The organism is Pseudomonas sp. CC6-YY-74 (genome assembly GCF_002025205.1).
Taxonomy (GTDB): Bacteria; Pseudomonadota; Gammaproteobacteria; order Pseudomonadales; family Pseudomonadaceae; genus Aquipseudomonas; species Aquipseudomonas paeninsulae.
This window is the reverse complement of sequence record NZ_CP019947.1, coordinates 3500067-3557737: the sequence shown is the minus strand read 5'-3', so window position 1 is coordinate 3557737 and position 57671 is coordinate 3500067. Positions and strand designations below refer to the sequence as shown.

Genomic DNA, 57671 nt, shown 5'->3' with positions numbered 1-57671 from the left:
GGGTGGCGTGGCCGACGCGGACCACCTGGTTGGGCTCGCCCTTGCCGCAGTGCGCGGTGCCGAGCACCTCGCGGGTGCTGGCGTCGCCGACGGCCGCGAGCGAGCCCCAGAACTGGCTGGAGATGCCGCGGTAGTTGGGATTCTTGACCACGCCGCGCAGCTGGCCGTTTTCGATCAGCTGGCCCCATTCGCAGCCGAACTGGAATTTGTTGCGCGCGTCATCGATCGACCAGGAGCGGTTGCTGGCCATCAGGATGCCGTGCTCGATGCCACCGATCAGCTGCTCAAGATTCTGTTCGCCCGGTTCGATATTGAGGTTGGCCATGCGGTCGATCGGTGGCCGGTTCCAGTTGCAGGCGCGGCTGTTGGCCACGCCCGGCAGGCCGCTGCGCCACTGCGACAGGGCGCCACCGAGGGGCCGCAGCAGCAGGCCGTCGCGGATCAGGTACTCGCGGCGCGCCGGGCTGCCGTCGTCGTCATGGGCGTAGCTGGCCAGCTCCTCGGGGATGTGTGGGTCGAAGGTCACGTTGAGCAGGCTGGAACCGTATTGCAGGTTGCCGAAGTCGCTGGCCTTGACGAAGCTAGTGCCGGCGAAGTTGCGTTCGTCGCCGAGGATGCGGTCCAGCTCCAGCGGGTGGCCGATGGATTCGTGCAGCTGCAGGATCATCTGGTCCGGCATCAGCAGCAGGTCACGCGGGCCGCTCGGCGCGTTGGCCGCGAGCAGCAGTTGCAGCGCCTGGTCGGCGACCTGTGGCGCGGCGCCGATCAGGCCCAGGCGCTCGATCACTTCGGCGCCGCCCTGCTGGCCGAGGTGGGCGCCGCCGAGGTTGCGGGTCTGGCTGTCCTGGCCGTCGTAGGCGGTGACGCTGAGGTGCGGGTAGACGAAGCGCTGGGCCTGGTGCAACTCGGCGCCGCTGTTGTTGAGGTAGAGCTGCGCGCTGCTGGTCAGGTCGAGGCCGACCCGCCAATTGACCAGGCGTGGATCGCTGGGCACGGCGGCGGACTCGGCGGCGAGCAGCTGGTAGCAGGCGGCGAGCGAGGGAAAATCGTCCTCCAGACCGGGCGAGCGGTACTCGCCGCGTTCGCTAGAGGGCGCCAGTGCGCGCAGGTCGAGCAAGGCCTGCGGAGCGATTCGCCGGGCCAGTGCAGTGGCCCGATCCAGCGCGGCCTGCAGGCCCTGGCGGGACAGGTCGCTGGTCGCCGCGTAGGCCTCGACCCCGGCCACCCGCACGCTGAGCATTGCGCCTTGATCGCGACTGAAGCGCGGCGGCTCGGCCACCTGCTTGCGCATCGCCAGCTGCTGCTGGTCTTCGCGGACATAGCGTAGCGACCAGTATTCGGCGTCACTGTGCAGGGCGGCGAAGTGCTGCTTGAGTGTGGCGAAAGCCTCGAACATGCGGCGGCTCCTGGGCTGGGGCGCCCGCGGCAAGGGGCGTCAGGCGGATGCCGGCGACAGCCGACGGGAAAGGTCATGATTGCCCAAGGGGCGGGGTGGCGACAAGCGCGTGGGCGGGGTGCTGGATGACTGGGTCCGGGAGCCAGGGAAATGCATCGCCCCGAGGTCGGGCCTCCTACAGGTGCGCGGATAGCGCCAGGCTCTTGTAGGAGGCGCGCCCCGCGGCGAATGCAGGCTGCAGGGCTGCCAGCGTCGCCACGGCGGGCCGTGGCGAGTGCCTTACAGCGAGCGGACGCGCAGCGTGCGGCCTTTGATCTTGCCTTCGCTCAGGCGTTTCAAGGCCTGCTGGGCCATGCTGCGTTCGACCGCGACATACGCCTGGAAGTCGAAGATGGCGATCTTGCCGACCTGGCTGCCAGGGATGCCGGCATCGCCGGTGAGGGCGCCGAGGATGTCGCCGGGACGGACCTTGTCCTTGCGTCCGCCGCTGATGCACAGGGTGATCATCGGTGGTTGCAGGGGTTCGCCGGCCTTGGCCTTGAGGCTGTTCAGCGGGTGCCAGTTGAGCGGGCTTTTCTGCAGGGTCTCGATGGCCTGGGCGCGATGGCCTTCGGCGGGCGCGACCAGGCTCATGGCCATGCCTTTCTCGCCCGCGCGGCCGGTTCGACCGACGCGGTGGATGTGGATTTCCGAATCGCGCGCCAGTTCGACGTTGATCACCATGTCCAGGGCGTCGATGTCCAGGCCGCGTGCGGCTACATCAGTGGCCACCAGTACCGACAGGCTGCGGTTGGCGAACATCGCCAGCACCTGGTCGCGGTCGCGCTGTTCCAGGTCGCCATTCAGGGCCGCGGCGGAAATGCCGTTGGCGCTCAGGTGGTCGACCACTTCCTGGCACTGCTGCTTGGTAAAGCAGAAGGCCACGCAGGACTCGGGCCGGAAGCTGGCGAGCAGCTTGACCACCGCGTCCATGCGTTCTTCGGGGGAAATCTCGTAGAAGCGCTGTTCGATCTGCGCGTCGTCGTGCATCGCCTCGGCCTTGACCTGCTGCGGGTTGCGCATGAAGGCGGCGGACAACTGCTTGATGCTCGACGGGTAGGTGGCGGAGAACAGCAGGGTCTGCCGCTTGCTCGGGGTCTGGCCGATGATATCGGCGATGCTGTCGTAGAAACCCATGTCGAGCATGCGGTCGGCTTCGTCGAGCACCAGGGTGTTGAGGCCGTCGAGCTTCAACGTGCCCTTGGCCAGGTGTTGCTGGATGCGTCCGGGAGTGCCGACGATGATCTGCGCGCCATGCTCCAGCGAGGCGATCTGCGGGCCGAAGGGCACGCCGCCACACAGGGTCAGGACCTTGATGTTGTCGGCGCCACGGGCCAGGCGGCGGATTTCCTTGGCCACCTGGTCGGCCAGTTCGCGGGTCGGACAGATCACCAGCGCCTGGCAGCCGAAGTAACGCGGATTCAGCGGATTGAGCAGGCCGACGCCGAAGGCCGCGGTCTTGCCGCTGCCGGTCTTGGCCTGGGCGATCAGGTCCATGCCCTTGAGCATCACCGGCAGGCTCTGCGCTTGGATCGGCGTCATCTCGGTGTAACCGAGCGACTCGAGGTTCGCCAGCATGGCGGCGGACAGCGGCAGTGAGGAGAATGCGGTGTTGGTCACGGTTCAGGCCTGCAAATCGAAATGGCGCGCAGTGTAGCAGGCGGGGACGCTGGCGTTACTGCTGGTGCGACCGAGGGGCATCGCCGCGGCGCCCTTGGCTCCGCCCCATGGCCTCGAGCAATCCATGATTCGTTGGGTGCCACTCGCCGCAGGCAGTGCAGCGTCGATCACCCCTACGCCCCACATCCGGCGGGCTGTCGCTGCGCTCCGAGACCGCCCTACGCCCCACGCACGGCGTCTGGTGCGAGCCGCGAGCTGTAGGGTGCCACTCGCCGCAGGCAGTACAGCGTCGATCACCTGTACGCCACACATTCGGCGGACTGTCGCTTCGCTCCGAGGCCGCCCTACGTCCTACGCACGGAGTCTGGTGCGAGCCGCAAACTGTAGGGTGTCACTCGCCGCAGGCAGTGCACCGTCGATCACCGCTACGTCACACATTTGGCGGGCTGTCGCTGCGCTCCGAGGCCGCCCTACGCCCTACGCCCCACGCACGGCGTCTGGTGCGAGCCGCGAGCTGTAGGGTGTCACTCGCCGCAGGCAGTGCACCGTCGATCACCGGTACGCCACACATTCGGCGGGCTGTCGCTTCGCTCCGAACAGATCGCCGCCCGGATCGCCCCACGCTTTGCACGGATCGCCGGTGCTCGGCATTTTCACCGCCGCTGAGTGCAGGGGGGGGAGGAAAATAGCTGCGCGATGCCAGTCTGCCACTGTCGTGGATGGCTTATGCTTAGTGCGTCCACCCACTGTCGCCATGGTTGCCTTCGTGCTTAAGCGCATTTCCGTCACCGAGTTGCTTGAGGGTATGTACATCCATGAGCTGTGCGGTTCATGGATGGAGCATCCGTTCTGGAAGACCCAATTTCTCCTGAGCAACCCCAAGGACCTGCAACGTATCCGCGACAGCGGTATCAGCGAGCTGTGGATCGACACCAGCAAGGGGCTGGATATGTCGAGCGGGCAAACGCTCGAGCAGGTGGAGGAGGAAACTGCGGCGGTGTTGCAGGTCGCCGCGCCGCGGGTGGAGCGCAGGCGGACCGATCTGGATGAGGAAATCGGCCGTGCCGCCAAGCTCTGCGACAGTGCCAAGGCTGCGGTGGTGCAGATGTTCGGCGATGCCCGCATGGGCCGGGCGATTGACGTTGGCCATGTGGCCGAGTTGGTCGATGAAATCTCCGCCTCGATAATGCGTCAGCCCAGTGCCCTGATCAGCCTGGCGCGCCTCAAACACGCCAATGAATACACCTATATGCACTCGGTGGCGGTCTGCGCGCTGATGATCGCCCTGGCGCGGCAACTCGACCTGGACGAGGCTCAGGTGCGCGAGGCGGGCATGGCCGGGCTGCTGCATGACATCGGCAAGATGCGCATACCGTCGGCGCTGCTGAATAAGCCGGGCAAATTGAGCGACAGCGAGTTTGTCACGATGCGCAGCCATCCCACGGAGGGCGCGCGGATTCTGCTCGACAGCCGGCAGGTCAGCGCGCAGGTGCTGGATGTGTGCCTGCATCACCATGAAAAGGTCGATGGCAGCGGCTACCCGCATCGACTGGTCGGTGAGCAGATCAGCCTGTTTGCCCGGATGGGTGCGGTCTGCGATGTCTATGACGCGATCACCTCGAACCGTCCGTACAAGGCTGGCTGGGGGCCGGCTGAGTCGATCCACAAGATGGCGGAGTGGAGCAAGGGGCATTTCGATGAGCAGGTGTTCCAGTCGTTTGTCCGGGCCGTCGGTATCTACCCGACCGGTTCGCTGGTGCGCCTGCAGAGTGGCCGTCTCGGGGTGGTGCTGGAGCAGCACGCTACTTCGCTGTTGATGCCCAGGGTCAAGGTGTTCTTCTCGGCCACCTCGAAGGCCCCGATTGCCCAGGAAGTAATCGACCTGGCCGACTGGGTCGGCCGCGACAAGATCGTCAGCCGCGAATCCGCCGCCGACTGGGGTTTTCGCCACCTGGATGAGTTGTGGACGGGCATGCCCGCCAGATAAGTGGCGCGCCGCAAACCGACATCCGGTCGAACCATCTGCCGCTGAGCCGGTCGGAGTTCCTGACGTTTTTACGGAGCACTGACAGGTTATGAAGATTGTTGCTGCACTCTTGGTCTTGGTCGCTTTCCCGGCGATGGCCAATCAGCCGGCGCTCTACGGGCGCTACGAATACATTGAGTTGCCGCAAGTCGGCCAAACCCTGAAAGCCAAGATGGACACCGGCGCGGTGACTGCCTCGCTGTCGGCCAAGGACATCGAGCAGTTCCGCCGTGGTGGCCAGGAGTGGGTGCGTTTTCGCCTGGCCACGGCGAGTGCCGACGACACCCAGTTCGAGCAGCCCCTGACCCGCATCAGCGAAATCAAGAGCCGCGCCGAAGAGCAAGGTGCCGCCAGCACCCCCGCGGTGGCCAAGCGTCCGGTGGTCGATATGCAGCTCTGCCTGGGTAACCAATTGCGCACTGTTGAGGTCAACCTCACCGACCGCAGCCACTTCGATTATCCGTTGCTGATCGGCGCCAGCGCCTTGCGTGATTTCGACGTGGCGATCAATCCGGCGCAGCGCTATACCGCCAACCAGCCGCAGTGCTGAAAGGTTGTTGACCTAGGCGGCATGCAGCCGTCCGCGCTGCTTGCCTGACCTGAGAGCTTGTGAAAAACGCTCGCGACGGCGCTCGATTTTTTCACAAGCGCTGACGCGAGTAGCCCGGCGTAATTCTTGCTTGATGATGTTCTTTGCCACACCTTTTGCCAGGTGTGGGTGGACTCGTTGAGGTGTCGTTATGACTGGAGTACTCAAGCCGGGTATACGCGTATTGGAGCGCTTCAGCTTCGCGCGTAAATTTCAGCTGCTGTTTGTATTGTTCGCCCTGCCGCTGGGTTATGCGTTGTGGGTGATCTCTAGCGATCATCTGGCCCGCCTGACGCTGATCGACCATGAGCTGGAGGGGGTGCACGGGGTGCAGGCCCTGGGCGCGGTGCAGCGTGAGATTATCGCCCAGCGCACCTTGTTGGCGCGCTGGAAGGGCACCGACCAGTCGGCCAAGGCGCTGCTGCAACAACGCGCGGGCGGCCTCGACCAAGCGCTGGAGCAGGCCGTTACGCAGCTGGCGAGTGTGCCGTCGAGCGCCCAGGCGCGTGAGCAATTGGCTGCGCTGCAAGCGCTGCGCGCCGAGCTGAGTGTGGCGGTGTTGGGCGCGATGGCGCTACCGGATGCCCTGGAGCGTTACCAAAAGACCCTGTTGCAACTGATGGCGCTGCGCGAGCAGGTGGCCACTGACAGCGGCTTGATTCTCGATCCGCACCTCGACACCTACCTGATGATGGAGCAGCTGACCTTCACTCTGCCGCGCTTGCAGGAAAGCCTTGGCGACTTCGCCAGTCAGGGTTATGGGGCGGTGTTCTCGGAGCATTTCACTCTGCAAAGCCGGGTCAAGATCCGCGATTTGCGCCGCACGCTGGACGAGTCGCGCGGCCAGTTGATCAAGGCGCGTGCGACGCTCGGTCAGGAGGCGTCGCCGTCGATGGGTGATTTGCAGGCGTCATTCGTCGCGGCCGAGCAAGGATTCGACACGTTTCTTCTCGAGATCGACCGCGATATGTTCGAGGCCAGCCCGATGACCTTGAGTCCGCAGCAGTTCATCGAACGCGTCGATACTTTGCAGACTCAGCTGACCGGCCTGCAGCAGGCGTTGTACCAGCAGTTCGCCCAGAGCCTGGGCAACTACCGGCAGCAGGCGCAGCGCGACATGTGGCAGGTGATCGCCGTGTTCGGCGTGCTGACCCTGTTGGCGCTCTACGTGCTGTTTTGCCTGAATGCCTCGATTCGGCGCAGTACCGCCGGCATCATTGCTGCCGCGCAGGGCCTGCGTGACGGCGACTTGCGCGTGCACATGCAGGTGCATGGCGAAGACGACCTGGCGAGCATCGCCACCGCATTGAATGCCGCGGTCGCCCAGTTGCGTGGTTCGCTGCAGGGCGTCGACCAGGAAAGCCAGAGCCTCGGCGGCACCGTGCAGTTGCTCAGCAGTCAGGCGCAGAGCGCGCTGGCGGCAGTGGAGCAGCAGCAGGGACAGATGAGCCAAATCGCCACCGCCGCCACGCAGATGGCAGCCACCGCACAAAGCGTTGCGCAGAGCTGCGAGGAGGCTGCGGTGGAAGCCGGGCAGACCCGTGAAATCGCCAACCAGAGCAACCAGCGCAGCGTGCGTACCAGCGCCAGCATGCGTCAACTGAGCAGCCGCTTGGGCGACAGTGCCGCGAGCCTGCAGCAGCTGCGCGTGCAGACCGAGCAGATCACCCGGGTGGTCGACGTAATCAAAGGTATCGCCGAGCAGACCAACCTGCTGGCGCTCAACGCGGCCATCGAGGCGGCGCGTGCCGGCGAGCAGGGTCGCGGCTTCGCCGTGGTTGCCGACGAGGTGCGCTCGCTGTCGCAGCGCACACAGAACTCCACCGCGGAAATCGCCCAGACCGTTGCCGATCTGCACAAGGTGGTCGGTCAGTCGGTCAGCCTGATGGAAGAGGCCGTGCAGCAGGCCGAGGGCGATGTCGGCAGCGTGCTGGCCATGGGCGAGGATCTGGCCGGGATCGTCGAGTCGGTGCAGCGGGTCAGCGACCGCCTGGCGCAGATCGCCACCGCCGCCGAACAGCAGGCGGCCACCGCGGACGAGGTCAGCGGCAATATCCAACAGGTCGATCAAGGCGCCAGCACCATGCTCGACGGCGCGCAGGCGGTGAGCGAAGCGGCCGAGCAACTGCGTCGCGGCAGCCAGGTGCTGGCGCAGAACACCGGGCGTTTCCAGTTGGATTGAAGGCTACGATAGGGCGGGCAATCATCAGTTGATGGTTGCTATTGCCTCGAGGGATTCACGCGCATACTGACCGAGCACTGCAGAACCCGCACATTCATCCGCCAGGAAGACACCATGACTCTTGCACTGACTCCTCTGATTTCCCTGATCGCCGGCATCCTGATACTGGTAGTGCCGCGGCTGTTGAATTACATCGTGGCCATCTACTTGATCGTCATCGGTTTGGTGGGGATTTTCGGTACCGGCAATTTCAACCTGCGCTTTTGAGCATCTGAGTTCATCGGATTGCGGCAATGCTTGCAGAGTTAGACCCAGGGTATCGGCTAACTCTGGCAACTAACCTGCCGTGCCTGGCGTGCCTGGGAGTGGTGCGGGTGAGGGCCGCCGCCCCGTGAGGGATAGCAGACGCTGCCGCCTGGAGTCGCGGGGGAATGCCACAGGGCGGCCTCGTCGCCCGGCCACGATCTTCCCGAAGCGCCCATAGAAACCATTCTGTCCGCTAAACCAGAGGCGCCCTGTGCAAGCACGGTGGTATTCAGGTGTGGGCGGCCTTTGCCAGGCTCCTGGGTTGCATTGGGCCACGGGACTGATAGGCCGGTGAACAAGACTTCGTCCTATCCCCCTAGACACTCAAATGCTTGCACATAAAGGCCGCTGTGGCCGGGCAAAGCCCGCGGAACTGCCTGGTCGCGACAATCGCCGGGGGTGCCACTGAACGTTCGGCCAAGCGGTAACCGCGCTGGGTAAAGAAGGCCTCGGCCGTGGTGGTGAGCAGGTAGATGGCTTGCACGCCATGGGCCGTAGCCTGCTGTTCGGCGTAGGCCAGTAACTCAGCAGCGAGCCCTTGGCCGCGTGCGCAGTCGGCCACAGCGAGGGAGCGTAACAGTGCATCAGCGCCATGTATCTGCAGGCCCACCAGCCCGGCGAGATGGTCGTCAGCCTGGCAGCCAAACAGATGCAGGTTATTCGCGGCGTCCTGTAGGTCGTCGGTCGGCAGCTGGCAGGCAGCGAGTAACTGCTGCACCTGATGGTTGAGTTCAACGGCTTGAATCCTGGCTTTCATAGGCGCAGCTGCCTGTCAGTCCGCATGCATCACGTCCTCCCCTGCCTTCGAACTGAGCACCTTGGGCTTGACGGTGGGCGTGTTTGAATTGGAGATAAAGGACGGCGTGTGTCTCCGGTTCAGACCGCGGCGGATGGCTGGGCCGCTGGTGCGTCTTGGCGCAGGGCTTTTACCACCAGGTACAGCAGCGGGCCGACTGACACGAACACGACGGTCAGCGCAAAGAACGGTAGCAGGTAGATCCACGATTTGCCGCGTGCCTGGGCGTCGCGGTACATCCATACGCAGGCCAGGGCGGCCAGGATATAGAGGTCGATCACTACCTGGGCGGTGTCTGCACTGGACATCAATTGCAGGCCGAACTGCAGCAGGGACTGTTCGGCATGCAGCATCACATAGAGGGTGTAGGCGCTGAACGCCAACAGAGTGATCAGTGGCAGTGCGAGCTTTTTCATGGTCTTCCTTGGTTGTGATCAGTTGAGTCGTTCCAGCTGCTGTACCGTTAGCCTACGAAACGCGGCTCGCAGCGCACCTCGGATTTCACCGAGTTGGCGATAAAGCATTCCTCGTGGGCCTGATGGTGCATCTGCTCGATCTGTTCGCGCGTGGGCAGGCGCTCACCGGAGAAGCTGACCGCAGGGCGTAAGGTCACCTGGGCGATAAACAGCTTACCGGCCTCGTTCGCCTGCATCAGCCCGCGGGCACTGTCACGGTAGTCATCCACGCAAAAGCGGCGCTTGGCGGCGATGGAGAGAAACCACAGCATATGGCAGCTGGCGAGCGAGGCGACAAAGGCTTCCTCGGGGTCGACTGCGCTTTCATCCGACATCGGCAGCGGCACCACATGAGGCGAGGACGAACCCGCGACCTCCAGGCCACCATCGAAACGCAGTAGATGCTTGCGGCTATAGCGGTTGCCGAGAAAGTCCTGCTCGCCGTGCTGCCAGATTACATGGGCGACATATTCAGCCATGGCTGCTGTTCTCATCTAGGTGGGTTGGTGAGGCGGCGCAGTGCCGGCTCGTTATCACGACTGCCGCATTTTCGCGCAGGCAGCCGTAATACCCTGGCCGGCGCCGCGGGTAAAGGAAATGGCTAAGGCCTACGCCATTCGCGGATGATCGTTAGTCGAGGCATGTTTGGCGTGGACTTCCCTACCACCAGCCGTTGTCGTTCAAGACCATCTTCTTGTAGTAATCGATATTGGCGCGTACGGCGAATATCGCACCCACGCCATAGCCGAGGGCGTTGGCGATATTGCCATAACCCAGGTAATCCAGGCTCACCCCTAGGGCGATTACGACGGCCGCGCAGGCGAGGAAAAGCGTCAGGCTTTTTTTCCACATGCCTTTGATGGCGTAGTAGATCGGGCCGAACAGGAACGCCAGGATGTTGAAACTGGATGCTTTGCGCCGCTGCGCGGGCGGCAGCTCCTTGAGCGTTGGCATCTTGAGGCCGCCGGCATGCTGAATCGCGCTAAAGCGTTGTTTCCACTTGTCGGAGATGGGCAGCGCTGCAATCTGCTCGTCTGAAACCTGCGCTTGCGGGTCGGCGACTATGGCTTGGGGGGTGGCATAGGGGTTGTTCGAGGTCATGAGCCGATCACCCTTAATGGCAAAGCACCAGCGGCAACCTACGCATTTTCCGAATCGCTGTCTGTTTGCGCTCGGCAGTTTGCGCCGCCGCACTCTCGGTAGGCGCCAGCTTGCTGCAGTCCGGCGTCCCAGCGCTGCTTTACGCTATTTTCTTTCGTGCCCGGATCGCCAGCCAGGACTCGGCGTGCCCCTGGTTCCTACGAGGCATGGCAGCAACATGGCCATTGGCACGCGGTCTATTGCCAGGCTCAGTCCGGCGGCTGGGTGGCCTGCATCGATGGCCGCTGGCTGCTCTCGGCATACCAGCCGGCCAGTTGCGGGAAGCGTTCGCGCCAGCCCAGTTGCGCCTGGCGGAAATCCAGGTAGCCGAGGGCGCAGGCGACGCCGATCGCGGCGATATCGAAGTGGCAGGCCAGTTCGGCAATCGCCTCATCTTCGAACTGTTGCAGGGCGCGCTCGATCTTCGCCTGCTGGCCTTGCTGCCATTGCTCCCAGCGCTTGTCCGCTGGCCGCAGAAAGGTCTCGTAGCGGATCAGCACGGCCGCGTCGAGGATCGCGTCGGCCAGGGAGGCCAGGGTCAGGCGCCGCCAGCGCGAAGGCCCCTGTAGCGGGATCAGCGGGTCACCGACATGTTGCTGGTCGAGGTAGTCGAGGATCACCCGGCTGTCGTGCAGCACATTGCCGTCGGCCAGGCGTAATGCCGGGATCTTGCCTGCCGGATTAAGCCGGTTGAGTTCGCCGTCGGTGGTGGTCGGGGTGGCCTGGACCTGCTGCAAGGCCACACGGTCGAGTTGACCGGTCTCGTGCAGCAGCACCATGACCTTGCGTACGAAGGGCGAGGTGGGCGAGTAGAACAGGGTCATGCTGGGGCTGGACATGCGGCCTCCTTACAGGCGGTTGAGCGCAATCGTGGAAAGATTACTGCGTTCGCCCCACGCCTGCATGACTCAGTAACCAATGACCACCAGCCGATCGGTTGCCGGCTCGACCGCCCAGGCTTCGCCGGGGCGGTCGAGCCTCTGCCGCACGTTGGCGTTGCTCGGTCGCTGGGGACGCTCTAGACGCGTTCCCGGCCGGCTCGACATGGACGATGGCCTTGGCCGCGGAGTCGGTCAGCCAGACCTGATCGCGCTCATCGACATACACCGAGAAGGCGCGGCGCGCTGCCTGGCCGTGGCCAGTACTGCACCTGCGCGGCCTGTAGCGAGGCCGAGGCTGATGAGGCGGTTTATGGCCGGCTGCCGAAGCTCAGGGCAGCGCGGTATGGCCCCGAAAATCGGCCGAAGGTTACCGATTGCAGCCACAGCCACCGCGACAACCGCCGGTTTGCCCGTCAATCCCGGACTAGAGCGGCGCTCGCGCATTCGACCTTGGTAGGGGCGGCGGTGCCCGGCGGCTCGGGTTGTGTGCCTGTAAGCCGCGCCACTGGGGGCTGGAAAGGCTTATGCACGCGGCTGGGCGCGGGCACTCGACCAAAGTCTCACTGGCGGTCGCCACTGGGACTGCTAAGTTGCAAGGGTCAAAACAACAAAAAACGAGGAGTCCCTCATATGTCCGTATCTAAGCAAGAGGCCGCCAAGGCCTACTGGAAAGATAACCTGCGACTGATGTTGATCCTGCTGACCATCTGGTTCGCAGTGTCATTCGGCGCAGGGATTCTGTTTGTCGAACAGCTTAACCATATCCAGTTCTTCGGTTTCCCTCTGGGCTTCTGGTTTGCTCAGCAGGGCTCAATCTATTCGTTCGTGGCGATGATTTTCTTCTATGTGTGGAAGATGAATCAGTACGACCGCAAACACGACGTCCACGAAGAATAAGGCGCCGAACATGGATACCCAAACTCTGATCTATCTGTTCGTCGGCGCGACTTTTGCGCTGTATATCGGCATCGCCCTCTATACCCGAGCCGGCTCCACCAGCGAATACTATGTCGCCAGCAAGGGCGTGCATCCGATCCTCAACGGCATGGCCACCGGCGCTGACTGGATGTCGGCGGCGTCGTTCATCTCGATGGCGGGGATCATTTCCTTCATCGGCCTCGACGGTAGCGTGTACCTGATGGGCTGGACTGGCGGTTACGTGCTCCTGGCCATGTGCCTGGCACCCTACTTGCGCAAGTTCGGCAAGTTCACCGTGCCGGATTTCATCGGCGAGCGTTACTACTCGCAGACGGCGCGTCTGGTAGCGGTGGTGTGCGTGATCTTCATCTCGTTCACTTACGTGGCCGGGCAGATGCGCGGCGTCGGTATCGTCTTCTCCCGCTACCTGGAAGTGGACATCAACACCGGCGTATTGATCGGCATGGCCATCGTGTTCTTCTATTCCGTGCTCGGCGGCATGAAGGGCATCACCTACACCCAGGTGGCGCAATTCTGCGTGATGATCTTCGCCTACATGGTGCCGGCGATTTACATCTCGATGATGATCACCGGTAACCCGATCCCGCAGCTGGGCTTCGGTAGCGACGTGATCGGTACCAGCACCTCGGTACTCGAACGCCTCAACGGCCTGAGCACTGAACTGGGCTTCGACACCTACACCGATGGCAAGAAGTCGACCATCGACGTGTTCTTCATCACCATGGCGCTGATGGTCGGTACCGCCGGTCTGCCGCACGTGATCGTACGCTTCTTCACCACCCCGACCGTGCGTGCTGCCCGTCTGTCCGCCGGTTACGCCCTACTGTTCATTGCCATTCTCTACACCACCGCTCCTGCTCTCGCAGCTTTTGCCCGGATCAACCTGTTGACCAGCATTCCCGGGCTGACCTACACCGAAGCGCCGCAGTGGGTGAAGAACTGGGAGAAGTCCGGTCTTATCGCCTGGATGGACAAGAACGGTGACGGCAAGATCCAGTACGGCCCAGGTGCTCCATTCGTCGGTGCTCCGACCTTCGCCGCAGAGCTTGGGGTGAATGGCGAACGGGTGGTGACTAACGTTGCTACACCGGCAGCCACCGAGTTCTACGTGGATCGCGACATCATCGTCCTGGCCAACCCGGAAATCGCCGGTCTGCCGGGCTGGGTGATCGCCTTGATCGCTGCGGGTGGTCTGGCGGCTGCACTGTCGACTGCTGCAGGCTTGTTGTTGGTGATTTCGACCTCGATCTCGCATGACCTGCTCAAGAGCAATCTGATGCCCAACATCAGCGAGAAGAAGGAGCTGCTCGCGGCACGTTTGGCAGCAGGTGTGGCGGTAGTGGTCGCTGGTCTGTTCGGCATCTACCCGCCGGCCTTCGTGGCGCAGGTGGTGGCGTTCGCCTTCGGTCTGGCTGCAGCCTCGTTCTTCCCGGCCATCGTCATGGGCATCTTCTCCAAGAAGATGAACAAGGAAGGGGCGATCGCCGGCATGGTGGTGGGTCTGGCCTTCACCTTCAGCTATATCGTCTACTACAAGTTCATCTTCCCGACTGCCGGGCCTGCTGACTGGTGGTTCGGTATCTCGCCTGAAGGCATCGGTACCCTGGGCATGATCTTCAACTTCATCACTGCGATCGCAGTGGCCCAGGTAACTGCTGCACCGCCGGAGCACATCCAGCACATCATCGAAGACATCCGCATCCCCCGTGGTGCAGGTGCTGCGATCGAGCACTGAGTGCTAAAGCGCTAAAGCGGTAAACAGAACGCCCCGGAAACGGGGCGTTTTGCTGTCTGCAGCATTCGTGATTTTTATAGATGCAGATCAAGGCCGGTCGCCACTTGCGTGCTTAGAATCGCGGCCCTCCTGGATTTTCGAGCGTGCGGCATATGGCCTCTTCACCCCGTCACCCCGAACTGCTGTCCCCGGCCGGCACCTTGAAGAATATGCGCTACGCCTTCGCCTACGGTGCCGATGCGGTCTACGCCGGGCAGCCGCGCTACAGCCTGCGGGTGCGTAACAACGAGTTCGACCACGCCAACCTGGCGCTGGGTATTGCCGAGGCGCATGCCCAGGGCAAGCAGTTCTACGTGGTGGTCAATATCGCGCCGCACAACGCCAAGCTGAAGACCTTTCTCAGGGACTTGCAGCCGGTGATCGAGATGGGCCCGGATGCACTGATCATGTCCGACCCCGGCTTGATCATGCTGGCGCGCGAGCATTGCCCGCAGATGCCGATCCACCTGTCGGTGCAGGCCAACGCGGTGAACTGGGCCAGCGTCAAGTTCTGGCAGCAGCAGGGCTTGAGCCGGGTGATTCTGTCGCGCGAATTATCGCTGGAGGAAATCGCCGAGATTCGCAGCGAAGTGCCAGGGATGGAGCTGGAGGTGTTCGTCCATGGCGCGTTGTGCATGGCCTATTCCGGGCGTTGCCTGCTGTCCGGCTATATCAACAAGCGCGACCCCAACCAGGGCTCCTGCACCAACGCCTGCCGCTGGCAGTACAAGGCCGAAGTTGCCCAGGAGAACGAGCTGGGCGATATCGTGCGCATCGTCGAGCCGACCCTGGGTGCGGGTGCACCGACCGAACAGGTGTTTCTGCTGGAGGACGGCAGCCGCCCCGGCGAGCAGATGGCCGCCTACGAGGACGAGCACGGCACCTACATCATGAACTCCAAGGATCTGCGCGCGGTGCAGCACGTCGAGCGCCTGGTGCAGATGGGCGTGCACTCGCTGAAGATCGAGGGTCGCACCAAGTCCCATTACTACGTGGCGCGCACCGCTCAGGTGTACCGCAAGGCCATTGACGATGCCATGGCCGGGCGGCCGTTCGACCAGTCGTTGCTGGGCACCTTGGAATCCCTGGCCCACCGCGGCTACACCGAGGGTTTTCTGCGCCGTCATGTGCACGACGAATACCAGAACTACCAGCGCGGCAACTCGGTGTCCGAGCAGCAGCAATTCGTCGGCGAGCTGACCGGCGAACGCCGCGGCGAGTTGGCCGAAGTACGGGTGAAGAACCGCTTCGCCCTGGGTGATGGCCTGGAGCTGATGACGCCCCAGGGCAACCTGCACCTGCGCCTGGAGGTCCTGGAGAATCGCCAGGGCCAGGCGATCAACGTGGCGCCGGGCGACGGCCACGTGGTCTACCTGCCGCTGCCGGCCGAGGTGTCGCTGGAATACGGACTGCTGATGCGCGATCTGTAGTCGTCGCGCATACGCGCAGGCAGGGGGATTCGCTTCGGCGCAGAGATGCCGGCGCTCTTCAGGTGGGTTGCTTTGCAGACGCTGGGCCTGCGCGTCCAGCCCCGGTGCTAAAGCGTCAGCGTCCGGCTGACATGATTGATAGTGGCGAGGATCTGCCGAGGCTCGGCCAGGGCCGGGGCCATGCTCCAGCGTTGGTAAGCGTCGTTGCCGATGCGCAGCATGCCGGTGTGGGTGGTCTGGTCGCGGTCGACCTCTGGATCGGGATCGGAGAAGCCGAGGCTGTAGCGCAGCTCCTCGATGTCGGCGGCTGCGCCGGTGAGGAACAGCCAGCCTGGGTCTATGCGGTGCAGTTTGGCGTAGGCTTTGAGGGTTTCTGGGGTATCCAGCTCAGGCTGCAGGCTCAGCGAGTACATGAATATATCCCGGCCCACGCGCGCGCCTAATAGCTGTTGCACGCGGCGCAGGTTCGCCGTTGCGGTCGGGCAAATATCGGCGCAGGAGACATACATCATGTTGATGGTGACCACCTTGTCGCGCACCAGGTCGTCGTAGAACCTGACGTTCTTACCTTCGTGGCTAACCAGCGGGATGTTGGGGATGCGCGAGCTAGCGTTTATGGCAAGCCGGGGCTGGGCCTCGGCACCGCGCCAGACTGTGGGGGCGAGCGCGGCGGCGCCCAGGGTGGCCATGCCCAGCACTAGTTCTCTGCGAGTGTTCATGTGCGGTTCACCTCATTGATCAAGGGTGTTGCTGCGCGCGAATCAAGCATCTGGATCCTCGACGTCCCAGCGCACCATCATCGCGTGGTCCTCGTGGATCACGTTGTGGCAATGCATGACGTACTTGCCGTGGAAGTCGCGAAAGCGCACGAGCACGCGAATGGTCATGGTTTTCTCGAGGACGAATACGTCTTTACGTCCGCGCTCGTGGGGAGGCACCGGCACCTCGATACCGTCCACGCTCTTGCTGAGGATGCGGCCTTCCTCCAGGTGCAGGTGAATGGGGTGTGACCAGCCGCCAGACTTGCTCACCAACTCCCAGACCTCGGCGCTGCCTTGCTTGATCTTGGCGCGCGGGTTGTGGCTGTCGAATAGCTGGCCGTTGACCGTCCATAAACCATTCTTGCGATCGAACTCCCAGCGCCGCACGCGCAATTTGGCGATCTCCTTGGCTGAAGGCAGCTTCGGCAGTTCGCGCAGTTGCTCGGGCACCTGGCTCAGGTCCTGCTGCGGCGGATATTGGTCGACGATGAACTTCAGTACGCGAGTGCCGGGCGCCTTGACGTCCTTGGGCTTGCGCGTGCTGTCCTGGCGCAGGCGGTTGACCAGGTACAGTTCGGTGCCGATTGGGTACTGGGAGAAGTCGACCACGATGTCGGCGCGCTCGGCCACGCCGAGATGCACCTTGCGCTGGTTGAGCAGCGGCGCCGGCAGCAGGTTGCCGTCGTTGGCGATATAGGAGAAGGGCTGCACCTGGTCTTTCGCCGTGACCAGATAGAACTCGTAGAAGCGGCTGGGGCCGCTGTTGAGCAGGCGCAGGCGATATTTGCGCGCATCGACATGTAACACCGGCTCGATCTTGCCATTGACCGTCACCTTGTCGCCGAGCACGCCCTCGACATGCAGGTCGTCCCAGAACAGCTGGCCGTTGGGGGCGAAGCGCTTGTCGCCAAAGGCCAGCGGGTAGTCGTAGGGGGGGCTCGGTAGGCGCAACGCGCCCGGTTTATCGTCGTCTTCTTTGCCCGAGTCGATGTGGTCGAATAGCAGGTAAAAACCCGCCAGGCCGCGGTAAACGTTAGGTGCGGTGTAATCCTCGGTGTGGTCGTGAAACCACAGCGTACCCAGAGCCTCCTTCGGATCGCCGATACCCTCGCCGTGGAGGGCTCGCCATTCGTCGTAGCCGGCGTAAATGTTGGGGTAGAAGTGGTCTTTGAATTTTCCTGTGCCTTGCCTCGGCCCCGTCTGGTCCAGGGCCGACCCTGCCATTGTTTCGCTGTAGAAGTCTGCCGGATAGCCGTCGCAGCCTGAAGACATGTGCAGGTTGTGCAGGTGGGTGGAGATCTCCGGGCTGCCGAAGCCGACATGACCCGGCGGCAGTTCATTATGGAAACGGCACAGGATCGGTTGGCCGTACTTCGCGAAGATGGTCGCGGGCGCGGTTGCGTCCGGTGTGTCGGCAACTGTGGCGGCAACGTAGGTCCAGGCGGTCTGTGTGGGCAGGTCCGGATGGAACTCCCAGGGAATTTCCTTGGCGGTTAACTTATAGAGTTCCGGCGGCCCCAGCGCGCCGACGATTTCGTCGAAACGCTGGTGCGGCTCTCGCCCGGCTTCGTCGTCGGCTTTCTTCGGTGCCGCCTCGGCGCTTGGGGTCAGCACGCTGACCGGTTGGACCGGCACTATCGCCCTGGGCAGCTCCACCAGCCAGGGCTGGGTGGGCGGGCTAGGCGGGAAGACCGGCTGCGGGGTGGTCACCCACTCCACCGCATCACTGTCACGCCCGTTTAGCAGCAGCGGGGCGGCCAGTACGCTGGCGGAAAGTTTGAGGAATGTGCGTCTTGCGGGACCGTCGGGTGGGTCTTTTGGAGCGGCCGACGGATTTTTTTTGCCCTTTTTGCTCATGGATTGCCTCCACATCCTTGCCATTGTTGTGCCAAGGAATGTTGATTGCACTGGTGTTGTTCTCCCCGAGAGCGGCTGCGCAGCGCGGCCTCGTGCATTGCGTGCACTGTCCGCACGTCTCGCGCTCGCACATTCAACTAAAGACGCCAGCCTTGGCCGTGTCAACCTATTGGCGTTTATCTATATTCTGATTATTAGTTTATATAATGCACTGATAACTATTGATAAATATAAATTCGTATTGCGAATATGTTGCTCCGCCAGACAGGCATATCGCGAAATAAATGCAGTCGGCGCGGAAATATTCAACGCGATGCCGCACCGGGAGTCGACCGCTGGACGGCCTTGCTCGGGTTTAGGCTGCAGCGAGCCATGTGCGCCAGGACGACGCTGAAAAAATGGCGAGAGCGGCGCTCGATGTCAGTGGGATTGGCGGCCGGGTTATGCGTTGCGCGGCAGGCAGGCGCGGGGCGCAGGCCTGATCAGGTGGCAGCGCTCGGTGCGGCACTCGGTTAGCCGTGCGCCTTAAGGGTGGCGCGTGGCCAGGGTCGCGTCGGCGAGTGTGTCGGGCGGATGTCCGTGGCGGCGGTTATAGCGAGTGGACGCGCGGCCGCCGCCGCCAGCTGGCCAGGCGCTGATCCAGCGCCAGCAGGCTGTCCAGTTGCTGCTGACGCGCCTTGCTGAACAGAATCAGGGCCAGTTCGGCGGTGACCAGGGCGTCGGCGCTGGCATTGTGGCGCTGCTGCGCCTGCAGGCCGAAATAGCGGGTCCAGTCATCCAGGCCGCCGCGCGGGACCTTCGCCTGCGGGCAGAGCAGCGGCGCCAGTTCGGCGACATCGAAGAAATGGTGGTGCAGGCGGTAGCCCAGGCTCTGCTTGAGGGCGCGCGCGAGCATGCGCTGGTCGAAACCGGCATGGAAGGCCAGCAGCGGGCTGTCGCCGAGGAACGCCATAAAGCCCAGCAGGGCTTCGGCCGGCTCGATGCCCGCGGCGATGGCGCTGGGCGCCAGACCGTGGATCAGCACGCTGGCGCTGACCTTGTGGTTGTGGCGCTGCAAGGTGCATTCGAACTGCTGGCCCAGGTCGATGGCGCCGCCTTCGATCACCACCGCGCCAATCGACAGCAACTGGTCGCGCTTCATGTCGAGGCCGCTGGTTTCCAGGTCGAGCACCACCAGGCGCTGTTCATGCAGTGGCCTGTGGTCGAGGACGGCCGGCTCGGCCAGGCCGATGCGCCGGTCCAGTTGCGACTCGAGCAGGGCGGGACCGCGGCCAGTGAACCAGGTGAACTGACTCATAGCTGATAGCGCAACGTCAGGCTGCTTTGCAGGCGCTGGGCCTGGCGAAAGGCCTCGCGCAGGATGCGTCGGTCGAGCTGGTTGAGGCTGTCGGGGTCGATCCGATTGGAGTAGGGCCGGTCTTGCTGGGCTTGCCGTTGATGTTGCTGCATGCGCGTCTGCTGGATGAAGTGATAGGCCTCTTCATAGGCCGCGCCGTCGAGCGGCTCGATCACCCCTTGGCGATCAGCTCGCGCAGGCGCTCCAGGGTGTTGCAGGCTTCGATGCCGTGGGCCAGGGCGAGCAGGCGGGCGCCGTCGACGAAGGGGGTCAGGCCCTGCACCTTGAGGTCGAGGGTGTCCTTCTCGACGCCCTTGCGGGCCACCACGAAGTCGCGAAAACGGCCCACCGGCGGGCGCTGGCGCAGGGCGTTCTCGGCCATCATGCGCTGGAACAGGCTGTTGCTGGCGACCTGCTTGAGCAGGCCCTGGCGCAGCAGGTCACAACCGTAGGGATCGCCCCAGACCACGCGCAGGTCGAAGTAGATGCTCGATTTGAGCAGGTTCTCCGGGGTCGCCTCATCGATAAAGCTGGTGAAGCGCCGCGTCCATTCGCGGCGTGACAGGCACAGCTCCGGGTTGCCGGCCATGATGTTGCCCTTGCACAGGGTAAAGCCGCACAGCGCCAGGCGCTGGTTGATCTCGGTGGCCAGCGGCAGCAAGCGGCGGCGCATGTCGGCGGCGCTCGCCGCGTCGCTGGCCTCGAACAGGATGCCGTTGTCCTGGTCGGTGTGCAGGGTCTGTTCGCGGCGGCCCTCGCTGCCGAAGCACAGCCAGGTGAAGGGCACGCCGGGGTCGCCGAGGTCTTCCAGGGTCAGTTCGATCACCCGGCACACGGTGTGGTCGTTGAACAGGGTGATGATGTGGGTGATCTGGGTCGAGCTGGCGCCGTGGGCGAGCATGCGCTCGACCAGTTGCTGGATATCGCTGCGCAATGCGGTCAGGGTCTCGACCGTGCCGGCATGGCGAATGGTGCGGGCCAGATGGACCAGATCGACCCGCTGCAGGGAGAACAGGTCGCGCTCGGAGACCACGCCGCACAGGCGCTCGTGTTCGACCAGGCAGATGTGGGCGATATGCCGCTCGGTCATGGCGATTGCCGCCTCGAAGGCGCTGGCGTCGGGCGGCAGGTAGAAGGGCTCTAGGGTCATCAGGCTGTCGATCGCCTGATCCAGCGAGCTGCCGTCGGCGATCACCCGGCGCAGGTCGCGCAGGGTGAAGATGCCCAGGGGTTTGAGCGCCGGATCGACGATGACGATGCTGCCGACGTGCTGTTCGTGCATCAGTTGCACGGCCTGGCGCAGCGGCGTGGTGGGCGGGCAACTGATTGGCTGGCGCATCGCCAGTTCACCCAGGCGGCTGTCCAGCGAATACTGCGCGCCGAGGCTTTCCACCGCACGCATCTGGACCTGCTGGTTGACCTGGTCGAGCAGGCTGCTGACCCCGCGCAGGGCGAAGTCGCGAAATGGGTTGGACAGCGCGAACAACTTGACGAAGGCCGGCTTGCTCAATAGCAGGCAGAAGGTGTCTTCGGCAGCCAGGTGTTCGGTGCGGGTGGCGCGGTCGCCAATCAGCGCCGCCAGCGGGAAGCATTCGCCGCTGGTGATCTCGAAGGTGGTTTCGCTGCCGCGCTTGGCCGAGTGCGGACGCTCGCCATGCACATGGCCCTGCTTGACGATGTAGAAGTATTCGACCGGGCCGTCGGTCGGCTTGATGATGGTCTCGCCTGCGCTGAAGAAGCGCAGCTGGCAGTTTTCCACCAGGTAGGCCAGGTGGGCCATGTCCATCTGGTTGAACGGGGGGTATTTCTGCAGGAACTCCACGGTGCCGTGGATGTTCTGCAGCACCGCTGTCTTGCCGGCCTGGGTGTAAGCGTCCGATTTGCTCATGCCGCACGGCCTCGAAGCAACTGTGGGTGTCTATGGTCTGCCGCAACGGTCAGGGTGCCCATTGGACGTAAGTCTAGAAGGCTGGCGCTCAGGCACAAAAAAACCGCCCCGAAGGGCGGTTTTTTCAGTGCAGCAGCGCGGCATTACAAGCCGTTGTTGGCCTTGTTCTTGGCCTTGAACTCGCGGCGCCGGCGGTGCAGTACCGGCTCGGTGTAGCCGTTGGGCTGCTTGCCGCCTTCGACCACCAGTTCCAGGGCCGCCTGGAACGCGATGTTGCTGTCGAAGTCCGGTGCCAGCGGCCGGTACAACGGGTCGCTGGCGTTCTGCCGATCGACTACCGGCGCCATGCGCTTGAGGCTCTCGATCACCTGTTCCTCGGTGACCACGCCGTGGCGCAGCCAGTTGGCCATGTGCTGGCTGGAGATGCGCAGGGTGGCGCGGTCTTCCATCAGGCCGATGTCGTTGATGTCCGGCACCTTGGAGCAGCCGACGCCCTGGTCGATCCAGCGCACCACGTAACCGAGGATGCCCTGCGAGTTGTTGTCCAGCTCGTTCTGGATTTCCTCGGGCGTCCAGTTGCTGTCGGCGGCCAGCGGAATGCTCAGGATGTCGTCCAGCGAAGCCGGCACCCGTTTGGCCAGTTCGGCCTGGCGGGCGAACACGTCGACCTGGTGGTAGTGCAGCACGTGCAGTGCGGCGGCGGTCGGCGAGGGTACCCAGGCGGTGTTGGCGCCGGCCAGCGGGTGGGCGATCTTCTGTTCGAGCATCGCCGCCATCAGGTCGGGCATGGCCCACATGCCTTTGCCGATCTGCGCACGACCCTGCAGGCCACAGGCCAGGCCGGCGTCGACGTTGTTGTCTTCGTAGGCGGCGATCCACTTCTGGCTCTTCATGGCAGCTTTGCGCACCATGGCGCCGGCTTCCATCGAGGTGTGGATTTCGTCGCCGGTGCGGTCGAGGAAGCCGGTGTTGATGAACACCACGCGCTCGCTGGCCGCCTTGATGCAGGCCTTGAGGTTGACCGTGGTGCGCCGCTCTTCGTCCATGATGCCGACTTTCAGGGTGTTGCGCGGCAGGCCGAGCACGCCTTCGACGCGGCCGAACAGTTCGCTGGTGAAGGCGACTTCTTCCGGGCCGTGCATCTTCGGCTTGACGATGTAGATCGAACCGGTGCGGGTGTTCTTGCGGCTGGTGTTGCCATTCAGGTTGTGGATGGCGACCAGGCTGGTCAGCAGACCGTCCATGATGCCTTCCGGTACCTCGAGGCCCTGGTTGTCGACGATCGCGTCGATGGTCATCAGGTGGCCGACGTTGCGGATGAACAACAGGCTGCGCCCGTGCAGGGTCAGCTCGCCGCCGTCGGTCTGGGTGTAGACGCGATCCGGGTTCATGGTGCGCGTGAAGGTCTGGCCACCCTTGGCCACGCTCTCGGCCAGGTCGCCTTTCATCAGGCCCAGCCAGTTACGGTAAACCACCACTTTGTCGTCGGCATCGACGGCGGCGATCGAGTCTTCGCAGTCCATGATAGTGGTCAGCGCTGCTTCCATCAGCAGGTCCTTGACCCCGGCCGGATCGGTCTGGCCAACCGGGGTGCTGGCGTCGATCTGGATCTCGAAGTGCAGGCCGTTATGCTTGAGCAGCACGGCGATCGGCGCCTGGGCGTCGCCCTGGAAACCGGCCAGTTGGCTGTCGTCGAGCAGGCCGCTGTTGCTGCCGCCCTTGAGGCTGACCAGCAGTTTGCCGGCTTCGATGCGGTAGCCGGTGGCGTCGACGTGGGAGCCGGCGGCCAGCGGTGCAGCCTGGTCGAGGAAGGCGCGGGCGAAGGCGATGACCTTGTCACCGCGAACCTTGTTGTAACCCTTGCCTTTCTCGGCGCCACCTTCTTCGGAAATCACGTCGGTGCCGTAAAGGGCATCGTACAGCGAGCCCCAGCGGGCGTTGGAGGCATTCAAGGCGAAACGCGCGTTCATCACCGGCACTACCAACTGCGGGCCGGCCAGGCGGGCGATTTCTTCGTCGACGTTCTCAGTGGTTATCTGGAAGTCGGTTGGCTGCGGCAGCAGGTAACCGATTTCCTCGAGGAAGGCTTTGTAAGCCGCGGCATCAAAGGTCTGACCGGCGCGGGCCTGATGCCAGGCGTCGATTTGCGCCTGGATCTCGTCGCGCTTGACCAGCAGGGCGCGGTTTTTCGGGGCCAGTTCGTTGATCAGGGCCTCAAAGCCGGCCCAGAACTTGTCGGCAGCGATGCCGGTACCGGGGATGGCTTCGTTGTTCACGAAGTCGAACAGTACTTTGGCGACCTGCAGGCCACCCACTTGAACGCGTTCAGTCATCACTTGCCTCACTCTGCTCAGCTCTTCAGCTCTACTCGATAGCCGCTTCGGACCTGGGGTTTAAGTCGTGTAGTCCGAGGCGCGGCATACTACATCAAGATTCTTGGAAAATCAGTGGGTGCGCGTCGTTGTGCGACCAAGAGGCGCTTTGCAGTCACGATGAGGGCGCTGTGCTCTCAAAAAACGGCAATTATTGTTTCATAAAACCATGAAAACGGTACACATTAATTGCGCCAGGCCTTGCGGCGGGTGTTTGTCAGGCTGCCTATACTGCGACGACAGTATGGAAGCTTGTGTATATAACCGCGCCTACTGCGACCGCTGTACGGTTGCCCTACGCGAGTTACCGAAGGAGTTGATGTGATGCGCATACACGCGGCCAGCTCGGCCGATCTCGACGATCTGACCTGGTTGTTTGCCGGCTACCTGCAGTTCTATCGGGAGGACAAGTCGCTGGCGGCGATTCGCGAGTTTCTGGCGGCGCGCCTGAGTCGCGCCGACTCGGTGCTGTTCCTGGCACGTGACTCGCAGGGTAGGGCGCTTGGCTTCGTCCAGCTCTACCCGTTTCATGCTTCGCTGGCGCTGCAACCGGCCTGGCTGTTGAGCGACCTCTATGTGCTCGAGGCCGCCAGGCGTCAGGGGGCTGGCGCAGCGCTGATGAACGCCGCCCGCGCCCATGCCGAAACCACTGGCGCCTGTGGTTTGCAGTTGCAGACGGCGAAGAGCAATCTGGCTGGGCAGGCACTGTACGAGCGGCTCGGTTATATGCGCGACGAGCTGTTTCATACCTACTGGCTGGACTTGCCGCCGCCACGCGGCGACTGAAAACGGAGCCGTTGCCGTGCGCGCGGACCTCCTTACCTGACTGCTGAATAACCACGAGAGGCTTGTCATGGATCATCTGGTATTAACCGTCATCGCCAAGGATCAACCCGGGCTGGTCGAGCGTCTGGCCCAGTGCGTGGCCGACCACGGCGGCAACTGGCTGGAAAGTCGCATGTCGCGCATGGCCGGCCAGTTCGCCGGGATTCTGCGCGTCGCGGTGCCGGCCAAGGCCCACGCCGAACTGGTCGAGGCGCTGCAGGGCCTGAGCGTCGAGGGCATCCGCGTGCTATTGGAGCAAGGTGGCGCCGAACCATCCGGTAACTGGAAGTCGATTCATCTCGACCTGGTCGGCAATGACCGCCCAGGCATCATCCGCGATATCACCCGCTTGCTCACCGAGCACGGGGTCAACCTGGAAAGCCTGATCACCGAAGTGGCGCCGGCGCCCATGAGCAGCGAGTTGCTGTTCCATGCCCAAGCGCAGCTGGCGGTGCCGCAGGAGTTCTCCCTGGATGTGTTGCAGGCCAAACTGGAAACCCTCGCCGATGACCTGATGGTGGAGCTCAATCTGCGCACCGATGCCTGAGCGCGGGTGAAAAAACGCTCGCCTATTGCGGTCGCCTTCAAGCGGCCGCAGTGTGCCTTGCCGCGAACGCCTGGAGAGGGTCTCGCGACGACGCTCGATATTTTCACAAGCCCTGAGCGGGTATGCACATATCCCCAGCTGGCGTGGGTATCGTTGTGGATAAGCTGGGGAGACTCGGCTGTCCTGCTAGTCCCCCGCGACTCTCCGGAGCTTGGTTAAAAAAGCAGCTGTTTCAATAACTTGTGCACATAGGCCGGGGATGCTTCTGTGGATAAGGTTGGGATGGATGGCTGCAGCCCAGGCGCGGTCGAGTGTGCGCAGGTTTGCGCATTTTTTGTACAGTTCGTGGTTGGCTGGGCGCGGACTAGTCAGCACCCAGCGACTGGCGTCCGCCGCGCTTGCGCAGGGTCAGCCAGGCATCGACGCTGTAGAGCGCCAGGCCGGCCCAGATGCAGATAAAGGCCAGCAACTTGCTCGGATCGAAACGCTCGCCGAATACCGTTACCGCCAGCAGCAGCACCAGAGTCGGTGCGATGTATTGCAGAAAGCCCAGGGTGGTGTAGGGCAGGTGACGTGCGGCGGCGTTGAAGCACACCAGCGGGATCAGGGTGATAGGCCCGGCCGCGATCAACCAGAGCGCTTCGGGCGTACTCCAAAATTCGCCCTGGCTGCTCATCGCGGCCGGGTGCCAGAGCAGCCAGCCGATCGCCAATGGCAACAGCAGCCAGGTTTCCACCACCAGACCGGGCAGCGCGGCGACCGGCGCCTGCTTGCGGATCAGCCCGTAGAAACCGAAGGTCAGCGCCAGCACCAGCGACACCCAGGGCAGGCTGCCGACCTGCCACACCTGCTGCGCCACGCCCACGGCGGCCAGGCCGACGGCCAGCCATTGCAGGCGGCGCAGGCGTTCGCCGAGCAACAGCATGCCGAGCAGCACATTGACCAGCGGATTGATGTAGTAGCCGAGTGCGGCCTCGAGCATGCGTTCGTTGTTCACCGCCCAGACGTACACCAGCCAGTTGCTGGCGATCAGCAGGCCGCTTAGCGCCAGTACCGCCAGGCGCTTGGGGTTGTCGCGCAGCTCGCGTAGCCAGCCCGGGTGTTTCCAGACCAGCAACAGCGCGGCGCCGAAGACCGCCGACCAGAGCGCGCGGTGGACGATGATTTCCAGCGCGGGGACATCCTGGATGGCTTTGAAATAGAGCGGGAACAGGCCCCAGATGACGTAGGCGGTCAGGCCGAGAATGTACCCGCGGCGCGGGTTGGCGGTGGCCATGCAGAATCCTTGCTTAGGCTACTAACTAAAGCCCTGGATTCTAGCCGTGCGGCGCGACACTTGTCTGCAGACTCAGGTTTTTCCTATCAGGGAAGAAGTTGTTATGCGTAACGCGGACGTTACAGTCCTGGAACCTAGGGTCATGGGCACAATCTGAGGCCATCGTCGGATGGATGACGCCCCGCTCAGCTTTACCACTGTAGACCCTATGTTCCGCTGCAACCCCCGCACCGACCTGGCCCGTGCCGGCGCAAGTCGCGTCTGCTCTATAAATCCAGGCGGGCGTCGGGATTGTTGCTCTTGCTGGTTGCTTGCCGTTGTCCCTCCGATCAGAACAGTCTCAGCGGCTCTTCATCCAGCGCGGCCAATTGCTCGCGCAGCATCAACACTTGCTCGCCCCAATAACGTTCGCTGCCGAACCAGGGAAAGCTGTGGGGGAATGCCGGGTCGTCCCAGCGCCGCGCCAGCCAGGCGCTGTAGTGCATCAGGCGCAGGGAGCGCAGGCCCTCGATCAGCGGCAGTTCGCGCGGGTTGAAATCGTGAAACTCCTGGTAACCGTCCATCAGTTCGGACAGTTGGCTGAGGCGATCATGGCGTTCGCCGGCCAACATCATCCACAGGTCCTGCACGGCGGGGCCCATGCGACAGTCATCGAGGTCGACCATATGGAAGGTGTCGTCGCGGCACAGCAGGTTGCCGGGGTGGCAATCGCCATGCAGCCGAATCGCCTGCACCGGGTTATCGGCGAACAACCCATCGAGGCGTTTGAGCAGGTCGCGGGCCACCGACTCGTAGGCCGGCAGCAAGCTGCGCGGAATGAAGTTGCCCTCGAGCAGGGTGGCCAGCGAGGCGTGGCCGAAGTTCTCTACCTGCAGGGTTTCCCGGTGGGCGAAGGGTCGCAGCGAACCGACTGCATGCAGGCGGCCGAGCAACTGGCCGAGGCGATACAATTGATCCAGATTGCCCGGCTCCGGTGCGCGGCCGCCGCGCCGCGGGAACAGGGTGAAGCGGTAGCCGGCATGCTCGAACAGGGTTTCGCCATCGCGCACCAGTGGTGCCACCACCGGCACCTCGCACTCGGCCAGCTCGAAGGTGAAGCTGTGCTCCTCGCGAATCGCCGCGTCGGTCCAGCGCTGCGGCCGGTAGAACTTGGCGATCAGCGGCGTTTCGTCCTCGATACCCACCTGGTAGACGCGGTTCTCATAGCTGTTGAGCGCCAATATGCGGGCATCGCTGAGGTAGCCAATGCTTTCCACGGCATCCAGCACCAGGTCGGGAGTAAGTGCGGCAAATGGGTGGGACATGATCGGCTCCGGTCTCTGGGCCGACGAGTGTAGCGCTTATGCATGGCCGGGCGGTGTTTGGGCGCTCCGTAGGATGGCGTTGAGCGTAGCGATACCCATCGGTAATCAGTCAATCCGCACGCAGGCCGATTATGACCATCGTCAGCAATTACCTGCCTGGAAGTGAGTTGGCATTCGCTGTGATGGGTATCGCTGCGCTCAACGCCATCCTTCGAATCGATTCGAGTCCGGATGCGATCGCTGGCGTCAGTCCCCTGGTTTCGGTGTGCGCGCCAGGCAATAGATGTCGACCCGCGTCGCGCCGGCCTTCTTCAGCAGGCGCGCCAGGCTCTCGGCGGTGGCGCCGGTGGTCAGCACGTCGTCGACCAGGGCCAGGTGCAGGCCGCTGACCTGACTCTTGGGCGCCAGGGCAAAGGCGCGGCGCAGGTTGCGTTTACGGGTGGCGGCGTCCAGTTGCTGCTGCGCCGGGGTGTCGATAACCCTTTGTAGCCAGTGTTGCTGCAACGGCAGGTGCAACTGTTCGCTCAGCCACTGGGCGAGCAACGCCGCCTGGTTGAAGCCGCGCTGGCGTTGCCGGCGCTCGGCCAGAGGCACGGGCAGCAGCAGGTCGGGCCTGGTCAGGCCTTCGCCGAAGGCATGCAGCAGGTGTTGTGACAAAAGCTCGCCGAGCAGACGTCCCAATGGCCACTTGGCCTGATGCTTGAAGCGAGTGATCAGGCTGTCGACAGGGAAGGCGTAGCGCCAAGGCGCCTCGACCCGATCAAACCGCGGCGGTCGTTTCAGGCAGCCGCCACAGGTCAGTCCGGCGTGGGGCAACGGCAGGGCGCAGACCTGGCAGCGTGCACCGAGCCACGGCAGTTCGCTTTCACAGCTGACGCAGAGGCTGTTTGCGCTGTCGGCGGGCTCGTCGCAGAGCAGGCAGGCCTGTTTGTTTTTTAACCAGTTGTAAACCTGCAGCGGCTCATCTGGTTGACAGCGCATAAGGCTTCCTTAAATATGCCGGACATCCGTGTCGTGCTGGCTGACTCTAGCAGCCGCTACAACTAACCAGGAATCACCGATGAGCGCCACTACCGCTGCCCACTTGCGTCACGATTGGACCCTCACCGAGGTCAAGGCGCTCTTCGAACAACCTTTCAACGACCTGCTGTTCCAGGCGCAGACCGTGCACCGCGCGCATTTCGATCAGAACCGCGTGCAGGTCTCGACCCTGCTGTCGATCAAGACCGGTGCCTGTCCGGAAGACTGCAAATACTGCCCGCAGTCCGGCCACTACAACACCGGCCTGGAAAAGGAAAAACTACTGGAAGTGCAGAAAGTCCTGGAAGCGGCCGCCGAGGCCAAGGCCATTGGCTCCACCCGGTTCTGCATGGGCGCGGCCTGGAAGCACCCGTCGGCCAAGGACATGCCCTATGTGCTGGAGATGGTCAAAGGCGTGCGCGCCATGGGCCTGGAAACCTGCATGACCCTGGGCAAGCTCGACAAGGAGCAAACCGCGGCCCTGGCCGAGGCTGGCCTGGACTACTACAACCACAACCTGGACACCTCGCCGGAGTTCTACGGCAAGATCATCACCACCCGTACCTACGCCGATCGCCTGGAAACCCTGGCCTACGTGCGCGATTCGGGGATGAAGGTCTGTTCCGGTGGCATTCTTGGCCTGGGCGAGTCGCTGGACGACCGCGCCGGCCTGCTGATCCAGCTGGCCAACTTGCCGGAGCATCCGGAGTCGGTGCCGATCAACATGCTGGTCAAGGTCAAGGGCACGCCGCTGGCCGACGAGCAGGACATCGACCCCTTCGACTTCATCCGCATGCTCGCCGTGGCGCGGCTCATGATGCCGCAGTCACACGTGCGCCTGTCCGCCGGGCGCGAGGCGATGAATGAGCAGATGCAGGCCCTGGCCTTCCTTGCCGGTGCCAATTCGATCTTCTACGGCGAGAAACTGCTGACCACCGCCAACCCGCAAGCCGGCAAGGACATGCAGCTGTTTGCCCGTCTCGGCATCAAGCCGGAAGAGCGCGAAGAGCATGGCGACGAAGTGCACCAGGCGGCCATCGAGCAGGCCCTGGTCGAACAGCGCGATTCCAAGCTGTTCTATAACGCCGCGGTCTGATGGCTGTGCTCTGAATAGGTGGGAGGGGCTTTAGCCGCGACCCGGCGCGAGGTCGGTCGCGGCTAAAGCGGATCGCCGCCCGGCCCCTCCCACGGTATTGCGCCCTTACACCCAGGTTGCCTATGTCCTTCGCTCTCGCCGCCCGCCTCGCCGAACGCCGCGCTGCCAACCTCTACCGCCAGCGGCCGCTGCTCGACTCGCCGCAAGGGCCGCTGGTCAAGGTCGACGGCCGCGAGCTGTTGGCCTTCTGCTCCAACGACTACCTCGGCCTGGCCAATCACCCGCAGGTGATCGAGGCCTGGCGCGCCGGCGCCCTGCGTTGGGGGGTCGGCGGCGGCGCCTCGCACCTGGTGATCGGTCACAGCACGCCGCACCACGAGCTGGAGGAGGCGCTGGCCGAATTCACCGGGCGGCCGCGGGCGCTGCTGTTCTCCACCGGCTACATGGCCAACCTCGGTGCGGTCACCGCGCTGCTGAGTCAGGGCGATACGGTGCTGGAAGACCGCCTCAATCACGCCTCTTTGCTGGATGCCGGTCTGCTCAGCGGTGCGCGCTTTTCCCGCTATCTGCATAACGACGCCGCCAGCCTGGCCAGTCGTCTGGACAAGGCCGTCGGCAATACCCTGGTGGTCACCGATGGGGTGTTCAGCATGGACGGCGACCTGGCCGAGCTGCCGGCGCTGTGTGCGGCGGCCAAAGCCAAGGGCGCCTGGGTGATGGTCGACGATGCCCATGGCTTCGGCCCGCTCGGCGCCAGCGGCGGCGGCATCGTCGAGCACTTCGGCCTGGGCCAGGACGACGTCCAGGTGCTGGTCGGCACCCTGGGCAAGGCCTTCGGTACCGCCGGCGCCTTCGTCGCTGGCAGCGAGGAGTTGATCGACACCCTGGTGCAGTTCGCCCGGCCGTATATCTACACCACCAGCCAGCCGCCAGCGCTGGCCTGCGCCACCCTGAAGAGCCTGGAGTTGCTGCGTAGCGAGAATTGGCGGCGCGAGCACTTGAACGCCTTGATCAAACGCTTCCGTGAAGGTGCCCAGTCTATTGGTCTTGAATTGATGGACAGCGCTACGCCGATTCAACCGATCCTGATCGGTGACAGCGCTCGCGCCATGCGCCTGTCGCAGCTGCTGCGCGAGCGTGGCTTGCTGGTCACCGCGATTCGTCCGCCCACGGTGCCCGCCGGCAGTGCACGGCTGCGCGTTACCTTGTCGGCGGCGCACAGCGCTGCCCAGCTCGAACGGCTGCTGGAAGCCTTGGCTGAATGCTGGACGCTACTGGAGAGCCGCGATGCGTGATCGCCTTATTTTGCTACCCGGCTGGGGCCTCGGCAGTGCTCCGCTGGAGCCGCTGACCGCGGCCTTGCGTGGCCTCGATTCGCGTCTGCGGGTTGAGATCGAACCCTTGCCGATGCTGGAATCCAGCGACCCTGCCGACTGGCTGGATGAGCTCGATGCCAATCTGGCCCAAGACACCTGGCTCGGCGGCTGGTCGCTTGGCGGCATGCTCGCCAGCGAACTGGCGGCGCGGCGCGGGGAGCGCTGCGCCGGCCTGCTGACCCTGGCGAGCAATCTGCGGTTCGTCGCCGAGCCGACGTGGCCCAGTGCGATGGCGGCTGAGACTTTCGGCGTGTTTCGTCAGGGCTGCGCCGCAGATGCACGCGCCACCTTGAAGCGTTTTGCCCTGCTCTGCTCCCAGGGCGCTGCGGATCCGCGCGGCTTGTCGCGGCTGCTGCTCGGCGCGGCGCCGCAGATCCGCCCAGAGAGTCTGCTGGCGGGGCTGAATGTACTGGCCGCGCTGGACACCCGCGGCGCCGTGCAGGCCTTTGTCGGCCCGCAACTGCATCTGTTTGCCGGCGGCGATGCGCTGGTGCCGGCGAATGCGGCGGCCGCGCTGTTGGCGTTGCTGCCGGATGTCGAGATCGGTCTGATCGATGCGGCCAGCCATGCCTTCGCCCTGGAGCGTCCCCACGAAATCGCTGCGGCAATCCAGGCCTTTCTGCATGAGGCCGGCGATGACTGAGTGGACACAAGACCCGCTGAGCGGCTTGCCGGACAAGCGTCAGGTGGCTGCGTCCTTTTCCCGCGCGGCCGACAGCTACGACAGTGTCGCGGCCCTGCAGCGCAAGGTCGGCAGCGAGTTGCTGACACGCTTGCCGGCCGACCTGAACCCGCAACGCTGGCTCGACCTGGGCTGTGGCACTGGCTACTTCAGCCGTGCCCTGGGCCAGCGCTACGGCGCGACCGAAGGTGTGGCCCTGGATATTGCCGAGGGCATGCTGCGCCACGCCCAGCCATTGGGCGGCGCGCAGCAGTTCGTCGCCGGCGATGCCGAACGCTTGCCGCTGCGCGACGCGTCCTGCGACCTGCTGTTTTCCAGCCTGGCGCTGCAGTGGTGTGCGGACTTTGCCGCGGTGCTCAGCGAAGCCCGGCGGGTATTGCGCCCCGGCGGTGTGCTGGCCTTCAGCAGCCTGTGCGTCGGCACCTTGCAGGAGTTGCGTGATAGCTGGCAGGCGGTGGACGGTTTCGTCCACGTCAACCGCTTCCGCCGCCTCGGCGATTACCAGCAGCTCTGTGCGGGCAGCGGCCTGCAGGTGCTCAGCCTGCAAACCCAGGCCGAGGTGCTGTATTACCCCGATCTACGCAGCCTGACCCATGAGCTCAAGGCCTTGGGTGCACACAACCTCAATCCCGGTCGCCCGGGCGGCCTGACCGGACGTGCGCGCATGCTGGCGCTGCTTGCTGGCTATGAGCAATTCCGTCAGCCGCAAGGCCTGCCGGCGAGCTATCAAGTGGTCTACGGCCTTTTACGCAAAGAGAATTGAGATGACTGCAGCCTTCTTCGTCACCGGCACCGACACCGAAGTCGGCAAGACCACTATTGCCGCCGGCTTGCTGCATGCCGCGCGCATGGCCGGGCTGTCTACCGCCGCCGCCAAGCCGGTCGCCTCCGGTTGCAGCAAGACCGCCGCCGGTCTGCGCAACGACGATGCCCTGGCCCTGCTGGGCGAATGCAGCCTGGCGCTGCGCTACGAAGAGGTCAATCCGCTGGCCTTTGCCCCGGCTATCGCCCCGCATCTGGCGGCCCGCGAAGCCGGTGTGCGCCTGGATCTGGACGCCCTGCAGGGGCCGGTGCAGAAGATTCTCGACAAGGGCGCAGATTTCACCGTGGTCGAAGGCGCCGGCGGTTGGCGCGTGCCGCTGGCCGGCCAGGCGACGCTGTCGGACCTGGCGATCAGCCTGGATCTGCCAGTGATTCTGGTGGTCGGGGTGCGCCTGGGGTGCATCAATCACGCCGTACTGACCGCCGAGGCGATTGCTCGCGACGGCCTGACCCTGGCCGGTTGGGTGGCCAACGTGGTCGATCCCAAGACGTCACGTCTGGAGGAAAACCTGGCGACTCTCGCCGAGCGCTTGCCGGCGCCTTGCCTGGGGCGGGTGCCGCGCCTGGCCAACGCAACGCCGGCGGCGGTGGCCGAGTGTCTCGATCTGGCGCTGCTGGAGTTGGAGCTATAAGCAGGCCTTTTGCCATAGCATTTTGCCGGTACGCATCGGGCGGATTATCTGCTTCAATGCAGTGCAATCATGTAGTACACCTGCGGGAGCTGGTTCATGCAAATCTCCGCTAACGCCTTCAGTTCGGGTATCAGCACCATTCAGTCGGGGCAGCGTCGGGTCGATCAGGCTGCCACCGAAATCGCCGGCAGTGGCATCGCAGGCCCCCAACAGGCCGGACAAACGCCCGCGCTCAATCAGGTCAACCCGTCAGCAGAAGCTGCCGGGCAAAACCCTGCGGACCTGGCCGAAAGCCTGGTCGCGTTGCGTGTGGGTCAGAACGAGGCACTGGCTGGCGCACGTGTCGTGCGCACTGCCGATGAAATGCTGGGCACGCTGATCGACACCAAAGCCTGAGCTCGCTGACGCGGCCAGTGCACATGCGCAACGACAAGGAGGTACGGCATGCAAATCGGCGCTACGTCGACGTATCTCTCACCGGCGCCGCCATCGCCGGCTCGCCTTGTTGTGCCCGCCGCCTCGGCCGATGTTTCCCCTGACCTGACCCGCGCTGCCCAGGCGCCCGCTACCCCGTCTCCCGCCCTGAGCGATGAACAGAGCGCGTCGGCCCGCGAAGAAGCGGATCAGCCTGCCGAGCAGTCGACCCAGTCCGCTGGCAAGCGCGATACAACCGAACCCAGTTCGCAACAACAGCGCCTCGAACAGCTGGAGATTGCCGAACTGGCCAGTCGTGATCGCGAAGTACGTACCCACGAGCAGGCCCACGCGGCGGTTGGCGGCGGCTATGCCGGCGCACCGAGCTTTACCTACACCCGTGGTCCAGATGGCCAGCGCTATGCCGTCGCGGGTGAGGTCAGTATCGACACCGGCGCGGTGGCGAACGACCCGCGAGCGACCCTGAACAAGATGGACATCGTCGTGCGTGCGGCCCTGTCGCCGGCCGAGCCCTCCGCTCAGGATCTGCGTGTGGCGGCGCAAGCCCAGGCGCAGATGGTCCAGGCGCGCGTGGATCTGGCCGAGCTGCAGCGCAGCGACGCCGCACAAGGGCAAGCCGAGCGCGTGCAACCGAGCGAGGTGGTTGAGCCGGCGGAGCGGGGAGGCGATCCCGAGGCGTCACGTCAGCCGTCGCGTTCGTCGGCAACCGATCTCGATCTGTATCGGCGCACCGCCGCGTTACCGGACTCTGCGCCGCTGATCGACCTGCTTGGCTGATCACCAACAGCCCGTCGGAATTAACCCTGGCCTATTGCGCAAAAGCCTCCAGCCGAACGGCTGGGCTTCCGAGCCATGCACCACGGACTTTCTTCGCTGCCGACGGTCGAGCCTGACAAGCGGCCATTGCCGCGATGCTTGACAAGGCTGGACCGTAAACGTATGTTTCAAACACTTGTTTGATTGCTGGGTGGCCAAGATGTCTCCAGGCAATCGGGAGTGATCCCCCAAGCGACCGTCCATTCGGTCACCCAAACACACTAATGAGTCCACCGCAGAGGTTATTCGCTATGCCTGACTACAAGGCCCCCTTGCGTGATATTCGCTTCGTCCGTGACGAATTGCTCGGCTACGAAGCGCATTATCAGAGCCTGCCTGGCTGCCAAGACGCTACCCCGGACATGGTTGACGCCATCCTCGAAGAGGGCGCCAAGTTCTGTGAGCAGGTACTGGCGCCGCTGAATCGTGTGGGTGACACCGAAGGTTGCACTTGGAGCGAGTCCGGCGTTAAAACGCCGACCGGCTTCAAGGAAGCTTACAAGCAGTACGTCGAAGGTGGCTGGCCGAGCCTGGCCCATGACGTCGACCACGGCGGCCAAGGCCTGCCGGAGTCGCTTGGTCTGGTCGTCAGCGAATTGGTCGGTACCGCCAACTGGTCCTGGGGCATGTACCCCGGCCTGTCCCATGGTGCGATGAACACCATTGCCGAACACGGCACCGACGAGCAGAAGCATGCTTATCTGACCAAGCTGGTTTCTGGCGAGTGGACCGGCACCATGTGCCTGACCGAGTCGCATTGCGGCACCGATCTGGGCATGTTGCGCACCAAGGCCGAACCGCAGGCCGATGGCAGCTACCAGGTTTCCGGCACCAAGATCTTCATCTCCGCTGGCGAACATGACATGGCCGACAACATCGTCCATATCGTGCTGGCCCGCCTGCCCGACGCGCCGCAAGGCACCAAGGGTATCTCGCTGTTCATCGTGCCTAAGTTCCTGCCGAACGCCGAAGGCGCTGCCGGCGAGCGCAATGCCGTGTCCTGTGGCTCGCTCGAGCACAAGATGGGTATCCACGGTAACGCCACCTGTGTAATGAACTTCGACGGCGCAACCGGTTACCTGATCGGCGCGGCGAACAAAGGTCTGAACTGCATGTTCACCTTTATGAATACCGCGCGCCTGGGCACCGCACTGCAAGGCCTGGCGCATGCCGAAATCGGCTTCCAGGGCGGCCTGAAGTACGCTCGCGAGCGTCTGCAGATGCGTTCCCTGACTGGCCCGAAAGCGCCGGAAAAAGCTGCCGACCCGATCATTGTGCACCCCGACGTACGCCGCATGTTGCTGACCATGAAGGCCTTCGCCGAAGGCAATCGCGCCATGGTCTACTTCACCGCCAAACAGGTCGATATCGTCAAGTACAGTCAGGACGAAGCCGAGAAGAAACAGGCCGACGCCCTGCTGGCCTTCCTTACCCCGATTGCCAAGGCGTTCATGACCGAAGTCGGCTTCGAAGCGGCCAACCACGGCGTGCAGATCTATGGCGGCCACGGCTTCATCGCCGAGTGGGGCATGGAGCAGAACGTGCGCGACAGCCGTATCTCCATGTTGTACGAAGGCACCACTGGCATCCAGGCTCTCGACCTGCTCGGGCGCAAGGTGCTGCAGACTCAAGGCGAAGCGCTGAAAGGCTTCACCAAGATCGTGCACAAGTTCTGCCAGTCCAACGAAGGCAACGAGGCGCTCAAGGCCTTCGTCGAGCCGTTGGCCCAGCTGAACAAGGAGTGGGGCGACCTGACCATGAAGGTCGGCATGGCGGCGATGAAGGATCGCGAAGAAGTCGGCGCTGCGTCGGTGGACTACCTGATGTACTCCGGTTACGTCTGCCTGGCCTACTTCTGGGCCGATATGGCGCGCCTGGCCGCCGAGAAGATCGCTGCTGGTGCTGCCGACGAAGCCTTCTACAAGGCCAAGCTGCAGACCGCGCGCTTCTACTTCGCGCGCATCCTGCCGCGTACCCGCACCCACGTGGCCACCATGTTGTCCGGCGCCGGCAACCTGATGGACATGCACGAAGACGACTTCGCGCTGGGCTACTAAGCCCTCCCGCGATGTCGCTTGAAAAAGCCGCTACCTCTCGAGGTAGCGGCTTTTCTATTTCCGATCAGTAACCAACCACGGCCGCGGCTCCATTGGCGTAGGCATGACCAGCGTTGTCTGGCGACAGTCTCAAACAGCTCCGCCAGCAATGCTCTGTCCCTGTTACTTGTTGCACGTAATTTTTGTCGGGTGGGTTAGTGGCGCTGCAGGATTTGCGCAGTAACTGCGGTAGTGGTGCGCCACGTAACCCGCCAAGCGCTAATGGGTCTGTCTCTGCTCAGGCCTGGCCCCGGCTTCGCGAGGAGGCTGGCACCTCTTGGCCGTGCACCAGCCATTTATGTCGACGCATTCAGCGGGCGTACGGTTGTTGTGGATCCGCCTGCTTCGGCGGTAGCGTGGGGGTATTGACCCGCGCCCTGCGCGCCTGCCTGACGGAGAACAACCATGCCCGAGTACAAGGCCCCCCTGCGCGACATGCGCTTCTTGATCGACGATGTCTTCGACTTCCACACCAGCTACGCCGCACTCGGCGCCAGCGAGGCGACGCCGGACATGGTCGGTGCAATCCTCGAAGAAGGTGCCAAGTTCTGCGAGCAGGTGCTGGCGCCGTTGAACCGTTCCGGCGACGAAGAAGAGTGTCAGTTTGATAACGGTGTGGTGACCACGCCCAAAGGCTTCAAGGAAGCTTTCGCCCAGTATGCCGAAGGTGGCTGGATGGGCTTGGCCGCCGACCCGGCCTACGGTGGCCAGGGGTTGCCGCATTCGCTGGGTTTGCTCAACAGCGAAATGGTCGGCGCCAGCAACACTTCCTGGGGCATGTATCCGGGGCTGACCCATGGCGCCATGTCGGCGATCCATGCCCACGGCACGGAAGAGCAGAAACAGACCTACCTGACCCGCATGACCGAGGGGCTCTGGACCGGCACCATGTGCCTGACCGAAGCGCATTGCGGCACCGACCTGGGCATTATCAAGACCCGCGCCGTGCCCCAGGCCGACGGCAGCTATGCGATCAGCGGCAGCAAGATCTTCATCTCTGCCGGCGAGCACGACATGAGCGAGAACATCGTGCACTTGGTGCTGGCCAAGCTGCCCGACGCGCCCGCCGGAACCAAGGGTATCTCACTGTTTATCGTGCCCAAGTTCCTCCCCGACACCGCCGGCCAGGCCGGTGAGCGCAACGCGGTCAGCTGCGGCTCGATCGAACACAAGATGGGCATCAAGGCCTCGGCCACCTGCGTGATCAATTTCGACAGCGCCCACGGGTTTCTGATTGGCGAGGCCAATAAAGGCCTCAACTGCATGTTCACCATGATGAACCACGCACGTCTGGGCACAGGCATGCAGGGGCTGTGCCTGGGTGAAGCGAGCTTCCAGGGCGCGCTCAAGTACGCCAACGAGCGCCTGCAGATGCGTGCCCTGACCGGACCAAAAGCGCCAGATAAACCGGCCGATCCGATCATCGTGCACCCCGATGTGCGACGCATGTTGCTGACCATGAAGGCGCTCAACGAAGGCAACCGTGCCCTGGCTTACTTCACCGCGCAGCTGCTGGATGTCGCGCACCTCAGTGAAAACATTCAGCAGCGTGAGGAAGCGGAAAACCTGCTGGCCTTGCTTACCCCGATCTGCAAGGCCTTCATGACCGACACCGGGCTGGAGGTGACCAACCACGGCATGCAGATCTTCGGCGGCCATGGCTATATCCGCGAGTGGGGCATGGAGCAGCTGGTTCGCGATTGCCGCATCGCGCCGATCTATGAAGGCACCAATGGTATTCAGGCCCTCGACCTGCTCGGGCGCAAGGTGCTCGGCAGCCAGGGCAAGCTGCTGCGCGGCTTCAGCAAGATCGTGCACAAGTTATGCGTGGCGCAGGCCGAGCATCCGCAGCTCAAGGGCTACGTGGCACAGTTGGCGACACTGAACACCCAGTGGGGCGAGCTGACCCAGAAAATCGGTCTGGCGGCGATGAAGAATCCTGACGAGGTCGGCGCCGCTTCGGTGGATTACCTGATGTACTCCGGCTACGTGATCCTGGCCTACTTCTGGCTGCGCATGGCGTTGGTGGCCCAGGAGAAGCTCGACGCGGGTGCCGGCGATGCGGCCTTCTACCAGGCCAAGCTGGCCACTTGCGCGTTCTACTTCAAGCGCCTGCTGCCGCGTACGGCCGCCCACCTGGCTGCGGCCGAGGCCGGCAGCGAGTGCATGATGAGTCTGCCAGCCGAGCATTTCGCGCTCTGAGCGATGCTTGAAACTAACCAAAGCCCGCCTGTTGGCGGGCTTTGGTTATCTGCGATTTGGCAAGCAGCCTGAGACTGTTCGGTCATAACACGACCCTATGTGTCTGAAATGTTGCTCGGTTAAACTCCCAGGCCTGCTTTAACCCTGTTGCTCCGTTCGAGGATTTTCCATGGCTGACTACAAAGCTCCCCTGCGCGACATGCGCTTCGTGCTCAACGAAGTGTTCGAGGTGTCCAAGCTGTGGGCCCAATTACCTGCCCTGGCCGACGTGGTGGATGAAGACACTGCCAGCGCCATTCTCGAAGAAGCCGGCAAGGTCACCGCAGGCATCATTGCCCCGCTCAATCGCAGCGGCGATGAGGAAGGCTGCACCTGGAACGATGGCGCGGTGAAGACGCCGGCCGGCTTTCCCGAAGCCTACAACGCCTACGCCGAAGGCGGTTGGGTGGGGGTCGGCGGCGACCCGCTGTTCGGTGGCATGGGCATGCCCAAGGTGATCTCCGCGCAAGTCGAGGAGATGGTCAACTCGGCCAATCTGTCATTCGGCCTCTACCCGATGCTCACCGCCGGCGCCTGCCTGTCGATCAACGCCCACGCCAGTGAAGAGCTGAAAGAGCAGTACCTGCCGAACATGTACGCCGGCATCTGGGCCGGTTCCATGTGCCTGACCGAGTCGCACGCCGGCACCGACTTAGGGATAATCCGCACCAAGGCCGAGCCGCAAGCCGATGGCAGCTACAAGATCAGCGGCACCAAGATCTTCATCACCGGTGGCGAGCACGACCTGAGCGAAAACATCATCCACCTGGTGCTGGCCAAGCTGCCCGACGCACCGGCTGGTCCCAAGGGCATCTCGCTGTTTTTGGTACCCAAGTTCATGGTGGCTGCCGATGGCTCGCTGGGCGAGCACAACGCGCTGTCCTGCGGCTCGATCGAGCACAAGATGGGCATCAAGGCTTCCAGCACCTGCGTGATGAACTTCGACGGCGCCACCGGCTGGATCGTCGACGCGCCGAATCGCGGCCTGGCCGCCATGTTCACCATGATGAACTACGAGCGTCTGGGCGTCGGCATTCAGGGCCTGGCCACCGGCGAGCGGTCCTACCAGAGCGCCATCGACTACGCCCGCGAGCGCATTCAGAGCCGCGCGCCGACCGGCCCGGTCGCCAAGGACAAGGTCGCCGATCCGATCATCGTCCATCCAGACGTACGCCGCATGCTGCTGACCATGAAGGCGTTGAACGAGGGCGGTCGCGCCTTCTCCAGCTACGTCGCCATGCAGCTCGATACCGCCAAGTTCAGCGAGGACCCAGTCGTGCGCAAGCGCGCCGAAGAGCTGGTCGCCCTGCTGACCCCGGTGGCCAAGGCCTTCCTCACCGACATGGGCCTGGAAACCACTCTCCACGGCCAGCAGGTGTTCGGCGGTCATGGCTTCATTCGCGAGTGGGGCCAGGAGCAGCTGGTGCGCGATTGCCGCATCACCCAGATCTACGAAGGCACCAACGGCATTCAGGCCCTCGACTTGGTCGGGCGCAAGGTGATCGGTAGCGGCGGGGCGTTCTACCAACACTTCGCCGAAGAGATCAAGGCCTTCACCGATTCGGCCGATGCTTCGCTCGCCGAGTTCACCGAGCCGCTGAAAGCTGCCATCGGCAATCTGGAGCAGATGACCGTCGATCTGCTGGCGCGGGCCAAGGCCAACCCCAACGAAATCGGCGCCGCCTCGGTCGAGTACCTGCAGGTGTTCGGCTACACCGCCTACGCCTACATGTGGGCACTGATGGCCAGGACGGCGTTGGGCAAGGAGGGTCAGGACGACTTCTACGCCAGCAAGCTGGGTACCGCGCGCTTCTACTTCGCGCGCATCCTGCCGCGTATCCACTCGCTGACCGCCTCGGTCAAGGCCGGCAGCGCAAGCCTCTACCTGCTGGATGCGACGCAGTTCTAAGGCACACCCTGCAACGCCAAAGCCCCGGTCATGTACCGGGGCTTTTTTACATCTACTGGCGATGGACTAGTGGTTGGCTTCAGTCTTCAGCGGCGGGATGTCGAGCGTTTCGGCTGGCGTCGAGCCATTGGCTTGCGGGCGTTCGCGCCTCCATTGCAGGGCAATCAGAATCAGGGTCGGGATTCCCAGCAGGGCGGTGATCAGGAAGAACTCGGCATAGCCGAGTTTCTCCACCAGCACGCCGGAATAGCCACCGATCAGTCGCGGCAACAGCAGCATGATCGAGCTGAGTAGGGCGTATTGGGTGGCCGAGAACTGCAGGTTGGTCAGGCTCGACAGGTAGGCGACGAACGCCGCCGTGGCCAGGCCGGCGCTGAAGTTGTCGGCGGAGATGGTGACGATCAACATCTGCAGGTCGGCGCCCATGCCGGCGAGCATGAGGAACAGCAGGTTGGTCGCCGCCGATGCTATGCCGCCGATGAACAGGATCGGCAGGATGCCGAAGCGCACGATCAGCAAGCCGCCAAAGCCGGCGCCGAGCAGGGTCATGACCAGGCCGAACAGCTTGCTGACGCTGGCGATCTGATCCTTGGTAAAGCCCTGGTCGATGTAGAACACGTTGGCCATCACGCCCATCACGGTATCCGACATGCGGTAGGTCGCGATCAGCCCGAGCAGCAGCAAGGCCTGCCAGCGGTAACGCACGATGAAGTCGTTGATCGGGGTCAGCACCGGTGCCAGGCCGCGCCGGCCCATGCTCGACAGGCACAGCGTGGTGAGGATGGTGTAGAGCAAGGCGCGCAGAAAGGCGCGATCTTCGAGGAGCAGGCCGAGCAGGCTGATTTCGCCCCGTACCAGGCTGGCGAAGTCGGTGTAATAAAACTGGGTGAACATCGCCGGCATCGAGACCAGCAGCACGATCAACACCAGCACCGAGGCGATCTGATGGCTGAAACCATAGCGCGCCGCGGCCAACTGGGTTTGCAGCGGTACCGCCGGTTCGCGCATCCACAGGCTGGTGAGCAGGCCCGGCAACATCAGCAGGGCAAACACCAGGTAGGTGCCGGACCAGGCGCTGTGCTGGTAAAGCTGTACGGTAGAACCGAAACCTTCGGCGAAGTACAACGCGCCGGCGGTGGCCAGCAGCGCGGCGACCCGGTAGCCGGCCATGTAGCTGGCGGCCAGGGCCGCCTGGCGGGTGTCTTCGACGATCTCCAGGCGGTAGGCATCGATGGCGATGTCCTGGGTGGCTGAGGCGAAGGCCACCAGCACCGCCAGGGAGATTAGCCAGGTCAGATTGGTCTGCGGGTCACACAGCGCCATGCCAGCCAGGCCTATGGCAATCAGCACCTGGGCCAGTACCAGCCAGGAGCGGCGCCGGCCGAGCCTGCCGAGCAGCGGCAGGCGCCACTGGTCGAGCAGTGGCGACCAGACCCATTTGAAGGCGTAGGCCAGGCCGATCAGGCTGGCAAAACCAATGGTTTCACGTGCCACGCCAGCTTCGCGCAACCACACCGACAGCGTCGAGAACACCAGCATATAGGGCAGGCCGGCGGCGAACCCGAGGAGCAACAACACCAGCGTGGCGGGGCTGGAATAGGCGGCGATGGCTTCGCGCCAACTTTTACGGGGCATTGAGCGGGTATCTGTCTGCGGAGAGAGAGTGGGTTCAGGGCGCACTCTAACCGCTGTGCTCCATTGGGCGCCAGCCGTGCCGTCGGATATCCACGCGATCATTGATGACCAGCACGCCTTCGGCGCGCAAGCGCTGCCGTTGCTCCGCGCCGGAAGCGCTGCCCGCCGGCAGGCTCAGGCGACCGCTGGCGGCGATCACCCGATGCCAGGGCAGTGTCGTACCCTGCGGCAGCTGGCTGAGGCTGCGTCCTACCCAGCGGGCGGCGCGGCCAAGGCCGGCCAGCTCAGCCAATTGACCATAGCTGACCACCTTGCCCGCCGGAACGTGCGCGAGCGTCATATACAGTGCCTCGCGTCGTCCTTCCGGGCTTGCCGCTGACCGGGGCGCAGCGGCTTGCGTGGCGGCTTCATCCTGAGCTGGCGGTGGTCGATTGATCATGCTGCTGCGCACCCTGCGGTTATCTGCGTTGGTGGGTTGGGCCAGGCCAGTGGTGGCGGACAGGGTCGCGCTGAATAATGGCGACCGCCTGAGCAGGCGACATTCTGCTGCTCGCCGGCGGCAAGCGGGCGCTGAAAACCCGCTATGCCGGCCAGGTGCCGGTCGCCTGCAAGGATATCGATACCTGGCGATCGGACAAACCCCTGTTACTGCGCCGAGCGAGCACTGCAGCCAACCGCCGGGCTCGCCTGTCGCTGCCGTACGAGCTGGAGCAAATGGGTGGCCTGGGGCGTACCTCCTCCGAGCGCCATTATCTGCTGGGGCCCAGGGTCAGAGGCTCGGATCGTGCCATCATGGCGCCGGTCGCCTGGCTTGAACTCCGATTAATTCCGACGGTCAGTGCTTGTTCAGAGGTCGGGCTTGCGCATAATGCTCGGCGTTTATTCAATCAGAGTTTTTCAAGCATTCTTATGATTTTCAGAACCCTGCTGTGCCTGACCCTTGCGGCCGCTACCAGTCCTCTGCTGGCCGATACTGTGTGGTTGAAAAACGGCGATCGGCTGAGCGGTACGATCAAATTCTTTGAAGGGAAAAAACTGCTCCTGGAAACCGAGTACGGTGGCTCGATCGCGCTGGATTGGAAGAAAATCGCCACCCTCGAAAGCGACCAGGAGCTGCTGATCAAGGAAGGCAAACTTACCGGTGAACGGGCCAAAGCCCTGCTGGCTGCCGAGCAGGGCAAAGTCACCCTGGCCAATGGCGAAGGGCCGCGAACCATCGAACTGGCGAGTATCGAGCGGATCATGAAGCCCAAGCCACTGATCGAGGATTTGACCTGGGAGGGCAATATCGATGCCGCGCTGGACTACAAACGCGCCGAAACTGATACCGATGACTATGATGTCGACCTGAAAACCCAGATGCGCCATGGCCTCTGGCGGCACTCTGCCGCGGCCGAGTACAACCGCGAGTTCCAGGACGGCGTAGTGGCCACGGATAACTGGGGTGCCGAGTATGCCCTCGACCGTTTCTTCAATGAGCACTGGTTCTGGGAGGGGCGTGTCGATTACAAGCGCGATCAGATCGAAGAACTGCAGCGCCAGCGCACCGTCGGTACCGGTCCGGGTTACCAGTTCTGGGATAACGAATTGGGCGCCTTCTCCGTCGCCGGCTTGATGAACCGCACCGACTACCTGTATGCCAATGGCGAGAAGGACAACTTCTATGCCGTGAGCGCGAAGTGGGACTACAACCGTTATCTGGTCGGCAAGAGCTTCGAGCTGTTCAGCACCGGTGAGGTCGGCAAGCCGCTGGCTAATGTCGCCGAATACGCCCTGGATGCCGAGGTGGGACTGCGCTACAAGGTCACCGACTGGGCTTCGCTGAACATGAAGGCCGAGAAAGATATCGTCAGTGGTTCGGAAGGCGATATAGACGAAACCCACTACAGCCTGGGCTTTGGTGTCGGCTGGTAAGCCATTTCGCAGCCAGTCAGCTGTAGTTTGAATCGCTCTGGCCATGTGCCGCAATGCCGTTCACTTGAGCCAAGTGAGCGGCATTTTTCTTGGCATGCAAAGGCATAAAGCGATACCCCGCGGAGCAATCTGAACCGGTCCGCAACCACCAGGTAGGCGGTTAGTCGAGCATGTCGGTGAAGCGGTCATCCTGCTTGAACACCAGCGGCTGAGCGAAGCCCGGCACCTTGATCTGTTCGGTGCCCAGCTCGATGGCCTTGTCGTCGATCAGGTCGCGGCCGAAGTTGTAGATGATTTCCAGTTGACCCTGCATGGCCTGTTCGTCGTAGGCGCGGGCGGCGGCGCGGGTCTGTTCGCGGCGTGCGCAATAGGCGGCGAAGGCCTCGGCGCCGTGACGCTTGCGCAGCATCTTGTCGACCACATGGGGCGCCAGCACCACGGCGCTGGCGTTGTTGCCGCCGAAGCCCTTGGAGTTGATGAAGCACACGTCCAGCGCCTGCTGGCCGAGCTGACGATCCTCGGTGGCGATGTGCAGGTGCTGTTGGAAGACGTCATCGGCGACCGCGTCGATGGTCTTGATTCCGGGGATGACGCCGTACTTGAAGCTGCCCAGGGCGGAGATCACCTGGTCGCCGCTGGCGGTGGCCAGGGAGTGGCCGACGAAGGCCTTGACTGCGGTCACCGGCCATTGCTCGATGGCGAAGGTGGCGGCGATGCGGTCCAGTAGTTCCGATTCGGTGGTGCGATTGGCCGGGGTGCTGGAGCCGTGGGCGTGGACGAAGCTGCGCTGGCGCACGGCATCGAGGCCGAGCAACTGCACGGCGCTGGCGACGGCCTTGGCCATGGTCAGGTAATTACCGGGGCCGGGGGCGGAGATGGATTTCTTGAAGCCATCGGCGTTGACGAATACATCCGGCACCGCGCCGTGGATGTCGGCGCCCAGCTCCAGGGCCAGTTCGTCGTCCATCAGCACCACGAACTGGCAGGCCTCGGCCAGGGTGAAACCGCAGTTGTCGCCGAACGGGCGGCTGGCGCGGCGGAAGTTCACCTGTTGCTGGCCTTCGATCTGGCGCAGGCCCTCTTCGGTGGCCAGCGCGCCCATGGCGCCGTAACCCTCGATGCACTCCTGATTGAGCGGCGCTTCGCTGCTGCCGACGATCACCACCCGGGCCTTGCCCGTGGTGATCTGCTCGATGCCCTTCTGCAGGTTGTAGAGGAAGGTGGCGCAGGCGCCGGTGATGCTGCCGGTGCTGCCGACACTGCCGAGCACGTAGGCGTTGATGAAGTCCGCTGGCATGCTGTTGAGGCCCAGGGCCAGCTGCTTGGCGGTGACCCGGCCGCCCTTGAGGCGCGATTGCATCATGCCGCCGAAGCCGTTTTCGTCGAGCTGGCTCATGATGCAGCTGGCGAACACCGCGACTTCGTCCGGTTGTACCCGATCGACGATCGATTGCCAGGGCAGGCCGGTCGAGCGCAGGGCGTCGGTCACCCCGACGATGGCCATGCTCAGGCCGCGCGGGTGGAAGCGTGAGTTGTAGTGTTCGCTCGGCTCGAAACCGCTGGGCAACTGACCGGCGGACTTCACCGGCAGGGCGCGGTAGCTGTCGACCTTGAAGTCGCAGTTGTCGTGCAGGGTGACGCGCACCTCGGTGGCGTTAAGCTCCTCCACCGACCAATTGGTCGGCAGTGGCTCGGGCAGTTGCTTGCGATTGCTAATGAAGCTCAGCGGGGTGCCGGACGCGCCACTGACGCTGATGTTTTTCTGCCAGTGGGCGGCGTCGACATCCAGATGCTGCTTTTCGATACGCCGTACCAGGGTCGAGGCGAGAATCTGTTCGGCAAAACGGCTGTCGATCTCCGCCAGGCTCAGCGCCGTGCCGTCGATGGTCTGGTAGTTGCCGTCGAGTACCTGCAGCAGTTTCATCATCACGGCCAAGCCGGCGAGGGTTTCCTGGCGTGCGCGCAGGTCCATCGACTCGATCACGGTGCGGCGGAAGCCGTGGTGAAAGGAGCTGCGGCCGGCTGCGTTATAACCACCAAAACCAACAATCACGGGTAAGCGAGACTTCACGCGGGAAACTCCTTCAAATAAATACGCCGGACAAGCTCAGATGAAGCGATACCTGCTTGTCGCTCGCCCAGGGACCCGCAAACACGGGGTAATTCGATGGGGCGAGCTGTGGCTCGACTGTTCGGGTGATTATGCTGACGTGATTTATGACCCGTGAGTCACTGCTTCGACCAAGGTAGCGCTTCGGCAAAACCATACTACTGGTAAGGTTTATCCAGCCCAAGGTTCCGCTGGAGAACAATAATGCACAGCCCCAACCCCTACGAATATGGCATGCCGCGCGAGGCGGCGAATTTTCAGGCACTCAGTCCCTTGAGTTTTCTCGAGCGCGCGGCGAGTGTCTACCCGCAGCGCACGGCGCTGATCAACGGTAGTCTGCGCCAGACCTGGGGCGAGACTTACCGCCGCTGTATTCGCCTGGCTTCGGCCCTGGCGCAGCGCGGCATTGGCCTGGGCGATACGGTAGCGGTGATCGCGCCGAACGGCCCGGCGATGTTCGAGGCGCACTTCGGTGTACCCATGTGCGGCGCCGTGCTGAATGCCATCAATACCCGTCTGGATGCCGAAGCTATCGCCTTCATCCTGCAGCATGGCGAAGCCAAGGTGCTGCTGGTCGACAAGGAGTTCGGCGAACTGGTGCAGCGCGCCACCAGCCACCTGCCCAACCGGCCACTGATTATCGGCATCGACGACCCGGAATATCAGGACGGCCAGTTGATTGGCCAGTTCGACTACGAGGCGCTGTTGGCCGAAGGCGACGCCGACTATGCCTGGCAGATGCCCGCCGACGAGTGGCAGGCGATCTCGCTCAGCTACACCTCCGGCACCACGGGCAACCCCAAGGGCGTGGTCTACCACCACCGCGGCGCGCACCTGAATGCCTTGTCCAATGCCATGTGCTGGGACATGAGCCGCTTCCCGGTGTACCTGTGGACGCTGCCGATGTTCCACTGCAACGGCTGGTGTTTCCCCTGGGCGCTGGCGGCCTATGTCGGGGTCAATGTGTGCCTGCGCCATGTGCGCGCCGAGGCGATTTACCCGGCGATTGCCGAGCATGGCGTCGACCACTTCTGTGGCGCGCCCATCGTGCTGAACATGCTGGCCAATGCCGCCGATGAGCTGAAGGCGCTGAAGACCCGCCCGGTCAAGGTGCTGACTGCCGGCGCCGCGCCACCTGCGGCAGTGATCGAGGCCATGGAAGCCATGGAGTTTCGCGTCACCCACGTCTATGGCCTGACCGAAACCTATGGCCCCAGCGTGGCCTGCGAATGGAAGGAGGAGTGGGACAGCGAAACCCCCGAGCAGCAAGCGCGCCTGAAATCCCGCCAGGGCGTGCGGGCGCCATTGCTCGACGGTCTGATGGTGGCCGACCCGGACACCCTGCAGCCGGTGCCGAAGGACGGCCAGAGCATCGGCGAGATCATGATGCGCGGCAACGTGGTGATGAAAGGCTACCTGAAGAACCCCACGGCCACCGCCGAAGCCTTCGCCGGCGGCTGGTTCCACTCCGGCGACCTGGCGGTGTGGCACGCCGACGGTTATGTGGAGATCAAGGACCGCTCCAAGGACATCATCATCTCCGGCGGCGAGAACATCTCCTCGATCGAGGTGGAGGACGTGCTCTACCGTCATCCGCAGATCCTCGAAGCGGCGGTGGTGGCCATGCCCAGCGACAAGTGGGGCGAAACCCCCTGCGCCTTCGTCACCGCCAAGCCGGGAGTCGAACTGACGGAGGCCGAAGTGATTGCCTTCTGCCAACAGCGTATGGCGCGCTTCAAGGTGCCTGGTCGTGTGGTCTTCACCGCGCTGCCAAAAACTGCCACCGGCAAGGTGCAGAAGTTCGTCCTGCGCGAGCAGGCCAGGGCGATGGCGGCGACCTAGGAGCCTGTCGAATTCTGGTGTACGCACTCGCCTGCGGGCTAAGCGGCGCCGCTGCTGCGAATCAACAGATGATGGTTGCTGTGCGCGGCAGTGTGGTCGATGGGCGAGCGTGCTGCGCCGTTAGCGCCAGGTCTTCGGGTTGCTGCGCGCTGGCGCGACGGGGCCGATCGTCATCGACGTATGGCTGCAACGCGAGGCTCGGCATGGGCGCGCTATCGCCCCGTTGCTGCCGGCCCGGGCCTGGTGCGCAACAAGCCCGGGCAGTTACAGCAAGTGCTCTGGCTTGACCGCCTCACCGGAATGCAGATCGAGGCGCTGGCGGATGTCTTCGAACATGGCGTCGTATTTGTGGTGCATTGAGATGATATTCGCCGTTTTCGGCAGGCCGTGTTTCTGCGCGAGGTGGAAACAGTTGCTGGCAAAGTTGCAGGCCATGTCCCTGGGCAGTTCGAATTCTTCCGTGAAGGCTGCGCCGTTGATTTCACCGTGCATGCTGAAGTGCATGGCCGTGCCCGTCGCGGGATCATTGACCACCTGATACTCGACGTTGATGTCGTAGCCAAAGTCGTTGGGCTGCAAGGGCGCACGGGTGATATGCAGATGGCCGGGTTCGCTCATGGCGAGGCTCCTGTAAGTATGAATAGGGGGATGTCAGCGGTAGTGAATGCCCGGTTGCGCCGTGCTGATCCGGGTGCCGGCCTTACCTTGGACGATGGCTTGGATATCCGCCAATGCGCCGATCACCGCGACTTTGCCGGTATTACGGGCGAACTCGCAGGCGGCCTGGACTTTCGGCCCCATGGAGCCGGCGGCAAAGTCGAGTTGCTCCAGGGCGTCCGGGTGGGCGGCACTGATGGTTTTTTGCGTCGCCTGGCCCCAGTCGACATACACCGCGCTGACATCGGTGGCGATCACCAGTAGATCGCTCTGCAGCTGTTCGGCCAGCAGCGCCGAGCACAGATCCTTGTCGATCACCGCTTCCACGCCCTTGAGCTTGCCGTCTGCGCCGTACAGCGTCGGGATACCGCCACCGCCGGCGCAGATGACGATGCTGCCTTTCTCCAGCAGCCACTTGATCGGGCGGATTTCGAAGATCCGTATCGGCCGCGGGCTGGCGACCACGCGGCGAAACTGCTCGCCATCGGCGGCGATACTCCAGCCTTTTTCGGCGGCCAGGCGCTCGGCCTCGACCTTGCTGTAGACCGGGCCAATCGGTTTGCTCGGGTGTTGAAAGGCCGGGTCGGCCGGGTCGACTTCCACCTGGGTCAGCAGGGTAGCGAAGGGCACCTCGACGGGCAGCAGGTTGCCCAGCTCCTGTTCAATCATGTAGCCGATCATGCCTTCGGTTTCGGCGCCCAGCACATCCAGCGGGTAGGGGCTGAGCTCGGTGTAAGCGGCGGCCTGCAAGGACAGCAGGCCGACCTGGGGGCCATTGCCGTGCGCCACCACCAGCTCGTTGCCGGGGGCTATTTTGGCGATCTGTTCGGCGGCGATCCGGATATTGATCCGTTGATTGTCCGCGGTCATGGGTTGACCACGGCGAAGGAGGGCGTTACCGCCCAGTGCAACGACGATACGCATAGTGCATGTCCCTCTCGAAGGTGATGACTCTTGCCTGTAGCCGCTGGCAAGCTAGCGACTTGCCCCGTGCGCTGTGGCAGTTACACCCGCGCACGGGACTCCTTCGCGGTCTATCGGCAGCCCCAGGGGCGGGGTTATCCGTCAGATATCAGCCAACGCCGAGACCAGAATCGCTTTGATCGTGTGCATGCGATTCTCCGCCTGCTCGAAGGCGATGTTGGCCGGCGACTCGAACACCTCTTCGGTGACCTCCACGCCGTTTGCCAGGTGCGGGTAACGTTCGGCCAGCTCCTTGCCCACTTCGGTCTCGCTGTTATGAAAGGCCGGCAGGCAATGCATGAATTTCACCCGGGGATTGCCCGAGGCTTTCATCATCTGCGCATTCACCTGGTAGGGCAGCAATTGGGCGATGCGCTGGTCCCATACCGCGGCGGGTTCGCCCATGGAGACCCAGACATCGGTGTGGATGAAATCGACGCCCTTGACTGCTTCCTCGGGGTCTTCGGTGAGGCTCAGGCGCGCGCCACTCTCGGCGGCGAAGGCCTGACATTGGGCGATAAACTCGGGCGTCGGCCAGAGATCCTTGGGCGCACCGATGCGTACGTCCATGCCCAATTTGGCGCCGATCATCAGCAGCGAGTTGCCCATGTTGTAGCGGGCATCGCCGAGGTAGGCGTAGCTGATCTCATGCAGCGGTTTGTCGCTGTGCTCGCGCATGGTCAGCACGTCGGCAATCATCTGGGTTGGGTGGAATTCCGCCGTCAGACCATTGAACACCGGCACGCCGGCGTACTTGGCCAGCTCATCGACTATCTCCTGGCCGAAACCGCGGTATTCGATGGCGTCGAACATGCGTCCCAGCACGCGGGCGGTGTCCTTCATGCTCTCCTTGTGGCCGATCTGCGAGGAGCTCGGCTCTATATAGGTGACATGGGCGCCCTGGTCATGGGCCGCGACCTCGAAGGCGCAGCGGGTACGGGTCGAGCTCTTCTCGAAGATCAGCGCGATGTTCTTGCCCTTGAGGTGCTGCTGCTCGGTGCCGGTGTAGGTGGCGCGCTTCAGGTCGCGGGACAGATCCAACAGATACTGCAGTTCGCGGGCGCTGTGATGCATCAAACTCAGCAGGCTACGGTTGTGCAGGTTGAACGCCATGACGGATTTCCTCTTGAGAAATTAACGTTTTTAACCCCGGCGCTGGATCAGCGTCGGGATTGTCGCGGCTCGGGTAAGGGCCGCTGCGGGTTACTCAGTAATCGATCGGGTCGCGAATAATCGGGCAGGTCATGCAATGGCCGCCGCCGCGGCCGCGGCCCAGTTCGCTGGCGTCGATGGTGATGACTTCCACCCCGGCCTTGCGCAGCAAGGTGTTGGTGTAGGTGTTGCGGTCGTAGCCGATGACCACGCCGGGTTCGAGGGCGACTACATTGTTGCCGTCGTCCCATTGCTCGCGTTCGGCCTCGTAGCTGTCGCCGCCGGTTTGCACCACGCGGAGCTTCTTCAGGTTGAGCGATTCGGCCACCACCTCGAGGAACGGTTTTGCTTCACGGCGGATATCCATACCGCCGGGACGGCTTTCATCCGGGCGAATGCTGAAGGCGACGATCTGTTCGACCACCGATGGGAAGATGGTCACCAGGTCACGGTCGCAGAAGCTGAACACGGTATCCAGGTGCATGGCAGCCCGCGACTTTGGCAGGCCGGCGACTATCACCCGTTGCACCGCGCCGGCCTTGAACAGCGATTGCGCCAACTGACCGATGGCCTGGTGCGAGGTGCGCTCGCCCATGCCGAGCAAGACCACGCCGTTGCCGATCGGCATCACGTCGCCGCCCTCGAGGGTGGCAGCGCCGTGGTCGAGATCCGGATCGCCATACCAGAACTGGAAATCGGCATTGAGAAAGTCCGGGTGAAACTTGTAAATCGCCGTCATCAGCAGGGTTTCCTGGCGCCGCGCTGACCAGTACATCGGGCTCAACACCACGCCGCCGTATATCCAGCAACTGTTGTCCCGGGTGAACTGGGTGTTCGGTAGCGGCGGCAGGATAAAGCTGGAGGCGCCGAGGAATTCGCTGAACATCTTGGCCAGCTCGCTGCCACCGCCGGTGAGCAGGTCGACGCCGGCGACGCCACCGATCAGGTACTCGGCCAGTTTGCGCGGCGCCTGGCCTTCCAGCCAGCTGCGCAGTTCGTCGTGCAGGCCGAGGCCCACCTGGTTAACCGAGGTCTTGCGGTCGAGAATCCACTTCAGGGCGTCGGGGTTTTGCACCACCTCGGTGAGCAGGTTGTGCATCTCGATCACTTCGATATTGCGTTCACGCATCTTGGTGACGAAGTCGAAGTGGTCGCGCTTGGCCTGATTGACCCAGATCACGTCGTCGAACAGCAGCTCGTCGCAGTTGCTCGGGTCAGGCGTTGATGGGCCAGGCCGGGGGAGCAGACCAGCACCTTGCGCAATTTGCCGGCTTCGGAATGCACTCCAAGTTTTCCATTACTCATGTCATAAATCCTTCTGTTAGAGGCTGAGGAAGCCGGCATAGAGGCCATAGGCGGCAATGCCTGCACCGATCAATACGGCCAGGAAGATCAGCTGCTCCACGCGGGTGAAAACAGCTTGGCCCTGTTCACGCTTGGCTTTGGCGAAGAACAGCGCGCCCGGCGCATAGAGCAGCGCCGACAGGAGGACGTACTGCACACCGCCGGCATACACCAGCCACACCGCGTAGATCACCGCGATCAGGCCGATCAGCAGATCCTTGCGGCGCGTACCGGGCTGGCCTTCGTAGGTTTCACCACGTACCGCCAGCAGCACCGCATAGGCGGCGGACCAGAAATACGGCAACAGGATCATCGAGGTGGCCAGGTACAGCAGCTTGAGGTAGGTGGCGTCGTTGAACAGGGTGATGATCAGAAACAGCTGAATCAGGCCGTTGGACAGCCACAGCGCGTTGACCGGCGCGTGCTGGGCGTTTTCCTTTTTCAGGAAGTTGGGCATGGTGTGATCGCCTGCGCCGACGAACAGGATCTCCGCACACAGCAGGGTCCAGGACAGCAGCGCGCCGAGCAGCGAGACGATCAGGCCGATGCCAATCAGCGCCGCGCCCCAGGGGCCGACCACCTGTTGCAGCACGCCAGCCATGGAGGGATTCTTCAATCCGGCCAGTTCGGCCTGGCTGAGGATGCCCATGGACAACACGTTGACCATCACCAACAGCAGCAAGACACCGACGAAACCGATCACCGTGGCCTTGCCGATGTCCGCACGGTTCTCGGCGCGGGCCGAATAAACGCTGGCCCCTTCGATGCCGATAAACACCCAGACGGTGACCAGCATCATGTTGCGCACCTGGTCCATCACGCTGCCCAGCTCCAGGTTGCCGCGTCCCCAGAAATCTGCGGTGAACACCTCGAGCTTGAAGGCAATGGCGGTGATGACGACAAACAGCAGCAACGGCACGATCTTGGCAACAGTGGTCACCAGGTTGATGAACGCCGCCTCGTGGATGCCGCGCAGCACCAGAAAATGTACGGCCCAGAGCAGCAGCGAGGCGCCGATGATGGCGGCCAAGGTGTTGCCTTCACCAAAGATCGGGAAGAAGTAGCCGAGGGTGCTGAACAGCAGGACGAAGTAGCTGACGTTGCCGATCCAGGCGCTGATCCAGTAGCCCCAAGCCGAGGAGAAGCCCATGTAGTCGCCAAAGCCGGCCTTGGCGTAGGCGTAGACCCCGGCATCCAACTCCGGTTTGCGCACGGCCAGGCTCTGGAACACGAAGGCCAGGGTCAGCATGCCCACGGCGGTGATGGCCCAGCCGATCAGGATGGCCCCAGCGCTGGCGCTGGTCGCCATGTTTTGCGGCAGCGAAAAGATTCCCCCGCCGATCATCGAACCGACCACCAGTGCAATCAGTGCGGCCAGACGGAGTTTTGTGGAAGCCTGGGGCATGGTGACTCTCCTTGAGGGTATGGCAATCGCCATTTACCCATGTTGGGTCTCAGGCGGTGCTGACGTGGGTCAAGGATAGGAATGGTTGTCAGGCGCTGGCCGGAGTTGTCCGGACGCTGTCCCGCTGCGGTGTTGAATCCGGTCGCCGTCTGTGGACGCGGCTTCAGCTGCGGATTTTGTCTGTGGTTAGATGATTTTCGCGGATAAATCCGCTGCTACGAAAAGACTCCCCGCGCGCAGCCTGTGACCGCAATCGCGCCCAAAAAAAGCCCGGCACTGAGGCCGGGCAGAAGGTACAGGGAGTACTTCAATAGAGTGCGGTCAGTTCATGCCCAGCCAGTTCGGCAGGGCCATGGACACGGCCGGCACATAGGTGATGATCATCAGGAAGCCCAGCAGCAGCATCAACCACGGCCAGGCGGCCTTGATCACCGCGGTCAGCGGCATGCCGGTCACCGCCGAGGTGACGAACAGGTTCAGGCCCACCGGCGGGGTGATCAGGCCGATCTCCATGTTCACCACCATGATGATGCCCAGGTGGATCGGGTCGATGCCCAGCTGCACGGCGATCGGGAACAGGATTGGCGCGAGGATCAGGATGATCGCCGAGGGTTCCATGAAGGCACCGGCCACCAGCAACACGATGTTCACCACCAGCAGGAATTGCCAAGGCTGCAGGCCCATCTCGATCACAATCGCGGTGATGGTCTGGGGGATCTGCTCGGTGGTCAGCACGTGGGCGAAGAGCATGGCGTTGGCGATGATGAACATCAGCATGATGGTCAGTTTGCCGGACTCCAGGAGCACCTTGGGGCACTCGCGCACCGTCATGTCCTTGTACACGAACAGGGCGACGAAACCGGCGTAGACCGCCGCCACCGCAGCCGCTTCGGTCGGGGTGAACATGCCGGAATAGATGCCGCCGAGGATGATTACCATCAGCAGCAGGCCCCAGATCGCCTTGCGTGCGGTGGTCAGCAGTTGGCGCAGGCTGGCACGCGGCAGAGAGGGCAGGTCCATCTTGCGCGCGACAATGTAGATTGCCACCATCAATGCCACACCCAGCATCAGGCCCGGTACCACACCGGCCATGAACAGCTTGCCGACCGATTGCTCGGTCGCGGCGGCATACACCACCATGACGATCGACGGTGGAATCAGGATGCCCAGGGTGCCGGCGTTACAGACGATGCCGGCGCCGAATGCTTGCGGGTAACCGGAGCGGACCATGCCGGCGATGGCAATCGAGCCCACTGCGGCCACGGTCGCCGGCGAGGAGCCGGACAAGGCGGCAAACAGCATGCAGGCCATCACCGCGGAAATCGCCAGGCCGCCACGGATATGGCCGACGCAGGCGTTGGCGAAATCGATCAGGCGCTGGGCCACACCGCCAGTGGTCATGAAGGCGCCGGACAAGAGGAAGAACGGAATCGCCAGCAGGGTGTAGTGCTCGCTGGTCTCGAACAGCTTGATCGCCAGCGAACGCACGGAGTCCGGGCTGAACAGCATGATGGTCACCGAACCCGCCAGGCCGAGGGACGCTGCAACCGGCACGCCAATGAACATCAGCACGAACAGCAGAATGAAGAGGAACAGAATGGTCATTGCTTGGGTTCCTCGTGCTCGGTCAACTTCATGGCTTCGGCGGCTTCATCGGCCAGGCCGAGACCGGTCTGCTGGTGGCGTAGGATACGCACGAAGATTTCCAGGAAACGAATAAATACCATGGCGTAGCCGAACGGCACGATCAGGGTGATATGCCATTGCTTGATGCCGTAGTGACCGAGGTCCTCGGCGCCAATGTTGGCGGTAAACAAGGTGTGCATCCAGTCGAAGCTGGCTACCGCGATCAGCCCGGCATAGGCCAGGCAGCACAGGCAGGCGATCAAGCCAATAATCCGTTGCACTGGCTTGCTGGCCAGTTTGACCAGCGCGTCGACGCCGATATGCCCGGCGGTGCGCACGCCATAGGCCAGGCCGAAGAAGATCAACCAGGCGAACAGGGCCTTGGTCAGAGAGATGCTCCAGGTCATGTCCTGGGCCAGCCCGAGAATGAAGTCGCCGATGGCGAAGAGCTGGTCGCTGGCGCCTTCCCAGCGATCGCCCCAGTTGTAGAACAGGGTGTAGAGGTTGTTGAGGATCACGTAGACGAATGTCACCAGCGTCATGAGCGCCAGGAGAAAGGCGATAAAGCCTTCCTCGAAGTGATCATACGCGCGTCGCAAGGCGTTCATCGATAGCATCTCCAGTGGAGAGAAGGGGGGCCAGGGCTGCATCTACGGCAGTACCTGGCGCAATAGCCCGACAGCGGGGCGAGCAGCCGCCGCTGCCGGTGGGTTACGCCACTTTGTGGCTAAACCCACCCTTCTACTGGTTGGCGGCGTCGGCGGCCTTGATCAGGTCGGCACCGATCTCGCCTTCGAACTTGGCCCACACCGGCTTCATGGCGTCGCGCCACATGCCGCGTTGCTCTGGGGTCAGGTTGATGATTTCGCTGGTCTTGGCATCGAGGATGCGTTGCTTGTCACCTTCGTTCAGCGCGTCTGCTTGCTTGTTCACTTCGGCAGTCACCTCCACGATGATCTTGTCCAGCTCAGTGCGGACGTCTGCCGGCAGGCCGTTCCAGAACGTGGTGTTGGTGATCAGCATGTAGTCGAGGACACCGTGGTTGGACTCGGTGATGTACTTCTGCACTTCATGCATCTTCTGGCTGTAAATGTTCGAGTAGGGGTTCTCGGCACCGTTGACCACGCCAGTCTGCAGACCTTGGTAAACCTCGGCGAAGCTCATCTTGCGCGGGTTGGCGCGCACGGCCTTGAACTGCTCTTCGAGGACGGCGGACGCCTGTACGCGGAACTTCAGGCCACGGGCATCTTTTGGCTCACGCAGCGCCTTGTTGGCGGACAGCTGCTTGAGGCCGTTGTGCCAGTAACCCAGGCCGGTGATGTTCTTGTCTTCCATGGATTTCAGCAGCGCCTGACCTTCCGGGCTTTGCTGGAAACGGTCGACGGCGGCCATGTCCTGGAACAGGAACGGCAGGTCGAATACCTGGATCTGCTTGGTGTATTGCTCGAACTTGGCCAGGGACGGTGCGATCAGTTGCACGTCACCGAGCAACAGCGCTTCCATTTCCTTGCCATCGCCGAACAGCGAGGAGTTCGGGTAGACCTCGACCTTGACCTTGTCGCCCAGGCGCTCTTCGGCGAGCTTCTTGAACAGCGCGGCGCCCTGGCCTTTCGGCGTGTGCTCGGCGACCACGTGGGAGAATTTGATCACAATCGGATCGGCCGCTTGGGCCATGCCGGCGATGCTCAGCGACAGGGCGCAAGCCAGCGCCTTGGCAGTCAGTTTGAACATGAAATGCTTCCTCTTGTTTTTGTGCTTCGGTATGCGCCGCAGCGCTGTAGAGCGGGCGAACAAGAATAAGTCTAGGCGGCCTGCCGGAAAACGACGGACGCTGGGCAGCGACTGCCTGGACTTGTGCTTGTTGGATCGCCTGCAGGAACTAGAGCAACCGCCATGCCAGACTGTTGATCGGCGCTCCTTAGAGTCGCGAATAATCCTTGGCAGAAGGCGATGGCAGCTTGCGGGAGCTGGCTTGTGCGGGGAGCAGAGAGGTTCCCGCCAGCGGTTCGGCACGCCGCTGCTGCAGATTATGGCGCGCTGGGGTGGGCAAAAATGGCGGGAATCCGCCAGTCAGTCGAGGTCATCTGGCGAGCTTCCGCCAGAGTCGCTGACGCTCAGGCCATGCTTGCGTAATTTGTCGTGCAGGGTCTTGCGCGGCA

At 63.3% G+C, this 57671-nt stretch carries 46 protein-coding genes and 2 pseudogenes (2 of these 48 cut by a window edge); 21 read left to right on the top strand and 27 right to left on the bottom strand.

Annotated elements, in window-relative coordinates; translation table 11 throughout:
* Positions 1-1396, bottom strand: the 5' portion of a protein-coding gene (locus B2D37_RS16140) for a TldD/PmbA family protein (protein ID WP_079203642.1). It extends 47 nt beyond the left edge of the window; only the first 1396 of its 1443 coding nucleotides appear in the window; it begins with the start codon at positions 1394-1396; its stop codon lies off the left edge, out of view.
* 279 nt (positions 1397-1675) lie between these two features.
* Positions 1676-3055, bottom strand: a complete 1380-nt coding sequence (gene dbpA, locus B2D37_RS16135) for an ATP-dependent RNA helicase DbpA (RefSeq protein WP_079203641.1) — start codon at positions 3053-3055, stop codon at positions 1676-1678.
* A 766-nt stretch (positions 3056-3821) separates the two neighbouring features.
* Here dbpA and B2D37_RS16130 point away from each other — a divergent pair.
* The 4 genes from B2D37_RS16130 (at position 3822) to B2D37_RS16115 (ending at position 8119) form a co-directional block, all read left to right on the top strand.
* The gene (locus B2D37_RS16130; protein ID WP_079205002.1) at positions 3822-5042 is read left to right on the top strand and encodes an HD-GYP domain-containing protein; all 1221 of its coding nucleotides are present in this window, start codon (positions 3822-3824) and stop codon (positions 5040-5042) included.
* Between the two features lie 88 nt (positions 5043-5130).
* A complete protein-coding gene (locus tag B2D37_RS16125) occupies positions 5131-5631 on the top strand; it encodes an ATP-dependent zinc protease (RefSeq protein WP_079203640.1) in 501 nt (166 codons plus the stop codon).
* Positions 5632-5821: 190 nt separating this feature from the next.
* The gene (locus B2D37_RS16120) at positions 5822-7852 is read left to right on the top strand and encodes a methyl-accepting chemotaxis protein (RefSeq protein ID WP_079203639.1); all 2031 of its coding nucleotides are present in this window, start codon (positions 5822-5824) and stop codon (positions 7850-7852) included.
* A 114-nt stretch (positions 7853-7966) separates the two neighbouring features.
* Positions 7967-8119, top strand: a complete 153-nt coding sequence (locus B2D37_RS16115) for a DUF3096 domain-containing protein (protein ID WP_079203638.1) — start codon at positions 7967-7969, stop codon at positions 8117-8119.
* A gap of 355 nt (positions 8120-8474) precedes the next feature.
* On the opposite strand, the gene arsN2 is transcribed toward B2D37_RS16115, so the two are convergent.
* From arsN2 to B2D37_RS16090, 5 genes are all read right to left on the bottom strand, one after another.
* The gene (gene arsN2 / locus B2D37_RS16110) at positions 8475-8915 is read right to left on the bottom strand and encodes an arsenic resistance N-acetyltransferase ArsN2 (protein ID WP_079203637.1); all 441 of its coding nucleotides are present in this window, start codon (positions 8913-8915) and stop codon (positions 8475-8477) included.
* A 119-nt stretch (positions 8916-9034) separates the two neighbouring features.
* Positions 9035-9370, bottom strand: a complete 336-nt coding sequence (locus tag B2D37_RS16105; protein ID WP_079203636.1) for a DUF2834 domain-containing protein — start codon at positions 9368-9370, stop codon at positions 9035-9037.
* Between the two features lie 47 nt (positions 9371-9417).
* Positions 9418-9888, bottom strand: coding sequence for an OsmC family protein (locus B2D37_RS16100; protein WP_079203635.1), 471 nt, complete (start codon positions 9886-9888; stop codon positions 9418-9420).
* 181 nt (positions 9889-10069) lie between these two features.
* On the bottom strand, positions 10070-10510 hold the full coding sequence (locus B2D37_RS16095; RefSeq protein ID WP_079203634.1) for a DUF2628 domain-containing protein: 441 nt from the start codon (positions 10508-10510) through the stop codon (positions 10070-10072).
* 248 nt (positions 10511-10758) lie between these two features.
* On the bottom strand, positions 10759-11388 hold the full coding sequence (locus B2D37_RS16090) for a glutathione S-transferase (RefSeq protein WP_079203633.1): 630 nt from the start codon (positions 11386-11388) through the stop codon (positions 10759-10761).
* A gap of 672 nt (positions 11389-12060) precedes the next feature.
* On the opposite strand from B2D37_RS16090, the gene B2D37_RS16085 reads away from it, so the two are divergent.
* From B2D37_RS16085 to yegQ, 3 genes are all read left to right on the top strand, one after another.
* Positions 12061-12327, top strand: a complete 267-nt coding sequence (locus B2D37_RS16085; RefSeq protein ID WP_079203632.1) for a DUF4212 domain-containing protein — start codon at positions 12061-12063, stop codon at positions 12325-12327.
* A gap of 10 nt (positions 12328-12337) precedes the next feature.
* Complete coding sequence (locus B2D37_RS16080; RefSeq protein ID WP_079203631.1) at positions 12338-14104, top strand: sodium:solute symporter family protein; 1767 nt, start codon at positions 12338-12340, stop codon at positions 14102-14104.
* Positions 14105-14256: 152 nt separating this feature from the next.
* Positions 14257-15573, top strand: a complete 1317-nt coding sequence (gene yegQ / locus B2D37_RS16075) for a tRNA 5-hydroxyuridine modification protein YegQ (RefSeq protein WP_079203630.1) — start codon at positions 14257-14259, stop codon at positions 15571-15573.
* Between the two features lie 107 nt (positions 15574-15680).
* On the opposite strand, the gene B2D37_RS16070 is transcribed toward yegQ, so the two are convergent.
* From B2D37_RS16070 to B2D37_RS16050, 5 genes and pseudogenes are all read right to left on the bottom strand, one after another.
* Positions 15681-16292: an SCO family protein gene (locus tag B2D37_RS16070; RefSeq protein ID WP_079203629.1), complete on the bottom strand. Its 612-nt coding sequence runs from the start codon at positions 16290-16292 to the stop codon at positions 15681-15683.
* A gap of 42 nt (positions 16293-16334) precedes the next feature.
* Positions 16335-18191: a multicopper oxidase family protein gene (locus B2D37_RS16065; RefSeq protein WP_079203628.1), complete on the bottom strand. Its 1857-nt coding sequence runs from the start codon at positions 18189-18191 to the stop codon at positions 16335-16337.
* A gap of 589 nt (positions 18192-18780) precedes the next feature.
* Positions 18781-19488, bottom strand: coding sequence for a PolC-type DNA polymerase III (locus B2D37_RS16060; RefSeq protein WP_079203627.1), 708 nt, complete (start codon positions 19486-19488; stop codon positions 18781-18783).
* Positions 19485-21415, bottom strand: a pseudogene (locus B2D37_RS16055) (putative nucleotidyltransferase substrate binding domain-containing protein). Before B2D37_RS16055 ends, B2D37_RS16060 begins: the two are co-directional and overlap by 4 nt.
* A 143-nt stretch (positions 21416-21558) precedes the next feature.
* Positions 21559-23748, bottom strand: coding sequence for a malate synthase G (locus tag B2D37_RS16050; protein ID WP_079203626.1), 2190 nt, complete (start codon positions 23746-23748; stop codon positions 21559-21561).
* A gap of 363 nt (positions 23749-24111) precedes the next feature.
* Between B2D37_RS16050 and B2D37_RS16045 the strand changes: the two genes are divergently transcribed.
* Both B2D37_RS16045 and B2D37_RS16040 read left to right on the top strand, forming a co-directional pair.
* The gene (locus tag B2D37_RS16045; RefSeq protein ID WP_079203625.1) at positions 24112-24573 is read left to right on the top strand and encodes a GNAT family N-acetyltransferase; all 462 of its coding nucleotides are present in this window, start codon (positions 24112-24114) and stop codon (positions 24571-24573) included.
* Positions 24574-24640: 67 nt separating this feature from the next.
* The gene (locus B2D37_RS16040) at positions 24641-25159 is read left to right on the top strand and encodes a glycine cleavage system protein R (RefSeq protein WP_079203624.1); all 519 of its coding nucleotides are present in this window, start codon (positions 24641-24643) and stop codon (positions 25157-25159) included.
* Between the two features lie 364 nt (positions 25160-25523).
* Here B2D37_RS16040 and rarD read toward each other — a convergent pair whose 3' ends face one another.
* The 3 genes from rarD to B2D37_RS16025 all read right to left on the bottom strand — a co-directional run bounded on the left by rarD (position 25524) and on the right by B2D37_RS16025 (position 28720).
* Positions 25524-26435 carry an EamA family transporter RarD gene (gene rarD / locus B2D37_RS16035; protein ID WP_079203623.1) on the bottom strand — a complete coding sequence of 304 codons (912 nt, stop codon included), beginning with the start codon at positions 26433-26435 and terminating at the stop codon, positions 25524-25526.
* A gap of 329 nt (positions 26436-26764) precedes the next feature.
* Positions 26765-27739, bottom strand: coding sequence for a serine/threonine protein kinase (locus B2D37_RS16030; protein WP_079203622.1), 975 nt, complete (start codon positions 27737-27739; stop codon positions 26765-26767).
* A 246-nt stretch (positions 27740-27985) separates the two neighbouring features.
* The gene (locus tag B2D37_RS16025; RefSeq protein ID WP_079203621.1) at positions 27986-28720 is read right to left on the bottom strand and encodes a ComF family protein; all 735 of its coding nucleotides are present in this window, start codon (positions 28718-28720) and stop codon (positions 27986-27988) included.
* A gap of 79 nt (positions 28721-28799) precedes the next feature.
* Between B2D37_RS16025 and bioB the strand changes: the two genes are divergently transcribed.
* The 10 genes from bioB (at position 28800) to B2D37_RS15975 (ending at position 40864) form a co-directional block, all read left to right on the top strand.
* Entirely contained in the window at positions 28800-29855 is a 1056-nt protein-coding gene (bioB, locus tag B2D37_RS16020) for a biotin synthase BioB (protein ID WP_079203620.1), read from the top strand.
* Between the two features lie 122 nt (positions 29856-29977).
* Positions 29978-31150, top strand: coding sequence for an 8-amino-7-oxononanoate synthase (bioF, locus tag B2D37_RS16015; RefSeq protein ID WP_079203619.1), 1173 nt, complete (start codon positions 29978-29980; stop codon positions 31148-31150).
* The gene (locus tag B2D37_RS16010) at positions 31143-31874 is read left to right on the top strand and encodes an alpha/beta fold hydrolase (RefSeq protein ID WP_079203618.1); all 732 of its coding nucleotides are present in this window, start codon (positions 31143-31145) and stop codon (positions 31872-31874) included. The genes bioF and B2D37_RS16010 overlap by 8 nt, the downstream gene beginning before the upstream one ends.
* Positions 31867-32676: a malonyl-ACP O-methyltransferase BioC gene (gene bioC, locus B2D37_RS16005; RefSeq protein WP_079203617.1), complete on the top strand. Its 810-nt coding sequence runs from the start codon at positions 31867-31869 to the stop codon at positions 32674-32676. The genes B2D37_RS16010 and bioC overlap by 8 nt, the downstream gene beginning before the upstream one ends.
* Position 32677: 1 nt before the next feature.
* Complete coding sequence (gene bioD, locus B2D37_RS16000) at positions 32678-33367, top strand: dethiobiotin synthase (protein ID WP_079203616.1); 690 nt, start codon at positions 32678-32680, stop codon at positions 33365-33367.
* Positions 33368-33463: 96 nt separating this feature from the next.
* On the top strand, positions 33464-33763 hold the full coding sequence (locus tag B2D37_RS15995; protein WP_079203615.1) for a hypothetical protein: 300 nt from the start codon (positions 33464-33466) through the stop codon (positions 33761-33763).
* Between the two features lie 48 nt (positions 33764-33811).
* Entirely contained in the window at positions 33812-34579 is a 768-nt protein-coding gene (locus tag B2D37_RS15990) for a putative metalloprotease CJM1_0395 family protein (RefSeq protein ID WP_079203614.1), read from the top strand.
* Positions 34580-34869: 290 nt separating this feature from the next.
* Positions 34870-36675: a phenylacyl-CoA dehydrogenase gene (locus B2D37_RS15985; protein ID WP_079203613.1), complete on the top strand. Its 1806-nt coding sequence runs from the start codon at positions 34870-34872 to the stop codon at positions 36673-36675.
* 444 nt (positions 36676-37119) lie between these two features.
* Complete coding sequence (locus B2D37_RS15980) at positions 37120-38916, top strand: acyl-CoA dehydrogenase C-terminal domain-containing protein (protein ID WP_079203612.1); 1797 nt, start codon at positions 37120-37122, stop codon at positions 38914-38916.
* A 169-nt stretch (positions 38917-39085) separates the two neighbouring features.
* On the top strand, positions 39086-40864 hold the full coding sequence (locus B2D37_RS15975; protein WP_079203611.1) for an acyl-CoA dehydrogenase C-terminal domain-containing protein: 1779 nt from the start codon (positions 39086-39088) through the stop codon (positions 40862-40864).
* 66 nt (positions 40865-40930) lie between these two features.
* Here the strand turns inward: B2D37_RS15975 and B2D37_RS15970 are convergent, their stop codons facing one another.
* Together B2D37_RS15970 and B2D37_RS15965 are read right to left on the bottom strand one after the other, a co-directional pair.
* Complete coding sequence (locus tag B2D37_RS15970) at positions 40931-42499, bottom strand: AmpG family muropeptide MFS transporter (protein ID WP_079203610.1); 1569 nt, start codon at positions 42497-42499, stop codon at positions 40931-40933.
* 46 nt (positions 42500-42545) lie between these two features.
* On the bottom strand, positions 42546-42839 hold the full coding sequence (locus B2D37_RS15965; RefSeq protein ID WP_256573088.1) for an MGMT family protein: 294 nt from the start codon (positions 42837-42839) through the stop codon (positions 42546-42548).
* A 569-nt stretch (positions 42840-43408) separates the two neighbouring features.
* Here B2D37_RS15965 and B2D37_RS15960 point away from each other — a divergent pair.
* The gene (locus B2D37_RS15960) at positions 43409-44413 is read left to right on the top strand and encodes a DUF481 domain-containing protein (RefSeq protein ID WP_079203609.1); all 1005 of its coding nucleotides are present in this window, start codon (positions 43409-43411) and stop codon (positions 44411-44413) included.
* A 160-nt stretch (positions 44414-44573) separates the two neighbouring features.
* Here B2D37_RS15960 and B2D37_RS15955 read toward each other — a convergent pair whose 3' ends face one another.
* Positions 44574-46484, bottom strand: coding sequence for a beta-ketoacyl synthase (locus tag B2D37_RS15955; protein WP_079203608.1), 1911 nt, complete (start codon positions 46482-46484; stop codon positions 44574-44576).
* Positions 46485-46727: 243 nt separating this feature from the next.
* On the opposite strand from B2D37_RS15955, the gene B2D37_RS15950 reads away from it, so the two are divergent.
* A complete protein-coding gene (locus B2D37_RS15950; protein WP_079203607.1) occupies positions 46728-48365 on the top strand; it encodes an acyl-CoA synthetase in 1638 nt (545 codons plus the stop codon).
* A gap of 264 nt (positions 48366-48629) precedes the next feature.
* On the opposite strand, the gene B2D37_RS15945 is transcribed toward B2D37_RS15950, so the two are convergent.
* The 9 genes and pseudogenes from B2D37_RS15945 to B2D37_RS15905 form a co-directional block, all read right to left on the bottom strand.
* Entirely contained in the window at positions 48630-48983 is a 354-nt protein-coding gene (locus tag B2D37_RS15945; protein ID WP_079203606.1) for a DUF5064 family protein, read from the bottom strand.
* A 33-nt stretch (positions 48984-49016) separates the two neighbouring features.
* On the bottom strand, positions 49017-49946 hold the full coding sequence (arcC, locus tag B2D37_RS15940) for a carbamate kinase (protein ID WP_079203605.1): 930 nt from the start codon (positions 49944-49946) through the stop codon (positions 49017-49019).
* Positions 49947-50087: 141 nt separating this feature from the next.
* Positions 50088-51098: an ornithine carbamoyltransferase gene (locus B2D37_RS15935; RefSeq protein ID WP_079203604.1), complete on the bottom strand. Its 1011-nt coding sequence runs from the start codon at positions 51096-51098 to the stop codon at positions 50088-50090.
* Positions 51099-51192: 94 nt separating this feature from the next.
* A pseudogene (gene arcA, locus B2D37_RS15930) lies at positions 51193-52442 on the bottom strand (arginine deiminase).
* Between the two features lie 16 nt (positions 52443-52458).
* Positions 52459-53886: an arginine-ornithine antiporter gene (gene arcD, locus B2D37_RS15925; RefSeq protein ID WP_079203603.1), complete on the bottom strand. Its 1428-nt coding sequence runs from the start codon at positions 53884-53886 to the stop codon at positions 52459-52461.
* A 321-nt stretch (positions 53887-54207) separates the two neighbouring features.
* Positions 54208-55491 (bottom strand): C4-dicarboxylate TRAP transporter large permease protein DctM, encoded by a 1284-nt coding sequence (dctM, locus tag B2D37_RS15920; protein WP_079203602.1) that lies wholly within the window; start codon positions 55489-55491, stop codon positions 54208-54210.
* Positions 55488-56120 carry a TRAP transporter small permease gene (locus B2D37_RS15915; RefSeq protein WP_079203601.1) on the bottom strand — a complete coding sequence of 211 codons (633 nt, stop codon included), beginning with the start codon at positions 56118-56120 and terminating at the stop codon, positions 55488-55490. The genes dctM and B2D37_RS15915 overlap by 4 nt, the downstream gene beginning before the upstream one ends.
* A 133-nt stretch (positions 56121-56253) precedes the next feature.
* The gene (dctP, locus tag B2D37_RS15910) at positions 56254-57243 is read right to left on the bottom strand and encodes a C4-dicarboxylate TRAP substrate-binding protein DctP (protein ID WP_079203600.1); all 990 of its coding nucleotides are present in this window, start codon (positions 57241-57243) and stop codon (positions 56254-56256) included.
* Positions 57244-57582: 339 nt separating this feature from the next.
* A protein-coding gene (locus tag B2D37_RS15905) for a sigma-54 dependent transcriptional regulator (protein WP_079203599.1) crosses the window boundary here: on the bottom strand, positions 57583-57671 show its end. Its footprint extends 1309 nt past the window's final position; 89 of the gene's 1398 nt are visible here — the last part of the coding sequence; its start codon lies off the right edge, out of view; the stop codon is at positions 57583-57585.

Bases quoted from the DNA above. Each gene is read 5' to 3' on its own strand.
- B2D37_RS16125 (WP_079203640.1), top strand. From the start codon at position 5,131: ATGAAGATTGTTGCTGCACTCTTGGTCTTGGTCGCTTTCCCGGCGATG.
- B2D37_RS16120 (WP_079203639.1), top strand. From the start codon at position 5,822: ATGACTGGAGTACTCAAGCCGGGTATACGCGTATTGGAGCGCTTCAGC.
- B2D37_RS16115 (WP_079203638.1), top strand. From the start codon at position 7,967: ATGACTCTTGCACTGACTCCTCTGATTTCCCTGATCGCCGGCATCCTG.
- arsN2 (WP_079203637.1), bottom strand. From the start codon at position 8,915: ATGAAAGCCAGGATTCAAGCCGTTGAACTCAACCATCAGGTGCAGCAG.
- B2D37_RS16105 (WP_079203636.1), bottom strand. From the start codon at position 9,370: ATGAAAAAGCTCGCACTGCCACTGATCACTCTGTTGGCGTTCAGCGCC.
- B2D37_RS16100 (WP_079203635.1), bottom strand. From the start codon at position 9,888: ATGGCTGAATATGTCGCCCATGTAATCTGGCAGCACGGCGAGCAGGAC.
- B2D37_RS16095 (WP_079203634.1), bottom strand. From the start codon at position 10,510: ATGACCTCGAACAACCCCTATGCCACCCCCCAAGCCATAGTCGCCGAC.
- B2D37_RS16090 (WP_079203633.1), bottom strand. From the start codon at position 11,388: ATGTCCAGCCCCAGCATGACCCTGTTCTACTCGCCCACCTCGCCCTTC.
- B2D37_RS16085 (WP_079203632.1), top strand. From the start codon at position 12,061: ATGTCCGTATCTAAGCAAGAGGCCGCCAAGGCCTACTGGAAAGATAAC.
- B2D37_RS16080 (WP_079203631.1), top strand. From the start codon at position 12,338: ATGGATACCCAAACTCTGATCTATCTGTTCGTCGGCGCGACTTTTGCG.
- yegQ (WP_079203630.1), top strand. From the start codon at position 14,257: ATGGCCTCTTCACCCCGTCACCCCGAACTGCTGTCCCCGGCCGGCACC.
- B2D37_RS16070 (WP_079203629.1), bottom strand. From the start codon at position 16,292: ATGAACACTCGCAGAGAACTAGTGCTGGGCATGGCCACCCTGGGCGCC.
- B2D37_RS16065 (WP_079203628.1), bottom strand. From the start codon at position 18,191: ATGAGCAAAAAGGGCAAAAAAAATCCGTCGGCCGCTCCAAAAGACCCA.
- B2D37_RS16060 (WP_079203627.1), bottom strand. From the start codon at position 19,488: ATGAGTCAGTTCACCTGGTTCACTGGCCGCGGTCCCGCCCTGCTCGAG.
- B2D37_RS16050 (WP_079203626.1), bottom strand. From the start codon at position 23,748: ATGACTGAACGCGTTCAAGTGGGTGGCCTGCAGGTCGCCAAAGTACTG.
- B2D37_RS16045 (WP_079203625.1), top strand. From the start codon at position 24,112: ATGCGCATACACGCGGCCAGCTCGGCCGATCTCGACGATCTGACCTGG.
- B2D37_RS16040 (WP_079203624.1), top strand. From the start codon at position 24,641: ATGGATCATCTGGTATTAACCGTCATCGCCAAGGATCAACCCGGGCTG.
- rarD (WP_079203623.1), bottom strand. From the start codon at position 26,435: ATGGCCACCGCCAACCCGCGCCGCGGGTACATTCTCGGCCTGACCGCC.
- B2D37_RS16030 (WP_079203622.1), bottom strand. From the start codon at position 27,739: ATGTCCCACCCATTTGCCGCACTTACTCCCGACCTGGTGCTGGATGCC.
- B2D37_RS16025 (WP_079203621.1), bottom strand. From the start codon at position 28,720: ATGCGCTGTCAACCAGATGAGCCGCTGCAGGTTTACAACTGGTTAAAA.
- bioB (WP_079203620.1), top strand. From the start codon at position 28,800: ATGAGCGCCACTACCGCTGCCCACTTGCGTCACGATTGGACCCTCACC.
- bioF (WP_079203619.1), top strand. From the start codon at position 29,978: ATGTCCTTCGCTCTCGCCGCCCGCCTCGCCGAACGCCGCGCTGCCAAC.
- B2D37_RS16010 (WP_079203618.1), top strand. From the start codon at position 31,143: ATGCGTGATCGCCTTATTTTGCTACCCGGCTGGGGCCTCGGCAGTGCT.
- bioC (WP_079203617.1), top strand. From the start codon at position 31,867: ATGACTGAGTGGACACAAGACCCGCTGAGCGGCTTGCCGGACAAGCGT.
- bioD (WP_079203616.1), top strand. From the start codon at position 32,678: ATGACTGCAGCCTTCTTCGTCACCGGCACCGACACCGAAGTCGGCAAG.
- B2D37_RS15995 (WP_079203615.1), top strand. From the start codon at position 33,464: ATGCAAATCTCCGCTAACGCCTTCAGTTCGGGTATCAGCACCATTCAG.
- B2D37_RS15990 (WP_079203614.1), top strand. From the start codon at position 33,812: ATGCAAATCGGCGCTACGTCGACGTATCTCTCACCGGCGCCGCCATCG.
- B2D37_RS15985 (WP_079203613.1), top strand. From the start codon at position 34,870: ATGCCTGACTACAAGGCCCCCTTGCGTGATATTCGCTTCGTCCGTGAC.
- B2D37_RS15980 (WP_079203612.1), top strand. From the start codon at position 37,120: ATGCCCGAGTACAAGGCCCCCCTGCGCGACATGCGCTTCTTGATCGAC.
- B2D37_RS15975 (WP_079203611.1), top strand. From the start codon at position 39,086: ATGGCTGACTACAAAGCTCCCCTGCGCGACATGCGCTTCGTGCTCAAC.
- B2D37_RS15970 (WP_079203610.1), bottom strand. From the start codon at position 42,499: ATGCCCCGTAAAAGTTGGCGCGAAGCCATCGCCGCCTATTCCAGCCCC.
- B2D37_RS15965 (WP_256573088.1), bottom strand. From the start codon at position 42,839: ATGACGCTCGCGCACGTTCCGGCGGGCAAGGTGGTCAGCTATGGTCAA.
- B2D37_RS15960 (WP_079203609.1), top strand. From the start codon at position 43,409: ATGATTTTCAGAACCCTGCTGTGCCTGACCCTTGCGGCCGCTACCAGT.
- B2D37_RS15950 (WP_079203607.1), top strand. From the start codon at position 46,728: ATGCACAGCCCCAACCCCTACGAATATGGCATGCCGCGCGAGGCGGCG.
- B2D37_RS15945 (WP_079203606.1), bottom strand. From the start codon at position 48,983: ATGAGCGAACCCGGCCATCTGCATATCACCCGTGCGCCCTTGCAGCCC.
- arcC (WP_079203605.1), bottom strand. From the start codon at position 49,946: ATGCGTATCGTCGTTGCACTGGGCGGTAACGCCCTCCTTCGCCGTGGT.
- B2D37_RS15935 (WP_079203604.1), bottom strand. From the start codon at position 51,098: ATGGCGTTCAACCTGCACAACCGTAGCCTGCTGAGTTTGATGCATCAC.
- arcD (WP_079203603.1), bottom strand. From the start codon at position 53,886: ATGCCCCAGGCTTCCACAAAACTCCGTCTGGCCGCACTGATTGCACTG.
- dctM (WP_079203602.1), bottom strand. From the start codon at position 55,491: ATGACCATTCTGTTCCTCTTCATTCTGCTGTTCGTGCTGATGTTCATT.
- B2D37_RS15915 (WP_079203601.1), bottom strand. From the start codon at position 56,120: ATGAACGCCTTGCGACGCGCGTATGATCACTTCGAGGAAGGCTTTATC.
- dctP (WP_079203600.1), bottom strand. From the start codon at position 57,243: ATGTTCAAACTGACTGCCAAGGCGCTGGCTTGCGCCCTGTCGCTGAGC.